Consider the following 46,989-nt stretch of genomic DNA (forward strand, 5'->3'; position numbering starts at 1 on the left):
CCTGGGCCCAGCGCGCCTACACCGACCTCTTCTACTTCAGCGAGGCTTCCAACGGCGGTCACTTCGCCGCCTGGGAGCAGCCCCAGGTCTTTGCCGAAGAGGTCCGCGCCGCCTTCCGTCCCCTCCGCTGATCCCCTTTCCAGAGAACGAGATTCCCATGACCCAGACCCTCTACACCGCCAAGGTCCACGTCACCGGCGGCCGCGACGGCGCCGCGCGCAGCGACGACGGCCGGCTGGACATCAAGCTGTCGACGCCCGGCGGTGCCGGCGCCGGGACCAATCCCGAGCAGCTGCTGGCGGCCGGGTGGTCGGCCTGCTTCCAGGGCGCCATGGCCATCGCCGCCCGCCAGCAGGGCGTGACCCTGAACGGCGTGGCCATCGACGCCGAGATCGACCTGAACACCGACGGAACCGGCTATTTCCTGGCCGCCCGCCTGAACATCTCGACACCGGGCCTGGACGCCGAGGTCGCGCAACGGCTGGTCGAGGCGGCCCACCGGACCTGCCCCTACTCCAAGGCCCTGGAAGGCAACATCGATGTCGCGTTCAACCTCGTCTGATCGCCCGACCCGGCGACGGTGGCTGCAGGGCGCGGCGGTGGGGTTGATCCCGTTGTCGCTGGGCGGCGTACTGGCCCTGCCGCCGGTGCGCGGCGCCCTGGCCCGCGCGTTCGACAACGGCCCGGCGCTGGTGGCCCTGAACCTGTCGGGGCCCTGGCTGAACGGTCCGCCGCTCGACGCCGGCGGCCTGGACGGCCGGGTGGTGGTGGTCTGCTTCTGGACCTATTCCTGCATCAACAGCCTGCGGGTCCTGCCCTATCTGCGGGCCTGGCAGCAGCGTTACGGCGCGCGGGGCCTGACAGTGATCGGCGTCCACACGCCAGAATTCGCCTTCGAGACCGAGCTTCCCAACATCCGCCAGGCGCTGAAGGACCTGGACGTGACCTTCCCGGTCGTCGTCGACAGCGAGCGGCGGATCTGGCGGGCGTTCGACAACAACGCCTGGCCGGCCTTCTATGTGATCGGCCCCGACGGCCGCCTGCGCGGTCATGTCGACGGCGAGGGCCGCTACGACCAGATCGAGCGCCTGATCCAGAAGCTGCTGTCCCAGCGCCCCAGCCCGGGCGCGCCCGAGGCCCTGTCGGACGTGGACGGCGTCGGCCCGCAGGCGGCGCCCGACTTCCGCGACCTGGAATCGGGCGAGACCTATGTCGGCTACGCCCAGGCCGCCGACTTCGTCTATCCCGGCGGCCTGAGGCGCGACGTCGAGCAGCGCTACCACCCGCCGCGCGATCTGCCGCTGAACCGCTGGAGCCTGTCGGGCGATTGGCAGGCCGGCGAGGAGTTCGCCACCAGCGTCGCGCCCGCGGCCGCCATCGCCCATCGCTTCCACGCCCGCGACCTGCACATGGTGCTGGCCCCGGCCATGGCCAGCCGGCCCGTCCGCATCCAGGTGCGGCTGGACGGCCAGGCGCCGGGCCAGGACCACGGCTGGGACGTCGGCGCCGACGGCATGGGCCTGGTCGACCGGCCGCGCATGTACCAGCTGGTCCGCCAGGCCCGGCCGGTCGCCGACCGCACCTTCGAGCTCCAGGCCCTCGACCCGGGCCTTCGCGCCTACGTCTTCACCTTCGGCTAGCCGCTGTTTTCTTCAAGACCCAGACGGCCCCAGGGCCATCCTGGCCGCCCCGCACACCACCCCATGGAGATCCTCCGATGACCAAGAAGACCCTCGCCCTGGCCTTGGCCTTCAGCCTGACCGGCCTGGCCGCCGCCCAGGCCCAGACCCCGGCCAAGCCGACCGTCGTGCTGGTGCACGGCGCCTTCGCCGACAGCAGCAGCTGGAACGGCGTGGTCGCCGACCTGACCCGCGACGGCTATCACGTGGTGGCCGCCGCCAACCCGTTGCGCGGGGTGGCCAGCGACGCCGCCGCCGTCCGCACGGTGATCAATTCCATCCCCGGCCCGGTCATCCTGGTCGGCCACTCGTACGGCGGCACCGTGATCTCGGCCGCCGCCGACGGCGCGTCCAACGTCAAGGCGCTGGTCTATGTCGCCGCCTTCGCGCCGGAGGTCGGCGAGAGCATCTTCGACCTGACCGGCAAGTTCCCGGGCAGCACCCTGCCGCCCACCCTGGACAAGCCCGTCGACCTGCCCGGCGGCGCCCACGACCTCTACATCCAGCAGGACAAGTTCCCCGCCCAGTTCGCGGCCGACGTGCCGCTGGCCCAGGCGCGGCTGATGGCCGTGGCCCAGCGCCCGCTGACCGACGCGGCCGGCGCCGAGAAGTCCGTCGCGACCGCCTGGAAGACCCTGCCGTCCTGGTGGGTCTACGGCGAAGCCGACCGCAACATCCCGCCCGCCGCCATGAAGTGGATGGCCGAGCGCGCCCACGCCAAGCAGGTCGTCGCCATCCCCGGCGCCTCGCACGTGGTGATGATCTCGCACCCCCACGAGGTCTCCAAGCTGATCGAAGCCGCCGCGGCGAACTGAGCCCCCTCCCCCGCGCGCCGGGCCGCGCCGGAACCACCGACGTCCTGAAGGAGAAGACATGTCTCAGAGATGGCTCATCACCGGTTCCTCGCGCGGCCTGGGCCGGGCCCTGGCCGAGGCCGCCCTGGCCGCCGGCTGTCGCGTCGTCGCCACCGCTCGCGATCCCCGCGCCCTGGCGGACCTCGTCGACCGGTATGGCGACGCCGTGCGCTCGGCCGCGCTCGATGTCACCGATCCGCAAGCCGCGGCACGCGCCGTGGCCTTGGCGGTCGAGGCCTTCGGCGGCCTGGACGTGGTGGCCAACAACGCCGGCTACGGCGACATCGGCTCGGTGGAGGACACCGCGCTGGAGGACTTCCGCAAGCAGATCGACGCCAACCTGTTCGGCGCGATCATCGTCACCAAGGCCGCCATCCCCGTGATGCGCGAGCAGCGTTCGGGACACGTCATCCAGCTCTCCTCGGTGGGCGGACGCCTGGGCGCGCCGGGCCGCGCGGCCTATTCGGCCGCCAAGTGGGCGGTCGAGGGCTTCTCCGAGGTGCTGGCCCAGGAGATGGCTCTGGTCGGGGTCAAGGTCACCATCGTCGAGCCCGGCGGCTTCCGCACCGACTTCGCCGGCGCCTCCACGACCTTGAACGCCGGCCGTCCGGAGTACGACGCCGTGGTCGGCGCGGCCGCGCGGCGGCAGGCCCAGTACGACGGCAAGCAGCCGGGCGATCCCAAGCGCGCCGCCCAGGTCCTCCTGGCGGTCGCCGCCATGGACGAGCCGCCCTTGCGGCTGCCGCTGGGCAGCGACGCCGTCGCCGCGATCAGCGCCGCCGACCAGCGCCGCCTGGCCGAGCTGGAGCGCTGGGGCCCGCTCAGCGCCTCGACCGACTTCGACGACCCCGGCCTGGCGCCGTGAACCGGGCTCCGCGATGGACGGCCTGGACCGAATTGCTCCATGATGCCGCCCGCATGCGCGCGGGATGGGACGACACCTCTGGCAAGGACGGCGAGACGGACCTGGCCGCCCGTTCGCGCGCGCTCAGGGGCGCGCTGACCCGCTATTTCCAGCGCCGCCTGCCGGACGCCAACGAGGTCGACGACCTGGTGCAGGAGGTGTTCCTGCGCATCGTCCGGCGCGGCGAAAGCCAGGACCTGGACCGGTTCGAGGGCTATGTCTTCGCGACCGCCGCCAGCGTCCTGAAGGATCGGCTCCGACGCCGCCGCGTGCGCATGAGCGCCGCCCACGTGTCGTTCGAGCCCGACCTGCATAGCCAGGCCGACTTCTCGCCCGAACAGACCGTCCTGGCCCGCGAGGCTCTGCGGTCGACCACCCGCGCGATCATGGCCCTGCCTGAACGGACGCGGACGATCTTCGTCCTGCGCCGCCTGGAAGGCCTGAGCCATCCCGAAATCGCCCGCCGCCTGGGACTGTCGCTGAGCGCGGTCGAAAAGCACATGCAGCGGGCCGCCAAGCATCTTCTCTCGCTAGGAGAGGAACCATGACGTCCAGCCGCCCGACGCCCCGCTCCGGAACGACGCCGCGCGACGCCGCCGCCTTCTGGTTGGCGCGCCACGACGCCGATCCCGCGGCCGCCGCCGATCCGGCCTTCCTGGCCTGGCTGGCCGCGTCCGAGGACCATGCCGCGGCCTGGGCCCGCGCCCAGGCCCTGTGGACCCGCGCGGCCGACGACCTGCGCGACGATCCCCTGGCCGAGGCCCTGCGCGCCAGCGCCCTCGCCGCCCGTCCTCCGGCCTGGCCCAAGGCCCTGGCCGCCGCCTGCGTCGCCGTGGCGGTGATGCTGGGCGCGGGCGTCGGCTGGCGCTACTGGGCGGAGCGCGGGCCATCCACGCCGCAGGTCGCGTCCTCTGCGCCGGCGACCCAGCTGGCCACCCTGGTGGGCGAGCGGCGCGCCGTCACCCTGGCCGACGGCACCAAGCTGGACATGGACAGCGCCACCCGCGTCGATGTCGCCTTCGACGATAAGGCCCGCCGCCTGCGGGTGGTGAGCGGCCAGGTCTATATCCAGGTGGCGCGCGACACGGCGCGCCCCTTCGCGGTCGACGCACGCGACCAGACCATCGTCGATCGCGGCACCGCGTTCGGCGTGCGCGTCATGCCCGGCATGATGTCGGTGACCCTGGCGCAGGGCAGCGTCGCGGTCGGCGCGCACGGCGGCCCGCCTGAACACGCGCTGAAGCCGGGTGAGCGCCTGATGCTGCGCGACGGCCGCCCCGCCCAGTTGCAGACGGTGGACGTGAACGCGGTCCTGGCCTGGCGCGACGGCTTCGTCGAGTTCTCCGACACCCCGCTGTCCGACGCGGTCGCCGAGATGAACCGCCACGGCGGGCGCAAGATGGTGATCACCGATCCTAGCGTCGGGGCGCTGAAGGTCAGCGGCCGGTTCAAGCTGGGCGAGCCCGAGCGGTTTCTGCGCACCGTGTCGATGCTGCTGCCAGTCCGCGCGGTCCGGGTGGGCGAGACGCTGGAGATCCGCGCGGCCCCGTAGCCGTCAGAACCGTCGCGTCAGGCTGATCTCGAAGGCCCGGCCGTCGGCGTCGCCGTAGGGGCTGTAGCCCATGGCTGCGGTGAAGGCGAAGGGCGGGGTCGCGTCGGCCAGGTTGCGCACGGTCAGCTGGACCTCGGTCTTGTCGCCGACCGACCAGGTCGCGAAGGCGTCCAGATAGACTTGCGACGGGATCCGCCCGCCCTTCAGCCGCGCCAGGTACTGGGTGATGTAGAGGGGCTGGAGGCCGGAATCGGCCACCGCGTAGCTGGCGTAGTACTGGGCGTTGAGGCCCAGGGTCAGGACGTCGCCCGACCATTGCCCACCGGCGAAGGCCCGGACGCGCAGGGGGCCGTCGCTGTAGCCGGCGGTCTCGGTCCAGGGGCCGTCGAGATGAACCTGGCGACGATAGCTGGGCTGCCAGACGCCGCGCAGATAGGCGCTGGCCTCGCCGCCCGCGAGCCGGCGGCGGTACTCGCCGCTGACGTCCACCGTCTCGACGATCGAGCGGCCGACATTCATCATGGTGGCGTCCAGGTAGGTGACGGCGCCGACCGTGTAGCCCCTGGCCCGATCGGCGTCGGTCAGGGGCGCGCGCACCACGCGGGACGGATACAGGTCCTCGTGCGCCAGGATGTAGCCGATGGGATCGGCGTCGACGTCGGTGATCTCGCGCGTCTTCTCGGTGCGCTGGTAGTCGATCGACAGCCGCGCCCCGTCCAGCCATCGCGGCTTGATCACCACGCCCACGCTGAAGGTTCGCGCCAGTTCCGGGTCGAGGTCGGGCGAGCCCGCCTGGACCAGTTGCATCGGCGCGGTCACGGCCAGTACCTGGTCGCCGCGCTTGGGGTCCAGCTTGGGATAGCCGGTCCCGTTCAACGACAGGACCGTCGGCTGGACCTGGTCCGAGCGCGGCGGCAGGTGGCCTTCGCTGTAGCTGGCGCGCAGCATGAGACCGTCGGTCACGAAGGTCTTCACGCCCAGCATCTTAGCCACGACCAGGTTCTCGGTGGCCACCTGGCTCAAGGTGGCGATCCCGCCCGAATTGAGAGTCAGGTCCGAGCGGGGCGCGGTCATCCGGTAGTCGTCGGCGCGCAGGGCTGCCTGCAGTTCCAGGTCCTTGAAGGGCCCCCAGGCGTCGCTGGCGGTCAGCGGAGCGCGCCATTCGGCGGCGGCCGACCGCGTCTTCAGGCTCAGCCGGTTGCCCTGGACGGTCTTCGGCAGGCCGGTGTTGCGATCATAGCTGAAGCTCTGCCCGCCCGGCGCCCGCTCACGCGCGGCCTCGGCCGACAGAGTCATGGTCAGGGGACCGCCCGGCAGGCGCCACAGCGGCCCCGAGGCGCGCAGGTTGAGGTCCTCCAGCGTGTCGCTGAGCTTCAGCAGCGAGCCGCCCGCCAGCTGATAGGCGCGGTAGGTCGCCAAGAACACGGTCTCGGGGTCGAACGGCGACAGGTCCGGTCCGACGGCGCCCGAGCCGATCGCGGTCGACGTTCCGGCATAGCCGGTGGCCCCCCGAGCGTCGTTGGCGACCCGCACCTGCGACCGGCTCCAGCCGGCGTCCGCCTCGACCATCCAGCCGCGCGGCAGGCGCGCGATGAGCCCCGCGTCGAGCTTCTGGGTGGCGCTGCGGTTGCGGACGATCCCCTCCCACKGGACGGATCGCGACACATAGACCGACTGCTCGAACGGATTGAGCGGCGAGCTCGACGGCATCGTCAGGACCGTGTCGCCGGCCGGAACCGTCGCGCGGCCGCGATTGTCGAGGAACAGGTAGTCGAAGAAACCCTCGAAGATCCCGGCCTCCTGGCGCCCGCTGACCACCAGCGACCGCCGGTAGGTCTCGGTCATCAGGCTCTGCTTCTCGCCGAAGGCGTCGTCGGGAAGGTCCAGGTCCAGCCGGCCCGCGTTGGCGACGGCCTCGGCGGCGGTGAAACCGGCGGTCGAGAAGGTGGTGAAGGTCGACCCCAGCGCCTGGCCGCCATAGGCCGGCTTCAGGGTGAGCAGTCCGCCGCTGCTGACCACGTTGACGCCCAATCCCACCGGCACATAGGCCTTGGGCACCCCGCCCTTGATGAAGTCCGCGCCGTTCGAGGTCAGGGCCCGCTCGCCGAACGGCCGCTCGCCCACGTCCAGCCCCTGGTCCCGGCCCAGGGCGATCCGCACCGACAGCCCGCCCCGGCCGTCGCTGGAGGTCCGGCCGATCGCCGCGTCCAGACGGGAGGCCAGCCCCCCGCCGTGCTCGGTGAAGCCCTGGGCCAGCTTCACCTCGGCGCCCTGGTAGTCGCGCTTAAGGATGATGTTGACCACGCCCCCGGTCGCCCCGGGGCCATAGAGGGCGCCGGCCGCCGCGGTCAGCACCTCGATGCGCTCGACCGCGGCCAGCGGGATGCCGTTGACGTCGGCCTGGATGAAGCCGGCGCTGGCGCCCACGGTTTCGGGCGCGCTGGGCAGTCGGCGGCCGTCGACCAGCACCAGGGTCTGGCCGCCGCCCAAGCCCAGCAGGTCGATCCGCGAGCGGGCCGAGGCGGAATTGGCGGCGGGCGACTGGGTCAGCGCGCCGGCCTGGGCGTCGGCCGGCATGGTCCGGCGGATGAAGCCTTCGACGTCCAGGTCGCCCGCGTGGCGGATCGTCTCCTCCAGCGCCACGTCGTAGGGCTGTATGTCGTCGCGGGTGCGGCGGATGCCCGTATTGAGGTTGCGCCGGCCCAGGACCAGGATCTCGGACACCGCCCCGTCGCCCGCGTCCACCGGCGGCCGGGCAGGCGGCGGGCCCGCCATCGGCTTGATCACATAGGCGCCGTCGCTGGTCCGCTGGACGCCGAGGCCCGTGGACGCCAGGGCGGCCGCCAGCGCCTGGTCGACCGTGTACCGTCCCTTCAGCCCCGGCGCGCGGAGCTTGTCGGTCACGGCGCGGTCGAAGGCCAGCTCCGCCGACCCGGCGCGCGCCACCCGCTTCAGCGTGAGGGAAAGCGACTGCGCCGGCATGTCCAGGGCGATGGCGTCGGCGGCGCGGCTCGCGCCCGCCTGGCCCGTCGCCAGAACAAGGGCCAGGACGCCCCACGGGCGGACGCCCACCCCCTGTCGCCGTCGAGGCCGCGCGGCAAGACTGAAGAGCTTCAAGAAAGTTTCCGCCGCGGCGTACGGGATTGGACGAAGGCTGCGTTCCTGGTGCCGATCGCGGAGAGCGAACGAATGCGCCAAGCCACCACCGTCACCATCCGCGCCTCGCGCTCGCCAACCGACGCGCAGGCTTATGCCACGCCCACGCTCGGCCGCAAGCGCGGCTCGCGCGCCATGGCGGCTCGACGCTTCCCGACACCGGACCATCGCTCGTGAATAGGGCGGCCGGCGCCTTGCGGGCGGACGTCCGCCCTTTCCGCGCTCCGACCGGGGACCTTGGTCCGGAGCTGGATCAGCTGTGCTTCGATCAGTTCGCCGTCGATCCCGCCAAGCGGTTGCTGACCCGGGACGGCGCGCCCGTCGAGATCGGCGGCCGCACGTTCGATCTGCTGCTGGCGCTGGTCGAACAACGCGGCCGCGTGGTGCCCAAGCGGGAGCTGCTCCAACGGGTCTGGCCGGACGCCGTCGTCGAGGACTCCGCGCTTCGCTTCCATATGACCAGGCTCCGCCGGATCCTCGACGACGGCCGCGAAGGCGTTCGCCTGATCACCACCCAGGTGAGCGTCGGCTACGCCTTCGTCGGCGCCGTCGCGCGACGGCGGCCAGCGCCCTCGCCCGCCCGCCTCACCGCGCAGCCGAGTGTAAGGGTCCCGTCGCGGCTGGACCGGGTGATCGGCCGCGATGACGACCTGGAGGCGCTGATCGAACGGGCGGCCGCCGTCCGTCTGCTGACCATCGTCGGCCCGGCCGGCGTCGGCAAGACCAGCCTGGCGATCGAGATCGCCCACGCCTTGCAACCCCGCTTCGCCGATGGTGTCGACTTCGTCGACCTGGCCTCGGTCGAGGAGTCCGAGCGGCTCCCGGCCGCGATCGCCGAGGCCGTATGCCTGGGGACCGACGCCCATCGATCGACCGAAGCTCTGCTTCGTCGCCTGCGCGGTCGCGAACAACTGCTGGTCCTCGACAACTGCGAGCACCTCGTCCACGCGGTCGCCGGTTTCGTGGAACAGGTCGCTTCGGCGGCGCCGGGCGTCCATGTCGTGGCCACCAGCCGGCAGGCGCTTCGAACGCGCAACGAGCAGGTCCACCGGCTGGCGCCGTATGACATCACGGCCGACCTCTCGACGGTCGGGCGCGACGACCTGCTGGACCGTCCCGCCGTCGCGCTGTTCCTGCATCACCTCACGGCCGCCGGAGGCGCGGTCGTTGAGGAGTTGGAGACCCTCCGGACCATCGCCCGGATCTGCGCCCGCCTGGACGGCGTCGCCCTGGCGATCGAACTGGCGGCGGTGCGCGCCGCCACGCACGGGGTCGAGGCCACCGCCAGGCTGCTCGGCGGCGAGCTCTGCCTGCTCTGGCCTGGACGGCGGACGGCTTCACCCCGACAGCGTACGCTGAAGGCGACGCTCGATTGGAGCTACGCCCTGCTCTCGGAGACCGAACGTCGGGTCTTCGAACGGCTCTCCAGGCTCCCCGCCCCGTTCTCCCTCGAGACGGCGCTCGGAACCGTCACCGACGAGACGCTCGAAATCGAAGACGCCGTGGCCGCCCTGGATGGGCTCGTCGAGAAATCCCTGATCCGTCCCCGTGACGGCGAATATCACTGGGCCGAGTTCATCCAGGTCTATGCGCGCGAGCGGCTGAGCAAGCGCCCGCCCGTTGAAGGGCGGAGCGTTCAGAGCCCCATGTTTCGTATGGTGTTGTGTCCGGAGCGGTCCGTGGCGGTTCAGCGGGGATAGCTGCGTTCGGCAAGAGGTCGGACCTCATAGTCGACGCGGAAGTGGCAGGCCTCGCCGTAGATCGTCACGGCCTGCAGACAGCCGGCCGCCAGCGACGCCGGCGAGGGCTTTTCGCCCTGTTCGATCCAGGCGCTCATCGCCCGCAGCAACGCGGCGTATTCCGGCGTCGCCAGCTTGCTGTGCTCGTGTTCGTCGGTGAACGACTGGACCAACAGATCGCCCGCGCCCGCCTTGACGACGGTGTCGTGGAACACCTGCTCCAGCTCGACGAAGGCGGTAGGATCGTCGATGGCGTGCATCGTCAGGGTCGGGACCGTCAGCTTGCCGCCGAGATCGGCGTCGAAGGCCAGGCGGCGCACGCCTTCCGGATCGGCCGCGAACCGCGTCACGCCCTTGTTGAGCGCGGCGTCGTCGTCGGAGCCCCGGTAGACGACGCCGACATTGCTGAACGGGTTGTGGCCGTCCAGGCGCTTGTTGACCATGTCGGCGAAGGTGAAGGTCGCCCAGCCGAGGTGGCTGTCCAGCGTCCGCTCGGGAATACGGGTCACCGCCAGGATGTTGTCGAGATTGCGCTGCTGGACCGCCGTGCGCTGGTCCTTCAGCAGATTGACGCCCGTGCAAGCCTCCAGGCGCTCGTCCAGCTGCTTGTTGGTCAGGGTCGAGCCGACCGGCTGGCCCTGCCAGAGCGGATAGGCCGGCTCGTCGGGCCGGGGATGGTTCTGGCAGTAGTACTGGTAGACGGCCCTCAGGTCGGCCCGGAAGTCGTAGGACCGTGTCCCGCCACCCAGGACCCCGCTGGTCAGGATGACGCCGTCATAGACCGGCTTGCCGTCCGCCCCCTGCCCGTACAGTTCGGCCGTCTTGGCCGCGACGTTGCCGCCCCAGGACTGGCCGTGCAGGATCGTGCGCTTCGGGCGGCCGAACTGCGTCCAGAAGATCCGGCGCAGGGTGTCGCTGTCCTCGGCCGCGCTGCGCACGCCGTAGCCGGCGCGGCGGTAGTTCGAGCCGGCCCAGGCGAAGCCTTCCTTCACGGTCACCGAGAACCGCTCGAGGTCCTCCAGAGCGTCGTCGGGCTTGGGCGCCTTCAGTCGCGGCCCGCCGTGGGTGTGGACCACCAGCGAACCGTTCCAGGCTTTCGGGATGGCGATCCAGTAATAGGCGCCGTTGGCGTCCTGGCCGGCGAAGCACCGCGTCTCGGCCGGCAGGAAGTCGGGGCAGTCCTTGGTCGCCTGGGTTCCGGCCTGGGCCTGAATCTGGGCCGGAGGCTGGACCTGGGCGTGCGCGCAGCCGCCCGTCGCCATCAGCCCCAGGGTCGCGAGACCCATCCAAACTCGGCGAAGCGGCGAACCCATTGGCGGCGTCTCTCGAAAGCGGATCGAAACAAGAAGGCGGCCCCGGCGCCCAGGGGGGAGGAAGCGCCGGGGCCCGTCGACGTCAGAACGACTTACTGACGTTGACGTACCAGTAGCGGGCATAGGGGTTGTAGAGCGACCCGATATAGCCGCTCGACGACAGGGGCGGATCCTTGTCGAAGATGTTGCGGGCGCCCACCCGCAGGCGGGTGTCGTCCAGCGGGCTCTTCTTGTCCTCGATCCGGTACTGGACATAGAGGTTGGCCGTGGTCTGCGACTTGACGGTCCAGGGCGTGCCGTCGGTGGCCAGGAGTTCGGTGTCGAGCACCGAGCCCGTGTAGATCACCGAGCCGCCGATCTGGACCGGCCCCTTGCGCCAGGTGATCGTGCCCGTGCCCTTCCATTCCGGCTTGCCATTCTTGCGCAGCAGGTCGCCCGGATCGGTCAGCGGCGTGGCCGGATTGATCGTGCCGGCGGCGCGGGCGTCGAACAGCGCCTGGATCGGCGGGGCCGGCACCTGCGAGAACTTGTCCATGTAGGTCGCGTCGATATTGACCGTGAAGCGGCCGAAGTCCTCGGTGCGCAGCGCCCAGTTCACGCCAATGTCGACGCCGCTGACCGTCTGCGGCTGCAGGTTCTTGAACTGGTCGCGGATCTCGGTGATCTGGCCGACGGGCGCCAGGCCGGTGCCGGCGAAGAACGCCACGTCGTCGGCGTTGGGCGCGGCGCGGATCACGTTGGGATTGGTCGTGCCCGTCAGGCGCGCCAGATAGTCCTGGATGGCGATGTTGGTCGAACCCAAGGTGCCGACGATGCCGTCCTGCTCGATCTGCCAGCGGTCGACGGTGATCGTGAAATCGCCGAACTGCTCGGGGATGAACCGAGGCTGCAGGACCAGGCCGACCGAGTAGCTTTCGCTCTCCTCGGCCTTCAGGTCCGGATTGCCGGCGGTGGTGAAGCGGATGCCGACGCCGCGGCTGCAGGCGCTGAAGGTCTGGATGCGGCCGGCGCGCAGGTCGGCCTCGCAGCGGTAGTAGTCGGTGACGGTGTTGGTCCGCGAATAGCTGAAGGGGTTGGTGGTCTCCAGGTTGGGGGCCCGGAAGCCCTGCTGCCAGGAGCCGCGCACCCGCACGCCGTCGACCAGGTCCCAGGCGAAGGCGATCTTGGGTTTGGCCACCGATCCGAAGTCGCTGTAGTTCTCGAAGCGGCCGGCCAGCTGCACGTCGATGGCGCGCACGAGGGGCACGTTCATCTCCGGCGAGACCAGCGGCAGGGCGAACTCGACGAAGGCCGAGCCGACGTCGCGCGAGCCCTTGGTGCTGGGTGTGTCGTTGACGCCGGTGACATTGCTGTTGCTGGTCGCGCCGGTCACCGGGTCGGTGAACGGCGTGCGGCCGTCCAGCATCGGGTCGCGTCGGTCCTGCTGGGTCTCGTGCCGGAACTCGACGCCGGCGGCGACGCCGACCGGGCCGGACCAGATGGTCAGCAGGTCGGGCTTGGAGACCTTGAAGTCGGCCAGGGTCAGGGTGGTGGTCGAGTGGCGCTTCAGGCGGAAGCGGATCGCGTCGGTCGCCGCCTTGGAGCTGGGCGTGMAATCGCGGCCGCCCTCACCGTCCAGGCACCCTCCATTGAAGGGGTTGTAGGCGTCGGGGGTCGACAGGGCCAGCTGGGCGGCCAGCTTGGCGCTGTCGATGCCGTCGGACYCGTCCTTGGCGTCGGCCTTCGAATAAAGCAGCGCCGAGTCCCAGTCCCAGCCGAACTTCTCGCCCTTCAGGCCCGCCAGGAAGCGGGTCTGATAGTTCTCGACCTCGACCTTGTTCGGACCCAGGTCGTTGAAGCGGTAGTTGGTGAAGGTCACCGCGCGGCCGGCGGCCGGCACGTTGGTCAGGTTGGGCAGGCGATTGGGATTGACCGTGCCGTTGGCGAACACCGCCATGCCGAACGGGTTGTAGTAGTTGCTGGCCGGCACGCCGATCGCCACCAGGCTGGTGCCCTGGGTCGTCAGCCCCTCGGACTCGGCGTGATAGAGGCCGATTTCGCCATAGGCGGTCAGGGTGTCGGTGATGTCGTAGTGGCCGTTCAGGAAGACGTTCTGGCGGCTGATCTTCGGCGCGATGGTCGTCGCGTCGTTCTGAGGCGCGTTGTAGCGCAGGAAGTTGGCGGTGCTGCCGGTGGCCAGGTTACCGGCGCCCAGGCACAGGCCGTTGCCCAGCTGGGCGGCGCAGCCGGTGATGGTGTTGGGCTGGACGTGGGTGGCCCCCGCCGCCGTGGTCAGGGCCGTCGTGCCCTGGCGGACGATCCCGCCGGCGTTCAGCACGGTGATGTTGGCGAACGAGTTCTGGTTGCCGCGGTTGTCGGGCGTGCTGCTGGCGGCGTAGTCGGGATAGCCGGCGAACAGCGGCCGCAGGTCCTGGGTCGCGGTGTAGGGCCGGTCGCTGGGCCGCTGGGCGGTGCGCTCGGTGAAGTTGGCGTTGATCGAGACGTTGCCGCGCCCGTCGGCGAAGGTGCGGCCGGCGAAGACGTTGCTGGTGTATTCCTTGCGGTGCGTGCCCTCGGCCCAGCCGTACTGGGCGTCCATGGTCAGGCCGTCGAAGTCGGTCTGCAGCACGGTGTTGACCACGCCCGCCACCGCGTCGGCGCCGTACACGGCAGCCGCGCCGTCGCGCAGGATCTCCAGGCGCTCCAGGTTCGCGGTCGGGATGGCGTTGGCGTTGTAGCCCAGCAGCGGCACGGTGCCCGACGACTGGCTGGTCGGGTGGTTGACCAGGCGGCGGCCGTTCAGCAGCACCAGGGTGTTGCCCACGCCCAGGCTCCGCAGGTTGATCGAATTGACGTCGCCGCGCGTGGAGTTGCTGGTTTGCGGGTTGTTGCTGGGGTTGATGAACACGTCGCCCATCTGCGGGATCGAGCGGAACAGGTCATCGCCCGACACCGCGCCGGTGGCGGCGATCTGGCTGTTGTCCATCACCGTGACCGGCAGGGCGGCCGTGGTCTTGGCGCCCTTGATCTGGCTGCCGACCACGATGATCTCCTCGACCTTCGTGGCGGCGTCGGCGGGCGGAGCCTGCTGGGCGTGGGCGGCGCCGGCCAGCAGCAGGCCGGCGAAAGCGGTCCCGCAGATGAGCCTTTGGCGGATATTGGCGGTGGTCATGAGAGCTCCCCGATTTTCTTGTTCTGATGGTTCTAGGTTGAGAGTTTGGCCTATGGCCGGGCCTCGCCGGCCGCCGGGATCGCCGAAGCGGCCAGCTTGGCGGCCCACTTGGGATTGAGGGCGGCCCGCAGTTGGGCGACGTCGAGACCCCGCTCCCAACGCGAGACCACGATGGTGGCGACGGCGTTGCCGGTGAAGTTGGTCAGGGCCCGGCATTCGGAMATGAAGCGGTCCACGCCCAGGATCAGGGCCATGCCGGCCACCGGCACCGACGGCACCACCGACAAGGTGGCCGCCAGGGTGATGAAGCCCGCGCCGGTGACGCCCGCCGCGCCCTTGGAGCTGAGCATGGCCACGCCCAGCAGCAGCACCTGGTCTTCCAGCGACAGGTGCACGCCGGTGGCCTGCGCGATGAACAGGGCCGCCAGGGTCATGTAGATGTTGGTGCCGTCGAGGTTGAACGAATAGCCCAGCGGCACGACCAGCCCGACCACCGACTTGGGACAGCCGGCCTTTTCCAGCTTCTCGATCAGGCTGGGCAGGGCCGCTTCCGACGAGCTGGTGCCCAGCACCAGCAGCAGCTCGGCCTTCAGGTAGCGGATCAGGCTGAAGATCGAGAAGCCGTTGATCCAGCCCACGATGCCGAGGATCACGATCACGAAGAACAGCGAGGTCAGGTAGAAGGTCCCCACCAGCAGCGCGAGGTTGGCGATCGAGCCGATGCCGTACTTGCCGATGGTGAAGGCGAAGGCCCCGAACGCCCCGATCGGCGCGGCCTTCATCAGCACGTGGACCAGGCGGAAGAACGCCTCGGCGGTCGCTTCCAGGAAGGTCAGGACCGGCTGACCGCGATCGCCGACCATGGCCAGCGACAGGCCGAACAGGATCGAGAAGAACAGCACCTGCAGGATCTCGCCCTCGGCGAAGGCGCTGACCACGGTGTCCGGGATGATGTGCATCAGGAAGCCGACGATCGTCTGGTCGTGGGCCTTGGCCTCGAAGGCCGCGATCTTGGTGGTGTTCAGCGTGGCCGGGTCGATGTTCATGCCGGCGCCCGGCTGGACGACGTTGGCGACGACCAGGCCGACGATCAGGGCCAGGGTCGAGAACACCAGGAAGTAGACGAACGCCTTCAGGGCCACGCGACCGACCTTGTCCAGGTCGCGCATGCCGGCGATGCCCGTCACCACGGTCAGGAAGATCACCGGCGCGATGATCATCTTCACCAGCTTGATGAAGGCGTCGCCCAGCGGTTTGAGGCTTTCCCCCACCCCAGGATAGTAGTGGCCGACAGCCGCCCCCGCCGCGATCGCGAGCAGCACCTGGAAGTAGAGGTGTCGATAGAACGGCTTGGGCCGCGCGGGGGCGGTCGGGGTGATCGTCTTCACTGGCGCCTCTTGGCCGGCCGTGCGGCCGCGTTTCCATCCCGCGTCCCTTTGCGAAGACGCTTGGTTAGACGATCCTTGTTGCGGAGAAGCGGCGCAAGCACGCCAAGCTGAAGCTTCTATCGGTTGTTTTTATTGATGTTTGCGGGAAGCACCCTAGTCGCGACGACTCCGAGGACGGCGAATTTCCGCCCGAGATTTGGCGATTTGTGCGAAAATCCGCACATCTTGCCGAAACACCGCCGATGACCAGACCCGCCATGCCGAATCCGGCCGACCCGATCGTCCGTCGCTGGGCCGTTTTCTTCGGCGTCTGCGTGGTCCTGCTCGGCGCGGCCCTGTGGGTCGCCGGCGAGGTCGCCGAGCGTCGCGCGACCGCCGAACTGGCGCGCCAGGCCCAGGCCTCGGCGGCCCTGCACGCGGCGGTGCTGCGCAGCGAGCTGGCCAAGCACCGGTCCCTGCCCTTCGTCCTCGCCCAGGACCCGGACGTCGCCGAGGTCCTGCGGGCCACCGACGGGCGCGGGATCGACGCGCTGAACCGCAAGCTCGAGACCCTCAGCGGCGGCACCCGCGCCGCTGTGATCTATGTGCTGGACGCCAGGGGCATGACCATCGCCGCCAGCAACTGGCGCGAACCGACCAGCTTCGTCGGCTCCGACTACAGCTTCCGGCCCTATTTCCGCGACGCGCGGTCGGCCGGCGTGGCCGAGCTGTTCGCCCTGGGCACGGTCAGCCGCCGGCCGGGCCTGTTCATGTCGCGGCGGATCGACGGCCCGGACGGCATGCTGGGCGTCGTCGTGGTCAAGGTCGAGTTCGAGGCGCTGGAGGCCGACTGGTCCTCGGCGGAGCCGGCCTTCGCCGCCGACCCGCGGGGCGTGATCCTGGTCACTTCGATTCCCGCCTGGCGGTTCTCGACCCTGACACCCCTGCCCCGGTCCGAGCAGCAGCGGTTGCGGGCCGAGCACCGATTCGGCGAAGCGCCATTCTCCCTCCTGGACGTGCGCCCCGCCGTGGTCGCCGGCCGGCCGCCGCGCCTGACGACGACCGCCCTGCCCGGCCAGCCCGTCGCCCACTACATGGCGGCCAGCGCCGACCTCGGCGCCTCGGGCTGGACGGTCTTCACCCTGACGCCGACCGGCTCGATCCTCAGCGGCGCGGTGGCCGGGGCCAGGGCCGTGGCGCTGCTGGTCGGCCTGACGATCTGCGGCCTGGCCGGCGCCGTGCTGCGCTGGCGCGGCCAGGCCAGCCTCCGCGCCGCGCGCCAGGAAGCCGCCCGCATCGAGCTGGAGGCCCGGGTCGAGGAGCGCACCGCCGAGCTGCGCAAGTCCAACCGCCGGCTGACGGTGGAGATGGAGGAGCGGCGGCGGGCCGAGGCCCACGTCCACCTGATGCGCGACGAACTGGTGCAGTCCAACAAGCTGGCGACCCTGGGCCAGATCGCCGCCGGGGTGGCGCACGAGATCAACCAGCCGGTCGCCGCGATCCGTGCCTATGCCGACAACGCCTCGATCTTCCTGGACCGCGCCGATCCGGACACCGCGCGAAGCAATCTGGGCCTGATCTCGGGCCTGACCGACCGCATCGGCCTGATCACCGACGAACTGCGCGCCTTCGCCCGCAAGACCAGCGCGCCCGCCGCGCCGGTGACGGTGCGCGAAGCGGTGGACGGCGCCCTGCTGCTGGTCGGACCTCGCCTTCGCCAGACCGGCGTCCGCATCGTCCGCCGCGAGGGCGACGAGGAAGCCTTGGTCATGGCCGAGCGGTTCCGGCTGGAGCAGGTGCTGGTCAACCTGCTGCAGAACGCCCTGGAGGCCCTCGAAGGCGCGCCGGACCCGGAGATCGCCATCCAGGTCGCGCCCCGCCGGTCGCAGATCCGGATCGCCATCGCCGACAACGGCCCCGGCCTGACCCCCGAGGCGGCCAAGACCCTGTTCACGCCGTTCGCCACCACCAAGCCCCGGGGGCTGGGCCTGGGCCTGGTCATCAGCCGCGACATCGTCGCCGAGTTCGGCGGCGAGCTGACCCTGGACCCGGCTCCTGCCGGCGCGCGGTTCGTCATTTCCCTGTCCAAGGCGCGTTAGATGCAGATTTCCGTCAACCAGGTCGCCTTCATCGACGACGACGACGCCCTGCGCGGCGCCAATGTCCAGACCTTGCAGTTGGCGGGGCTGGACGTGCTGGCCTTCGGCTCGGCCGAAGCGGCCCTAGCGGCTCTGGACGAAGGCTTCCCGGGCGTGGTGATCAGCGACATCCGCATGCCCAATATGGACGGCCGCCAGCTGTTCCGACGGCTGAAGGACCAAGACTCCGACCTACCGGTGATCCTGATCACCGGCCACGCCGACGTCGCCGAGGCGGTGGAGGCCATGCACGACGGCGTCTACGATTTCCTCCCCAAGCCGTACGCGCCCGAGCGGCTGGTCACCAGCGTGCGGCGCGCCCTTGAGAAGCGCCGCCTGGTGCTGGAGAACCGCCACCTGCGCGCGGCCGCCGAGGCGGCGCAATCGGACTGGCCGCTGATCGGCCAGACCCAGGTGATGGAGCGGTTGCGCTCGACCCTGCGCCAACTGGCCAGCGCCGATGTCGATGTCCTGCTCGAGGGCGAGACCGGGGTCGGCAAGGAGCTGGCGGCCCGGGCCCTGCACAACTGGGGTCGGCGGCGCGACCGCGAGTTCGTCGCCGTCGACTGCGCGGCCCTGCCGGCCTCGACGCTAGAGAGCGAGTTGTTCGGCCATGAGCTGGGCGCCTTCAACGGCGCGATGCGCCAGAGGGTCGGCCGCATCCAGCAGGCCGATCGCGGCACCCTGTTCCTCGACGAGATCGAGACCCTGGCGCCCGACGCCCAGGGCAAGTTCCTGCGCGTGCTGGAGGAGCGCGAGATCGTTCCGCTGGGCTCCAACCGCGTTCATACGCTGGACATCCGGGTGGTGGCCGCCGCCAAGCCGGCCCTGATCGACGCGGTGGCCACCGGCGCCTTCCGGCAAGACCTGTTCCATCGCCTGGACGTCGTGCGGATACGCATCCCGCCGCTTCGAGAGCGCCGCGAGGATGTCCCGCTGCTGTTCGCCCATTTCCTGGCGCGGGCCTGCGAGCGGCTGGGCCGCCCGTCGCCGGCCATGAACGACGTCGTCCGCTGGCGGCTGCTGAACCACGACTGGCCGGGCAATGTGCGCGAACTGAGCCACTACGCCCAGCGGGTCGCCCTGGGCATGACCGACACCGGCGACACCGTTCCGCGGGCCTTGCAGCCGCTGCCTGAGCGCATCGCGGCCTACGAAGCGCATCTGATCGAGGAAACGCTCGCCGCCTGCGGCGGTGACGTCCGCACGGCGCTCGAGCTCCTCAAGGTTCCGCGCAAGACCTTCTATGACAAGGTCGAACGGCATGGCTTGAACCTGGCCCGGTTCCGAAAGAAGGGCGCATCCCAGTGATCAAATCCGCTTGGCCGGCGACAGGCGAAGGCCGCCTGGTCAGCCGGCTTCGCGTCTCAGGATTTCACCGATACGACGCCCAAGCTGTTCGATGGCGAACGGCTTGCCGATGATCTCCATTCCGCCGTCGAGGAAGGCGGCCTGGTCGGCGGCCTGCTTGGCGTAGCCGGTCATGAACAGGATCGGCAGGTCGGGTCGCCGCTCGCGAGCGATCTCGGCCAGCTGCCGCCCGTTGAGGCCTGGCAGCCCCACGTCGCTGATGAGCAGGTCGATGTGCCGCGAGGACTCGAGGATCGGCACGGCCTGACGGCCGTCGGCGGTCTCGATGCCTTGGTAGCCCAGCTCTTCCAGCACCTGCATCACCAGCAGTCGCACGGCGGCGTCGTCCTCGATGACCAGGACGGTTTCGCCGGCGCCGATGGGCGCGGATTCGTCGGAGACCGCGACCGACGCCTCCACGGCGCCCAGATGGCGGGGCAGGAAGAGCTGGATGGTCGTGCCCTGCCCCTCGGTGCTGTCGATGACCACATGGCCCCTGGACTGCTGGATGAAGCCGTAGATCATCGACAGGCCCAGGCCCGTCCCCTGCCCCAGCGGCTTGGTGGTGTAGAAGGGATCGAAGACCTTCTGGAGCACTTCGGGCGGCATGCCCGTGCCCGTGTCGGTCACGCTGATCGCCACGTAGTCCCCGGCCTCGGCGTGGTCGCTGTCGGCCAGCTCGCGGTCCGTCAGATGGACGTTGCGCGCGGCGATGATCAGCTCGCCGCCGTCAGGCATGGCGTCGCGCGCGTTGATGCCCAGGTTCAGGATGGCGCTTTCCAGCTGGTTGTCGTCGGCGACGGCCGGCCAGAGATCGGGCGCGACGTCTATGCGCAGCGACACCTGCTCGCCCAGGGTCCGGCGCAGCAGGTCTTCCATCGAGGCCGTCAGGGTCCCCACGTCCAGCGGACGGTTGTCCAGGGTCTGGCGGCGCGAGAAGGCGAGCAGGCGGTGCGTCAGCGCCGCGGCGCGCTGCCCAGACTGCATCGCCGCGTCCAGGAAGCGGTCGACGTCCCCCATTCGGCCTTCTGCGATGCGACGACGCACCATGTCGATGCCGCCGAGGATGCCCGTCAGCATGTTGTTGAAGTCGTGGGCCAGGCCGCCGGTCAGCTGGCCCACGGCCTCCATCTTCTGGCTTTGGCGCAGTTGGTCCTCCAGCGCCTTGCGCTGGGTGACGTCGCGGCCGATCCCGTAGATGGCGTCGCCTTCCGGCATGGCGGTCCAGTTGACCCACAGATAGGTCCCGTCCTTGGCCCGCATGCGGCAATCGAAATCGCCGATGGCCTCGCCGTGCGAGAGAACGGCGAAACGCTCCATGGCCGCCTCGTGGTCGTCCGGATGGACCAAGCTCCCGGCGGAGACGCCCACGAGGTCGGCTTCGTCATAACCCAGCAGCGCCTTCCAGGCGGGGTTGGCCGCGCGATAGAGGCCGTCCGGCCCGATCACGTGCAGCAGGTCGCGCGACAGGTTCCAGACCCGATCGCGTTCCTGGGTGCGCGCCGCGACGCGGACCTCCAGCGTCTCGGTCAGCACGCGAAGCTGCTCTTCCGAGCGCTTGGTCGAGGTGATGTCGTAGACCACGCCGATGAAGCTGACGCCGCCCGTTCCGTGCGGCCGGTATTCGCCCCGCGACGCGAGCCAGCGCTCCTCGCCGGTGTCGGCCCTGCGGATGCGGAATTCATGGAAGGCGGGGCCGAAGACGTGCTGTCCGTCACGTCCCTGGATGATCKGCGGGTCGTCGGGATGCACCAGGGCGTTGATGGTGCGGACGGGAAGGCTGGTCGCCGGCCGCAGGCCCAGGAGCTGGCAGAACTGCTCGGAGACCTCGGCGGTCMCGTAGCCGCTGAGATATTCGAACGATCCGACGCCGCCTGCGGTCTGGGCCACCAGCAGCTGTTCCTCGACCCGCTTCTGGTCGGTGATGTCGGCCAGGACGCCCGAGAACCGGACGGGACGATCCTGGGCGTCGAGATAGGTGCGTCCGCGGGCCGACACCCAGTGGACGACGCCGTCCCGCACGACGCGGTAGTCGCGCGTGAACACCTCGGCGCCGTTCAGGGCCCCCGCCACGGCGATCTTCAGCCGCAACCGATCGTCGGCGTGGACCGGCGCGAAGAACGACGAGGTAGGCAGGCCCTGGGCGGCTTCCACGGGATCGAGGCCGTAGAGATTGGCGAAGCGGACGTCGGCGACCAGCGTGCCCGCCGCGATATCCCACTCCCAGGCCCCGGCCGCGCCCGCGATCGCCTGGGCGACCCGAAGCCGCTCCTGCGCCTCGGCCAGCCGCTGTCGGCTGACACGAAGCTGCTCGACCACGATTTCGTCGGCATACTCGCCGGTGACGTCGGCCTGGGTGGCGAAACGATAAGCGGGCGCCCCGTCCGCATCGCGCAAGGTGGTGATGTTCAGCCGGTTCCAGAACGGGGTTCCGTCGCGGCGTCGGTTCAGGATGTCGGCGGTGACGGCCCCGTCGCGCCGAAGTCCCTCGGCGATGAGCGCTACGGTCTCGCGATCCCTGACGGCGTCCTGAAGGAAGCGGCAGTTGCGCCCGACCGCCTCCCGCGCCGCATAGCCGGTCAGGCTTTCAAACGCCGCGTTCACGTAGACGATGGGATCGTCGTCCCGTCGAGGATCGGTCACCGTGACCGCGACGCCCGATTTCACCAGGGCGTCGAACAACGGCCCGGCCATGGCGCGCAACGCCTCCAGCGCCCGGCCCGTCTCGGAATCCTGGTGACGTATCGCGGCGTCGGCCTCGGTCATGACCCAAACCCAACGCCAAGCTTGGCAATAGGTTCAATCATGGTCAGGCGTCGCCGACCACGCGCTCGATGAAATCGGCGATCAGGCCCTTCAGCGCTTGCAGGGACGGCAGGTCCATCAGCATGGCGATATAGCCCCGGATGTCCCGGTCGTTGATGGCGAAGTTGATGTACAGGAACAGCACCACGCCGCCGTCGGCGGCCTCCGGCGCCAGGTGGAACAGTTTCGAGCCGTCGCCGCGGATCACTTCCGGCAGCGACATGGTCAAGGGCCGCTGCAGCATGTTGGCCATGGTCGCCAGGCAGCTGTTGAGCACCACGTTGCCGGTCTCGGCCAGCGCCTCGTCTTCCATGTCGGCGGCGTCGGCGGCCGACAGCGCGCCGCCGGTCACCGCATGCACCAGCGCCATGCTGTTGGACTGCGGGAAGATCAACAGGGCCCGCCCCGAGAACACGCCGTCGAAATCCTGACGGACGGCGACCAGTTCGCCGCTTTCTCGCTCCCGGATCAGCGTCGTGGCGCCCTCGCGGGTGACGACCTCGACCGCGGGGACCGACAACAGCACCTGCTCGCCCACCATCTTGCGAAGATTGGCGGCCGCGCGGCTGACGCCGATATTGACCAGTTCGGTCAGGGCGTCGCGCTCCAGGTCGTCGAGCAGGATGGATCCCGCGGTCATTGCGCCGCCGATCGCAACCGCAGCGCGGCGCCCGACAGGAAGCCGCGCATGCCCTCCTCGGTCACCGGCTTGGCGATGAACGTGGCGTTGGCGGCCCGCGCCCGGCTGATGATCTCATCCTGGACGTTGGCGGTGGCCACGGCGATCGGCATGGTCGGGAAGCGCTCGCGCAGTTCCTCGGCCAGCGCCAGGCCGTCCCGGCCGGGCATGTTGTAGTCGAGGACGGCCACGTCGATCGCCTGGGCTTCGAAGGCGGCGATCGCCTCGTCGGCGTTGCCGGCCTCGACCCGCGTCCAATCGGGTTGCAGGGCCGCGATCGCCTTGCCCAGGACGATCCGCGCCAGCTTGCTGTCGTCGACGATGAGAACGGTCGTCCCCATGAACTTCTCCTCGCACCGCCGCGCAACGGCGCGGCGTCAAAAACTATGGTCTCGAAACATCCGACGGTCGTCCGCCGGTCAGGGCGGGCAGCAATCGATCTCGCAGGAAGGGATCGTCGGGAATGCCGACGATTGTAGGACGAAAGGCGAGGATCGCCTGAACAACCGCCGCATGCAGACCTTCGCACATCGACAGGTCCAACGTGGAGTCCGAAACGCCTTGTAGCAGAGCCGTTAGGGGCTCTGCGTCCTCTACCCGACAGACTCCCCGCAGGCGGATGACCGGACCGTCGCTCAAAACCGTCATAGGACCAGCTCCGCCGGGTCCAGGACCATCAGGACCGCACCGTCCGCCAGCAGGGTGGCGCCCATGACGCCCGGCGCCCCGGCGAGCAACCCCGTCATGGGGCGCACCGTCGCGTCCATCCGGTCGACGATGGCGTCCACCGAGAAGCCGACGAGCTCGCCGCGAGCCCGCGCGATCACCACCCGCTCGCTCGGTCGGTGTCCGGAAGCGGCCGCGCCCACCAGGTCGCCGAGCGACACCAGCGGGACCACCGCGTCGCGCAGTTGGAACGCCCTGCCCGCCCGCACCGGAACGATGCGTTCTGTCGGCACCCGGACGGTCTCGACCACGGTGTCCAGCGCGAGGCCGTAGCGCTCGTCGCCGCAGGTCACGACCATGACCTTGGTCAGCACCATGGTGACCGGCAGCATGAACCGCACGGTCGTGCCTTGGCCCACCCGGCTGTCGACGACGACCTTGCCGCCCAGCTTCTGGGCCGCGTCGCGCACCACGTCCATGCCGACCCCCCGGCCGGACACCGCGCTGATCTGGCTGGCCGAGGAAAAGCCTGGGGTGAAGATCAGGTCGATCGACGCCTGGTCGTCCAGGCGGTCGGCCGCCTCCTGCGTCAGCATTCCGCGCTGGACCGCCAGGGCGCGGATTCCAGCCGGATCGATCCCCGCGCCGTCGTCGCGCACCTCGATCACCACCTGGTCCGCCGCCGCCCTGGCCGTGAACCGGATCGAGGCGGCGACCGGCTTACCGGACCGCGCGCGGACCCCGGCCGGCTCGACCCCGTGGTCGATGGCGTTGCGCAGGACGTGCAGCAGGGGCTCGAACAGCCCGTCGACGATGGTCTTGTCGACCTCGACGTCGCCGCCCTCCACCTCGAGGGAGACGACCTTGTCCAGCGAACGGGCGATTTCCCGCGCCAGCCGATGGAACCGCGCGAACAGCGGGCCCAGGGCCACCAGGCGCACCTTGCCCACCGTCGCGTGCAGATCACCGACCAGCCGGTCCAGCTGGACCTGCCGCGCACGGAGGGCCTGACCCAGGGCCTGGCCGCCGGGAAGCCCTTCGGCCTGCGCGGCCAGGTCCGCCAGGCCATTCTTGGCGATGACCAGGTCGCCGGCCAGGGCGGCCAGGCGATCCACGCGCTCGGCGTCGATCCGCAGCGTCTTGCGCGCGCCGTGCTCCGGCGCCGGCGCAGCCTCGTCCGTCGTCAGATCGACGACCTCGACCTGGTCGGCCACGAAGCGGAAGGCCGCTTCGACCTCGGCGCGACTGGCGGTCGACACCGCCTCCAGCACCAGATTGCAGGCGTAGGGGTCGTAGTCCTCGAGCCCGCCCCAGGGCTCGCGCGGCGAGATCTTCAGACCGGCAAGGCCCGGCAACGCCGCGACGATGGCGACGGGATCGTCGCCGGAAAAATAGCTGTCGGCGCGCGGCGTGTAGCGGACGGCCGTCGCGCCCAGGCCGCCGAACGCTTCGGGCGGGCGCCAGCTGGTCGCCGCCGCCGGGGCCGCCGTGTCCGTCGCGGCGCTCATCGAGGCCACCAGGGCGCGCAACCGCTTCGTCTCGGTCTCGCCGGCCTGTTCGGCGTCGGCCGGCAGGACGCCGGCGTCGTCCAGCGCGTCCAGCCAGCGATCGACGGTGTCGACGACGCTGAACAGGGCTTCGAAGTCCTCGGCCACGCCGGTGCGCTCGGCGCGCAGCAGGCTCAGCAAGTCCTCGGCCGCGTGCAGCATCAGGCTCATCGGGCGCAGATCGAACAATCCCGCCGAGCCCTTCAGGGTGTGGATCGCTCGAAAGCAGCCGTCCAGGGCGCCGGCGTCGTCCGGCTGGCGCGCCAGGCTGGCCAGGTCATGTTCCGCACTGGCGACCAGCTCGCGGCCTTCGCTMAGGAACTGGACCATCAGGTCGTCGGTCATGCGGCCTCTCCCGGCCGCTGGAAGACGACCGCGTCCTCGAACCGGCGGACCAGGAAGCGGTCGCTGATGCGGCTCATCGACTCCGTATGTCCCAGGCACAGATAGCCGCCCGGGTTCAGTCGGTCATAGAGGTTCCTGGCGGCCGTCAGCCGCGAGGCGTCGTCGAAATAGATCAGCACGTTTCGGCAGAAGATGACATCGAACATCCCCTGCTCCGCCAGGCCCGGCCCGTCCACCAGGTTGGCCTTGGTGAAGGTCACCGACTCGCGCAGGTCGTTGATGAGCTTGCGGCGATGCCGGCGGCTCGGTTCGAAATAGGCCTCGACGACCTCGGGCGGCAGTCGCGACAGCGCGCGTTCGCCGTACAGCCCTTCGTGCGCGGCGTGCAGCGCCCGCGTGTCGATGTCGGACCCGATGATCTCGACATTGTAGGCGTCCACCAAGCGCCAGTTCTCAAGCAGCCAGATCGCGATCGAATAGGCTTCCTCGCCCGTCGAGCACGGCGCCGACCAGATTCTGATCTTGTCGCCCGGACGGCGCAAGGTGATCAAGTCCGGCAGCAGCGACCGGCTGAGGCAGGCCAGCTGATGCTCCTCGCGGTAGAAATAGGTCTCGTTGACCGTGAAGGCGTTGATCAGCGCCTCGCGTTCGACCGGGTCGGCCCGCAGTTGGCCGAAATAGGCCGAGAAGTCGTGGCAGTTGGTGGCCACGATCCGGTCGGCCACCCGCCGCTCGATGTAGTAGCGCTTGCTCTCGCCGAACTGCATGCCGGTCTGGCGATACAGGAACTCGCAGACCCTCTTCAGGTCGTCGGCGCTCAGATGCGCCTGCTCGGGCGTGGGGGTCCGGCTCACCCTGCCCGGACCATGTCGCGGATCTTGCCCGCGATGGCGTCGACCGGAACCACGACGTCCGCCCCTCCCGCCTTCACCAGCTCGCCCGGCATACCCCAGACGACCGCGGTGTCCTCGGACTCGGCGATCGTGCGCCCGCCCGCCCCGCGCAGCGCGGTCATGGCCCGCGCGCCGTCGTCGCCCATGCCGGTCATCAGCACCCCGACCAGCCTCGCGGGCGGCATGACCGCGGCCACGCTGTCCACCAGCCGGTCGACGCTGGGATGCCAGCGATGCGCGGCGCTGGACGGGGTCGACAGCGCCACGGGTCCGGCGGCCCGGCGGCTGACGATCATGTCGGCGTCGCCCCGCGCGACGTAGACGCAGCCCGGGACCAAAGGCGTGGGCCGCGCCACCTCGATCACCCGCAAGGCGCACAGGCCGTCCAACCGATGGGCCAGGGACGCGGTGAACGCCGCCGGCATGTGCTGGGCCACCAGGATCGGCCAAGGGAAATCGGCCGGGATCTCGGAAAGCACCGCGTCGAGAGCCGGCGGACCGCCGGTCGAGGTCCCGATGATCACCAGGCCCGGCGGCGTGCCGGCCGGCTGGGGCTTCCAGGCCGCGCCCGTCTTGCCGCGCGGCGCCGGCGGCGGAACGATCGCGCCGTGGCGGGCCCTCAGGCGCTCGGCCAGGCGATGCGATCGGCGCAGGCGCGACGCCGCGGCCGTCACGACCTTCTCGACCAGGACCGGGGCGAACTCGTCGATCGCCAGCGACACCGCGCCGCCCGGCTTGACGACGAAATCCACGGCGCCCAGTTCCAGGGCCTCCAAGGTGGCGTCCGCGCCCTCGGTCGTCAGCGACGAAACCATCACCACCGGACAGGGCCGCTCGACCATGATCCGGTCCAGGCAGCTGAGCCCGTCCATGCGCGGCATCTGGACGTCGAGGGTGATCACGTCGGGCTTGAAGGCGTGGACCTGCGCCAGCGCCTCGACGCCGTCGCGCGCGAAGGCGACCTCGAACCCCGGTTCATTCTGGAAAACATCGCCCAAGACGCGGCGCATCAGGGCGGAATCGTCGACGATCAACAGGCGTGTCACGGGGTGGACGACCTCGCCGTCAGGTCGCGCAGCAGGTCGGCTTCGGCGCGCTCCAGCAGCGCACGCGGATCGATGAGCAAGATGACGTCCCCCTCGCGCTCCACCTTCGCGGCGCGGTCGAACAGAACGTCGCCATCGCCGGAGAGTTCCGGCGCGGGCATCAGGTCCTCGGCCTCGACCTCGAGGATCCTGGCCACGGCGTCGACGGCGAACCCCGCCTGCAGTCCGTCCAGCGTGACCACGACGACGCGACGCGCCTCGCCGGTCGCTTCACCGGAGACCGAGAAACGCTGGCGCTGGTCGATCACGGGGATCACCTTGCCCCGCAGGCTCATCACGCCCTGGACATAGGCCGGGGCCTTGGGCAGGCGGGTCAGGGTCTCGGGCAGGCGCACCACCTCGTCGACGGCGGCGATGGGCAGGCCATAGGTCTCGTCGCCCAGGCGGATGACCAGGAAGCGCTCGCGCGACGTCGCCGAGGTCGTGCTGGCCATGGCTGTATCCTTTTGGTCGCCGGTCCCGGCGAGCAGTTGCGAGACCCTGTCGTCGGCGAGCACCCGTTCCGGGGCGAGGATCGAGACCAGGCCGCGACCGTCCGGCAGCCGCAGGACGGAGTCGATCCGCGCCTCGCCGCCGGCGCGATTGAACAAGGTGGGCGCGGGCCCCACGGCGTCGCGCGACGCGCGCAGGATGACGCTGATCCGATCGACCAGCAGCGCCAGGCGATGGCCGCCGATGCGTATGACGACGATGCGGTCGTCGGCCCGTACGTCGCGCTCGGTCAGTCCCAGAAGAGCGCGGAGGGAGACGACCGGCAGCACCTCGTCGCGCAGTTCGAAGACGCCGATCATCACCGCCTCGGTGCGCGGCAAGGCGACCACGGCCTTCGGGACGGCCATCACCTCGGCCACGGCGTCCAGCGGCAGGGCGTAGTCCTGTCCGGCCAGGATGAACCCCAGGAAGGCCAGGTCCGGCGCCGCCGCGACCGCCGGCCGCGCGGCGACCTCGCGCTCCGGCGCGCGACGCGCCGCCCTGAAGGCCGAGAACCGATCCTGCAGCGCCGCGTCCAGGTCGAGCCAGCGCGCGCCGCCGGCGTCGTCCAGCATCAGGCGCCCGTGCTGGAGCTCGGCCTGGCTGTCGCTTTCCGACGCGTTCAAGGCCTCGATGGAGTCCACGGCCAGGCCGATCGGCGGATCGCGGCGCAGCACCACGACCCTGGTCGTGTCCGTTTGGTGGTCGTCGCCCAGCAAGGCGCCCAGCGACACCACCGGCAGCACCAGGCCGCGCAGGTGCGTGACGCCCAGCAGGCCGGGCGGCCCGTGCGGCATGCGGGTGACGCGCGGCGTGCGGATCACCTCGGCGACGCCGGCGGCGGCCATGGCCACGCGCGCGCCGCCGACGCGCACCGTCAGCCGCTGGCGGATGTCGTCGGACGTCATCCTAGCCCGCCGCGGCTTGCTGCAGCTCGTTGGCCAGAAGCGCGATCTCCTCGATCGCCGCGGCCAGTTCCTCGGCGCTCTGCGACTGCTGGCGAGCCGCCGCCGCGGCCTGGGCGGCGGCGCTGCTAGCCTCCTCGGCGGCCGAGGCGATCTGGCCGATTCCCGACGACACCTGGGCGCTGGCCGCCAGGACGTCCTCCGCGCCCCTGGCGATATCGTCCGCGCCGACCTTGAGCGCCGCGGTGTCGAGGGCGACCTGGGCCAGACGGGCCTCGATGGCGCGGTTCTTGTCGAGTTCGGCGCTGGCCAGGGCGTTGATCTGATCGACCTCGCGACGGACCTTGGCGATCTGGGCGACGATGCCCGTGACCAGGTCCTTGACCGCATCGGCGTTGTGCGAGGCGTCGCGCGCCAGGGTGCGGATGTCGCCCGACACCACCGCGAAGCCTCGCCCCGCCTCGCCGGCCCGGGCGGCTTCCACCGCGCCGCTGGTCGCCAGCATCGTGGTTTGCACGGCCACAAGGCCCAGGCCGTCGACGATCTTGCCGATCGAACCGGCCAGTTCCTCCAGCTGCTCGACGGTCTCCAGGACGGCGGCGTTCTCCTCGACGGACGTCGCGACACCGCGCGCCAGGCGGCCGACAGCGTCGCGGCCGTCGGTCAGCAGGGCCTGCATGACCGCCACGCGCTCAGCGCAGGCGGTCGCGTTGGCGCTGGACTGCCGGGCCGCCTTCTCGATCTCCTCCATGGCGGAGCCGGCCTGCTGGGTCGCGGCCGCCTGGATCTGGGCGCCGCGGCTGATCTGGTCGATGGCCACCAGGATTTCGCCGGCGGCGCCCGATAGCTCCTGCACCGTGGCGGACAACTCCTCGGCCGCGGCCGACGCCTCTTCCGCGGCCGCCGAGCCGCCTTCACCGCCGACCAGCATCTCGATCATCTCGGCCAGGGCGTCGGACGCCGTCTGGCTCTGCTCCAGCGACTGACCCTGCTGCTGCACGGCGCGCTGGGCCTCGGCGGCGGCGGCGGCCTGCTCCTCGGCCGCGCTCGACACGCTCTCGGCGCCGCGTCGCGCCTCGTTGGCGGCGCCCGCGGCCTCGACGGCGGCGATCAGGATCATCTGGCTGTCTTCGCCCAGCGTCGTCATCTCGCGCCGCACKGCGGTCAGGATTTCGCCGACCTGGGCGCCGGCCACGGCCTCGGCCTCGGCGGTCGTCGCGGCCTGGCGCAGCCGATCCGCCGCGTCGCGCACCGAACCGGCGATACGTTCGGCCAGCTCCTGCACGTCCTGGGATCGCTTCTCGGAGGTTTCGGCCAGGGCCCGGACCTCGTCGGCGACCACCGCGAAGCCACGCCCGTCGTCCCCTGCACGCGCGGCCTCGATCGCCGCGTTCAGCGCCAGCAGGTTGGTCTGGTCGGCGATGTCGGCGACGCTCTTGGTGATCTCGCCGATCCGCGCCGCATGGCGCTCCAGGGCCTCGATCACGGTCACGCTGGCCAGTTGCCGCTGGGCGTTGAGGCTGACGGCCTTGACGGAGGCGTCGATGGCCGCGCCGGACTCGGTCAGCAACGTCTGGAGCACTTCGGTGCGCTGCCGCGACGTCTCGGCGCGCTCACGGGCCTGACCGAAGCTGGCGGTCATGGCGGTGACGGCGGCCAGGGATTCGTGGGCGGCTCCGGCCGCCTCCTCGGCGCCGCTGGCGATCTGGGCCAGGGCCCGCCGCAACTCCTCGACCGCGCTGGACGCCTCGGCCAGGCCGCCGGCCAATTCCAGGGTCGCCGCCCCGATCCGCTCGCTGGCGTTCTGGCGGCGAGAGATCGCCTTTCGAGCCGGCGCTCGCGCCACGGCGGGGCTCGACGGCTCGACGGCCTGTTCGGAAGACGAGCCTCGCGTCTTCGCGCGCGACGCCAAGGTCGATTTCTTCACCAGAGCCATGCCGCCCCTCCCAAGCGACCGGGGCCGCCTCTTACACAACACCATTGAACCGCGCCGAACGAGTCCGGCCGGCCCAACCACGCAACAACGAAGACGCGCAATGTCGCGTCAAGGCAAGCTTGGCGGATACGTCGGCAAGCTTGAGCATTGTATCAAACCCCAAACGGCGTCGTTTGTTCCGCCATGCGCGGCCTATGACGTCCCATCCCGGAACGACCGCTCGGGACGGCGATCGCGCGGCGCGCGTAACCCACGAAAGCCGACTCCGTTTCGCCAACAATATCAATTTCTTATCGACGCAAAGCGGAACCACGCGCATCGCCGCCGGTTGGTGACCCATGTCTGGCCCCAATCCCGTTGTCGTGCTGCTGGTCGATGACGAGCCCATGCTGCGCATGATCGCGCGCCAAGGCCTGGAAGACGCCGGCTTCGAGGTCGTCGAGGCGGACGACGCCGAGACCGCCCTGGAAATCCTCGGAGCCCGCGCCGACGTGACCGTGCTCTTCACCGACGTCAACATGCCGGGCCCCCTGGACGGCCTGGCGCTGGCCGAGCGCGTCCACGAACGCTGGCCCGCCATCCAGCTGGTCATCACCTCGGGCCGCGGCCTGACCGCGCCCCTCCCCGACGACGGGCGATTCATGCCCAAGCCCTACAGCATCTCCGAATTGATCAACGCCGTCGGCGAGGCCGCGAAGGAAGGCCATTGATCGGACCACGGCTGCGGTCGGTTCCAGGCTCGCCACGAGGCTCGGCCACCTGGGCGTCGGGCGAGACCCAGGTCCGTTGGTCGTGCGTTTGGGGAATGGCGGAGACGGAGGGATTCGAACCCTCGATACCCTTTTGAGGTATGCCGCTTTAGCAAAGCGGTGCCTTCAGCCTCTCGGCCACGTCTCCTCCTGAGAGGGAGCGGTTCGATAGCCTGTTCGCGGCGGCATGACAACGCGCCGTCGCGAAAAATCCGCGTTAACGTGAAGCTCAGACCGCGCGGCTAGTGTGAACCCTGTTCTACAAAGGGCTCGGGGCTTCATGTCGACCGCTATCGCTCATCCGCCGGAAGGTGAAGACGTCGCCGTGCGCGACGCCCAGCCGGCCACGCCGCGACTCGTCATCGAGGACGAGGCGGCCGAAGCCGTCGGTCGTCGGGGTCCGTTCCGCCCCGGCCGCCTGGTCCCGGCCCGGGCCCGGATGCAGGTGCGCGGCCTGTCGCGGATGTTCCGCGTGGTCGACGGCCTGGTCTTCGCCGGCGTCACGGCCGCCGCCATCTCGATCGCGCGGCCCACGCCCGACGCCTTCGCCCCGCTGGTGCTGGGCGCCCTGGCCCTGCTGCCCGCCCTCTATTTGCTGGAGGCCTACACCTTCCACCGCCGCGAGACCCTGGGCCGCCAGGCCCTGCGGGTCTCGGCCGCCTTCGGCGTGGTCGGGGTGGTGGTGCTGCTGTCCAGCCTGATCTTCGGACACGGCCGCGTCGACGCCGGCCTGCTGGCCGGCTGGGGCGGCGCCCTGGCCCTGGCCACCGCGGCGCTGCACGTCGCCTGGTGGCGCGCGGTCGACCACGGCCGCCGCGACGGCCGCCTGACCCCCAACGTCGTGGTGGTGGGCGCGACGCTCAACGCCGAGCGCTTCATCCGCGGCGCCCTGGCGACCGGCGACGTCAACGTACTGGGCGTCTTCGACGACCGCGCCGACCGCGCGCCGGCCCAGGTGCTGGGCGTGCCGGTGCTGGGCGACACCAACGCCCTGATCGGCCACCGCATCATGCCCTATGTCGACCGGGTGATCATCGCGGTGACCTCCACCGCCCAGGCCCGCGTCGGCCAGTTGGTCGAACGGCTGGAGGTCCTGCCCAACCCGGTCAGCCTGTTCGTCGACCTGAACCGCGAGGCGCAGCGCAACGCCTCCCTGGCCCACTTCGTCGACCTGTCGGGCGCGGCCACCGACGCCCGCCGCGCCCTGGTCAAGCGGGTCCAGGACCTGGTGATCGGATCGCTGGGCCTGCTGGCCGCCTCGCCGGTCATGTTGCTGGTCGCCGTGGCCATCAAGCTGGACAGCCCCGGCCCCGTCTTCTTCCGCCAGCGCCGCCACGGCTTCAATAACGAGGCGATCCTGGTCTGGAAGTTCCGCTCGATGCGCCACGAGGCCGCCGACGCCAAGGCCGCCCGCCAGGTCACCGCCGACGACGACCGCGTCACCAAGGTCGGCAAGTTCATCCGCAAGACCAGCCTCGACGAGCTGCCCCAGCTGTTCAACGTGCTGCGCGGCGAGATGTCGATGGTCGGTCCCCGCCCCCACGCCATCGGCATGAAGAGCGGCGACGTCGAGTCCGAGACCCTGGTCGCCCGCTACGCCCACCGCCACCGCATGAAGCCGGGCGTCACCGGCTGGGCGGCGATCAACGGCTCTCGCGGCCCGGTCGACACGGCCGAGCAGGTGCAGGAGCGTGTCGCCCTGGACGTCGAATACATCGAGCGCCAGTCGTTCTGGCTGGACCTCTACATCATCGCCATGACCATCCCCTGCCTGCTCGGGGACCGGTCGGCGGTGCGCTGAGGACGGGACATGTTCTGGCGTGGCGTAGTCGGATATCTGCCGGTCAACATCGCCCAGGGCGTGGTGGGCCTGCTCACCATCGTCCTGTTCACGCGTGTGCTGACGCCGGAGCAGTACGGCGTCTACGCCCTGGCCTTCTCGGCCCTCAGCCTGACCCAGACCATCCTGCTGACCTGGACCGAGGCGGCCATGGCCCGCTTCCACGCCCGCCAGGACGCCGACGGCCGCCTGCCCGATCACTTCGCCACGATCTACCGCCTGTGGTTCGGCCTGGCCCTGGTCGTGCCGATCGCCGCCGTGGCGGTCCTGAGGTTCGCGCCTCTGGCCGCCCCGCTGAAGGTCGCCGTTTCCGCGGCGATGGCGACCGTCGTGGTCAAGAGCCTGACCAAGCTGTCGCAGGAGCGCCGCCGCGCCGCCGGCGAGGTGTCGGGCGCGGCCCTGCTCGACATCGTCCAGACCGTCGGCGGCTTCGCCCTGGGCCTAGGGCTGGCCCTGATCGGCTTGGGCGGAGCGGCCCCGATCCTGGGCATGGGCGCCATCTCGCTGCTGTGCCTGGTGTTCGTGCTGCCCGCCGACCTGAACCGGACCAAGGGCGGCCGCTACGACCCCGCCATGGCCAAAGCCTACGCCGCCTACGGCCTGCCGGTGGCCCTGTCGCTGATCCTGGCCCTGGTGTTGTCGACCACCGACCGTTTCCTGCTGGCCGCCTTCCTCAACGAGCAGGCGGTGGGCGTCTATCACGCCGGCTATTCGCTGGGCTCTCGCACCCTGGACGTGGTCTTCATCTGGCTGGGCATGGCCGGCGGACCGGCCCTGGTCGCGGCGCTGGAGCGCGGCGGTCATCCCGCCCTGAAGGACGCCGCCCACGAGCAGGCCGGATTCATGGTGCTGCTGACCCTGCCCGCCGCCGTCGGCCTGGCCCTGGTCGGGCGCTCCCTGGCCCAGGTGATGGTCGGGCCCGAACTGAGCACCGGGGCCGGCCGGGTCGTGCCGTGGATCGCCGTGGCCGGCTGGCTGTCGGGCGTGACCACCTATTACCTGCTGCAGGCCTTCACCCTGGGCAAGCGCACGATGATGCTGATCGCCTGCATGGCGGTCCCGGCCGGCGCCAACGTGATCCTGAACCTCCTGCTGATCCCGCGCTTCGGCCTGGACGGGGCCCTGTGGTCGACCGCCGCCAGCTATGGCGTCGGCGCCGTGGCCGCCGCGATCCTGGGCCGGCGGGCCTGTCCCCTGCCCGTGCCGTGGGTCGCCCTGGCCAAGTCCGGCCTGGCCTGCGCCCTGATGGCGCTCGCCGTCCTGGCCGTGCCGGCCTTCGGCGGCGTCCTCGAACTGATCCTCAAGGCGTCCGTGGGCGCCGTCGTCTATGGCGTGGCCGTCCTGGCCCTCGACGCGGGCGGCCTGCGCGGCCGGGCCGTGGACATCCTCCAACGCCGTTTGAAGACCGCATGACGCAGACCGCCACCGAGACCCTGACCGACAACGCCGCCTGGGCGCCCCTGGACCAGAAGGGGGCGGCCCCGCGCCTGTCGGTGCTGATCCCGACCTATCGCGACGACCCCAGCGCCCTGCTGACGGCCCTGGACGAGCGCGGGGTCGACGCCGAGATCGTGCTGCTGGACGACGGCGGCGGCGACGCGGACCTGACCCGTCGCCTGGCCGGCCGGATCGAGAAGCTGAAGCTGCCCGCCCGCCTGATCGTGCTGTCGCGCAACGAGGGCCGCGCCAAGGGGCGCAACCGCCTGGCCGACCACGCCCGGGGCCGCCACCTGCTGTTCCTGGACAGCGACATGCTGCCCGACCCCAGGGACTTCCTGACCCGCTGGGCGGCCGTGGCGGCCGACGACACGCCCGTGGCGTTCGGCGGCTTCACCCTGGACCAGACCCCCCGCCGTCCCGAGCACGAGCTGCACCGGGCGATGGCGCTGAAGAGCGACTGCACCCCGGCCCCGGAACGGGCCCGCGAGCCGGCCAAGCACGTCTTCACCTCCAACCTGCTGGTCCGCCGCGACGTGTTCGAGATCGTGGCCTTCGACGAGCGCTTCGCCGGCTGGGGCTGGGAGGACGTCGAATGGGCCCTGCGCGTGGCCCGGTTCTATCCGATCCTGCACATCGACAACTCGGCCACCCATCTGGGCCTCGACACCGCCGCGACGCTGGCGGCCAAGTACGAGCAGTCGGCCGCCAACTTCGCCCGGGTGGTCGCCGCCCACCGCGAGGCGGTCAGCGCCTATCCCAGCTACAAGGCCGCCAGGGCCCTGAAGGCCGCGCCGCTGCGCCGGGCCTGGCGGCCGATGATCAAGGCCGTCGCCCTCAACGAAGCGGCCCCCGTCCCGCTCCGCGCCTTCGCCCTGCGGCTCTATCGCGCCGCCCTCTATTCGGACGCCGTCTGATGCAGACCTCCTTCGAGAAAGTCGACGCCTACGAGCCGGACCGCAGCCTGAAGGGCAAGGTCCGCCGCCGGCTGATCCGCCTGGCCCACCGCCGCCCGGCCCGGGTGAAGCTGGAGCGGCCGATGGTGTCGTTCAGCTTCGACGACGCGCCGGCCACCGCCTGCGAGGCCGGGGCCAAGGTCCTGGAAGCCCGCGGCCTGCGCGGCACCTACTATTTCGCCGCCGGCCTGACCGGGCGCGACGGGCCGATGGGCCGGTTCGCGACGGGCGAGGACGCCGCCCGCCTGCACGCCGCCGGCCACGAGATCGCCTGCCACACTTTCTCGCACCTGGACTGCGGCCAGGCCTCGCGGGCCGAGACCCTGGCCGATGTCGACCTCAACGCCCGGCATCTGGCGGAATGGGGAACGGGCGAGCCGGTCAGCTTCGCCTACCCGTACGGCGACGTGGCMTCGCCCGCCAAGACGGCCCTGGCCGGCCGCTTCAAGACCCTGCGCGCCCTGCACCACGGCCTGATCGCCAACGGCGCCGACCTCAATCAGGCCCCGGCCGTGGGCATCGAGGGCGCGGACGGCGAGCAGGTGGCGCTGGACTGGCTGGACAAGGCCCATGGCCGCAAGGCCTGGCTGATCCTCTACACCCACGACGTCGCGCCCGAGCCCTCGCAGTGGGGCTGCACGACGGCGGCCCTGGAGCGGCTGGTCGACGGCGCGCTGACGGCGGGGTTCGACGTGGTGACCGTGGCCGAAGGGGCGCGGCGGATCGGCGTCTAGCCCAACGATTTCACCTGATCGTCGCGCTCGGTCGCCTAGTCTCTATTCGGACCCGACTCAGCCGGTGCAGGAAGACAGATGAAGCCGCCGATCAAACGCCTGGCCGATCTCAAGCCTCCGGCTCAGGCCGAGGCGTATGCGCGTCCCACACCGAGGGTGGCGCGGCGCAAGACCGCCAAGGTCCTGACCGACGAAGAGCGCGCGGCCTTCCTGGCGTCCCGCCCGGACCTCGCCCCGAAATCCTGACCTAGCGCGACGACGTCCCCGTCGACAGCGCCGCCAGGTCGGCCTGCACCTTGGCCAGGTCCTTGTCCGAGATCGCCCCGCCGAACTTCGGCGCCAGGGCGCGCAGGCTGTCGCTMTTGAACTTGTCGTACAGGGGATGGTCGGTCAGGCCCGGGATGTCGGCGTCCAGCACCGCCTTGCCCTTGGGGGTGGCCGTGACCACCTCGAGCGGCGTGTCGATGGTCAGGGCCGCGGCGGCGACGGGCGCCTCGGCGGGCGGCGGGGCCGGCGGCGCAGACTGGGCCAGGGCCGCGCCAGCGCCGCCGACCACGAGCGTCGCGGTCGCGATGGCGGCGAGATGACGAATGGAACGCATGACTTCCTCTTCCAAGATCGGGGCGGCGGCGTCCGATGCCCGTACGAGGCATGCGGCGCGCACGATCGTTCGATGAATCCCCCGCTCTTGGGGTTCGCCAAGCCTTGGGGGCGGTCCGGTGGGMGGCTGTCGTACAACCTGTTCGATTTCCGGGCGCCGCGTGACAAGCACGTCGACATCGTGGGCGACCCGCTCATGCGCGGTTCATCTAGCGTCGMCTTAAACAAGCCAGACCATTGGAAGTCTTCCGGAAGCCCGCCCCATGACCCGTCCGCCGATCGCCGTCGCCGCCATCGCCGCCCTGCTGTTCGGCGCCGACGCCGCCCAGGCCGCCCCCCGCGCCTGGGTGCGCGACGTGAGCCTCAACACCGGCTGGCGCTGGGGCAAGCCGCCCACCGAGGACTTCGTGGCGACGCTGCGCGAGTCGGTGGATGAGCGCCTGGCCGCCTGCGCGGCGGGCAAGGACCTGCGGCTCGACATCAGGATCGAGCGCCTCAACATCCGCCAGCCGGGCGACCTGCGCGCCAACACGACCAACTTCCTCGACGCCCAGGTCAAGGTCCGGCTCGGCGGCGACAAGAGCATCGTCGACCTGACGCGCCTGCACGTGGAAGCCCCGGACGACGGCGTGCTGGCCGCGGTGCGCGATCCGGAAATGGTGCTGTCGGACGCCCTGGGCGACGCGATCTGCCGCGAACTGTTCCCGGCGGGCGCCTAGGCCCTGACCTCGCGGTCGGGAAAGGCCAGCTTGGCCGCGAAGGCGACGAACAGCACCCAGCGGAAGTCGTTGTAGATCAGGGCGATGCTCTCGGTCAGGGCCACCAGGCTGTAGACGACCAGGAACGGGAAGGCGAGCAGCGCGCCCCGGTCGCGGAAGACGGCGATCACCGCCAGGGTCATGGCCTGCAGGTAGAACAGCCCCCAGGCGACCAGGCCCAGCAGGCCAAGGCCCAGCCACTGCTCCAGCCAGCTGTTGTGGGCGTGCTGGGCCTGGAAGCCGGCGTTCTTGCTGATCCAGGCGAACGGCCCCCAGCCGGACTTGTCGCCCCACACCGCCTGGTAGCCGTAGCCCAGCCACGGCCGGTCCTCGATCTCGCGCATCACCGCCGCCCAGATCTTGGTGCGGCCGGTCAGGGTGGCGTCCTTGCCCAGGATGGCGAAGAAGACGTCCGAGGCGAACAGGATGAAGGCCCCCAGCAGCACCACGCCGGTCACGCCCGTCCAGGTGGCCGCCGCGCCCAGGGCCGGCCCCCGCTGGGCGATCCAGACGAAGCCGATCGCCGCCACGCCCAGCATCAGCGACACCAGCGAGGTCTTGGAGGTGGACATCAGCACCAGCACCAGGGCCAGGCCCGCGAAGGTCCACCACAGGCGGGCCCTCTGCGGGTTCAGCAGGGCCGCGGCCGACAGGATGCAGAAGCCGAACGCCATGTTGCCGCCCAGGCCGTTCTTCTCGCGCCACAGGCCGCGCCAGGCGCCGGGGAAGAGCTCGGTCATGATCCCGATGCGCGGCACGGCCAGGCAGACCACGAAACAGGCGACGATCAGCACCGCGAAGGCCGCGCCCACCACCTCGGCCAGCTGGGGCCAGCGGAACCGGGCCGCCAGGGCGATCCCGCCCAGGGTGGTGCAGACCAGGGCGAAACCGCGTCGGGCCGTCTGGTCCGGGTTCACCGACCAGAACACCGAGGCGGCCACCACCAGCAGCAGCACGATCAGGAAGGGCTGGCGGATCAGGGTCCGGAAGGTCGAGCCGGGCCGCAGGGCGATCAGAGCGAAGCCGGCGGCGTAGGCCGGCAGGTAACCCACCCGCAGCAGGGCCGAGCCGGCCGCGTCGGCGCTCTCGCCCACCAGGGGCAGCTCCCAGCCGCCGCTGTAGATCAGCAGCGCCAGGACCGGCAGGGCCCACAGCGCCATCCGGATGAAGGTCAGCCGTTCCGGTGCGGCGCCGGCCGCTCCGTAGGTCGGGGTCAAGCCCCTCTCCCGGAGGGAGATAACCTCATGGGAGGATCGCTTTCAGGAACTTCGGCGGCTGGACCGAGGCCTGGTTGAAGAACACGCCGGCCGTGCGGCCGCCCGACGAGGCCAGGGCGTCGCGCAGCAGGCCCGGCGGCCGCACGTCGGGCTGCTGGGCGCTGACCACCAGAACGGTCTGGTCCATGTGCTGGGCCAGGGTCAGGGCGGCCTGGGAGCGGTCGGCCGACGGGCTGTCGACGACAATGATCTCGGCGTGGCGGCGCAGGGCGGCCCAGTATTCGACGCCGGGCAGGATGTGCACCTTTTGGCGACCGCGCAGGGCCTCGCGGTTGAAGCGGGTCACCCAGAAGCGCGGCCCGCCGACGCTGTGGGCGGTCAGGTACTTGGCGTCGGGCCAGACCCCGCCGCCCGGCTTGGGGGCCGGCGGCTGGACGGTGAAGAAGGCCGAACCGTCGGGCGAGGCAGGAGCCCCGCCGCCCAGCGGACCGTAGCGTTCGGGGTCGGCGGCGATGGCCTGGTATTGCGGCGAGGTGACCAGGTCCAGGTCGATCAGCCAGGTCTTGCGGCCGGCCCGCTTGGCGGCGAAGCGGGCGAATTCGCGGGCGGCCGTCGAGGTCCCCTCCCCGCGTCGGGCGGCGACGAACTGGATGACGTGCGCGCGGCCGGGCGCGGGGGCGCCAAGGCTCCCCCACAGCTCCGCCATCTCGACGTTCAAATCCACCATTCGCCGAATCGCCGCGCGTTGAAGTCCGTTTACCCTAATGCGCAAACGCGCTCGCGCGAAAGGCGACGAAAGCGCCCAGGGCTTTCGTGTTCAGCGGTTTGGATCAGCGCTTGTAGTGCGCCGTCGCCAGGACCGGCAGGCCCAGGGTGCGCGAGGCCGAGGCCGGGGTCTGCAGGCCGGGGCGCAGAAGCATCCGCACCAGGCCGGCGCAGGCGGCGGTGAAGGCCGCGAACAGGAAGGCCAGCACGATGATCGGCTTCTTCAGGCTCTTGCCGGTCGAGGGCGCCACGGCGCGCTGGACGATGCGGATGTTGTCGCTGCCCTGGGCCGACATCTGCCGCTGGGCCTGGTCCTGCTGCTCCTTGACCGTGAAGTCGCGGACATTGGTCGACAGCACGTCGCGGTCGCGCGACAGCTGGTTGAAGGTCGGCTCCAGTTCGGCCAGGCGCAGCAGGCGCTGGTTCACGTCCTGGGTCTGCTGGGTGTAGGCGGCCAGCGACTGCTGCAGGGCGGCCACCTCGGCGGTCAGGTCGTTGCGGGTGGACTGCAGGGTCTGCCAGATCGGGTTGGGACCGCTGCGGCGCGCGCCGTCGCCGCTGGTCCGGCCCGAGGCCACGCCCTGCTCCAGCTGGGCGATCTGCGCCTCGATGTCGCGGACCGGCTGAGCGTCGGGGCGATAGCGGGCCAGCAGGCCTTCGCGGTCCAGCTTCAGCTGGGCCAGCTTGGCCGGGGCCGACATGTCGCTGTCGCGATAGAGCACGGTGTCCTGCGGCGTGCGGCCCAGCTCGGCCTGGACGGCGGCCAGGCGGCCCATGCGGTCCTGCAGTTGCGCCTCGGTGGCGTACTTCTGGGACTCGGCCTGGGCCTGCAGCTGGGTCAGGGCGGTCTTCTGGGCGGTGAAGTCGCCGATGTCGTTGCCCGACAGGAAGGCCTGATAGGCCGCGTCGGTCTGGGCCAGCTTCTGGGTGAACAGCTCGCGCTGGCGCTCCAGCCCGTTGTCGCCCCCGCCGATCAGCAGGCTGCGGCGATAGATTAGATATTCCTCGAGCAGGGTGTTGAGCACCTTCTCGGCGATCTCCGGATCCTCGTTCGAGTAGGCCAGGCGGATGATCGAGTTGTCCGGGGCGGTCTCGATCTTCAGGTTGCGGGCCAGGCTGTCGCGGCCCTCGGCCATCAGCTTGCGCTTCCCCTCCGGCGAGGCGACGGCGTACTTGGCGGCGCTGCTGGGGAACACCTTGCCGAAGCCGACCTTGCGGATCACCCGCTCGCGCAGCTCGCCGCTGCCCAGGATCTCGGATTCCGACTGGATGACCTGGTCGACGTCGGGCACGGCGCCGCGCGCGGCGTCCCCGGCCCGGGGCTCGTAGACATATTCCTGGCCCAGGCGGACGAACAGGCTGGACTGGGCGGTGTAGGTCTTCTTCAGGGTGGTGGCGAAGGCCAGGCCCAGCAGGAAGATGGCCAGGAACACGCCCAGCATCAGCCAGCGCTCGCGCCACAGCAGGGTCACGAAGTCCGTCGGCGCATAGCGCGCACGCGCCGTCCAGTCGCTATGCGACGGCGGGTCGTGCGGCACGCTGCTCCAGGCGCTCGTGGTTGACATAGGAATCCGACTGACTGTCCCCAGCCGCACCCTGGCCGCCCGCGCCTTAAGGCTTCGTTACCTATATCTGTTAAGACTTGCCGCATGCACAGGCGCACCATCCTTTCGGCGGCTCTCGCCCTGCCCTTCGCGGTTTCGGCCTGCGGTCACGTGGATCGCGAGCCGATCACGCCAACCGCCCGTCCCACGGCCACTTTCTCCGATATCGGCTATGCCGACTGGTCGGATCAGGAGCCCGACTACCGGTTCTATCCGGGCGACGAAGTCGAAATCACCGTGCCCTCGGCGACCGAATTGAACAAGTCCGTCGTGGTCCAACCGGACGGCCGCGTCGCTTTGCCGCTGATCCAGCCGGTGATGGCCGCCGACCGCACGATCGCGGAACTGGAGGCCTCGATCACCCAGGCCTACTCGACCCAATTGCTGCGGCCGCAGGTGCAGGTGTCGATCAAGTCGACGGCGCCGCTGAAGGTGTTCGTGGGCGGGGAAGTGGGAAATCCGGGCGTCTACGACATGGCCGGGGACGGCGACGCCCTGCGGGCCGTCATCCAGGCCGGCGGCTTCAAGGCCTCGGCCAAGCGGACGTCGGTGGTGATCATTCGTCGTGGCCCCAACGGTCGGGCCATGCTGCGCACGGCGGACCTGCTGACGGGGATGACCAACGGGCGCGCGGACCTGGTGCCGCTTCGCCGGTTCGACGTGGTCTATGTGCCGCGCAGCGGGGTGTCCGAGGCGGGCCTGTTCATGCAGCAGTACTTCCGTGACCTGCTGCCGATCAGCTTCAGCTACGCCGTCAACGGCTTCAGCGGAAACTAGGACATTCCACCCGGGCGCGCGGCGTCCGGGTCAGAGGACGGCGTGGGCTGAACCCGGATGGGTTCAGCCGTGAGCCAGCCATTCGCGCGCCTGGCGCTGGGCTTCGGCGACGTCCTCGCTGGCCATCTCCTGCGAGATTTCCTTGCGATAGACCTTGGCCTCGACCGAACCGCGCATGGCGGCCAGGTTGAACAGCATGTGGGCCGACACGTAGTCCAGCGGCGCGCCGCCCTGGCCGGTCGAATAGAGCAGGCCCATGCGGAACAGCTCGTCGCCCGAGGTGTCGACGGTCGGCAGCGGGATCCCGTGGATGGCGGCCGGCGGCTCGATACTCATCATCATGGCTTCAATTCCCATCTCAGCCCCCGTCGCCGTTCTGGCTCCGCTTGGCTGTGAGAACAGAAAAGTCCATCGCCACTGAACATACAGTTAATGGCGTCGACATCATGAATCTAGGTCGCGAATACATAAACCATTCATGGACATTACGTCGCAGTTACAGGTGTTACTGCGCGTAAACCGCCGTATACAGCGGGTTAACGGGCGCGCTGGCCAAAGAGCACTTTTMGGGCCTCTTCCTGGGCTTTTCCGGGGGCTTGCAGGCCCTGGCGGCGCAGTTCAGCCCCCAGCTTGAAGCCCCGATCGACGGCCTCGCGGGCGGCCAGGCGCTCGAACCAGGCCTTCAGGTGCGGGAATTCCTCGAGGATGATGCCCTGGTTCTTCCACGGCACCACCCAGCCCCAGCAGGCGAAGTCGGCGATGGACACTTGGCCGCAGATGAAATCCTTCCCTTCCAGCTGCTTGTTCAGCACGCCGTACAGCCGGTGGGTCTCGTTGGTGTAGCGGATGGCCCCGTAGGCGATCTGGCGCTGGTCGCTGACGATGGCGGCGGCGTACTGGCGGAAGTGGTGAGTCTGGCCGGCCATGGGCCCCAGGCCGCCCATCTGCCACATCAGCCACTGGTCGATCTCGACCCGCTCGCGCTCGTTGGCCCCATAGAACTGGCCGGTCTTGCGGCCCAGGTACTGCAGGATGGCCCCAGACTCGAACACCGAGATCGGCTGGCCGTCGGGCCCGTCGGGATCGACGATGGCGGGCATGCGGTTGTTGGGGCTGATGGCCAGGAAGTCCGGCTTGAACTGTTCGCCCGCCCCGATGTTCACCGGGATCATCTCGTAGGGCAGGCCCATCTCCTCCAGGGCGATGGAGATCTTCCAGCCGTTCGGCGTGGGCCAGTAGTACAACGCGATCGGACGGCTCATCGGCGGGCTCCCAACAGATGGTTTTGTTTGACCACCAACATGGTCGCGCGCCGGGCTCCCGCCAAGGCCGTTCATGCTCCAGCCTGACGGCGCCGTTCAGATCAGGTTCAGCCAGGACGGCGGAAACTGTCTTCAAGGTCGAGGGATTAGGCGGTTGTCGGACCGCCGACCGAAGTAAGGAGACGTCGGATATGAAGCGCCTGTTGCTCACCCTCGCCGCCGTGGCCGCCGTGGCCGGACCGATGGCTGTCACCGCGAGCGACGCGTCCGCCCAGGATCGCGGCCGCTGGGGCCACGACGGCGGCGGCCGAGGCGATCGCCACGGCGGCGGTCGCGGCGACTACGGCCGCCATGACGACCGCGGTGGTCACGACCGAGGCGATTGGGATCGCCACGACAACGGCCGCCACAACGGCTGGGACCGTCACGACAACCGCTGGGATGGCGGCCGCCACAACGGCTACTACTACAACAACCGCTGGAGCTACGGCGCGCCGCCGGCCTATTACTACGGCCGCCCGGGCTATCGCCCCGGCTACACCGCCTGGCGCCGCGGCGGTTACCTGCCGCCCTACTATCGCGGCAACACCTATATCGTTCACGACTACGGATACTACCACCTGCGTCCGCCGCCCCGTGGCTACTACTGGTATCGGACCGGTAACGACTACGTCCTGGCGGCGATCGCCACCGGACTGATCTTCGACATCATCAACAACTAGACGTTGTTGACCTGACGGCCCTGGCGGCGCTTTCCGAAACTCTCGGCAAGCGTCGCCATTCGCCGCATCCTCGCCGCGCATGCGGCGAGATGGTCTGATTGGCGGGCCATTCCCACCGCATTCACGGGTCAGCGTCCCGGCCGTGTCACTTTCCGACGCGACTGTAACGAGACGCTTCCATGACCAAGCTCCGCATCCCCGCCGCCGCCGTCGCAGCCCTGACTCTCGCCGGCTTCGCCGGGGCGGCCCTGGCCCAGCAGGCGCCGGCCACCGATCCGACGGCCCAGACCACGCAAAGCGCCCCCGCCTCGTCCACCCCGTCGTCTTCTGGCACGTCGCCGTCCTACGGCACGGACCCGGCCGCCGCGCCGCCGTCGTCCAGCGCCGACAGCGCCGCCGCCAGCGGCTCGCCCAGCTCGGCCACCGCCCCCGACAGCGCGACCGACGCGGCCCCGTCCGCCGACGCCAAGCCCGAGAAGAAGGCCAAGAAGCACCACAAGCCGACCGGCGCCGAAGCCCCGGCCAGCGCCCCGGCCTCGGACACGCCCAAGCCCTAGGGCCGGCGCTCCGCCCATGAAAAAGGGCCCGTCGCGTGAGCGGCGGGCCCTTTGCTTTGCTCAGTGCGCGAGGCCTACAGCCCCAACTTGCTGCGCAGCAGTTCGTTGACGGTGGCCGGATTGGCCTTGCCGCCGGTCTCCTTCATCACCTGGCCGACGAACCAGCCGATGGCCTGGGGCTTTTCCTTCACCGCCTCGGCCTTGTCGGGATTGGCCGCTATCAGCTTGTCGATCGCCGCCTCGATGGCGCCGGTGTCGTTGATCTGGACCAGGCCGCGCTTCTCGACGATCTCGGCCGGACGGCCCTCGCCGGCCCACATGTGCTCGAAGACCTCCTTGGCGATCTTGGAGCTGATGGTGCCGTTCTCGATCAGCTCGACCAGCTGGGCGATGTCCGACGACGGCAGCGGCGACTGCGCGATCTCGTGGCCGCCCGAAGACAGCTTCGACAGCAGCTCGTTGGTCACCCAGTTGGACACCAGCTTGGCGTCGCGGCCTTTCGCGGCGGCTTCGAAGTAGTCGGCGCGGTCGGCCTCGATGATCAGCACGCCGGCGTCGTAGGCCGACAGGCCGTACTGGCTCTGCAGGCGCTGCTTCTTGGCGTCCGGCAGTTCCGGCAGGGTGTCCTCGATCTCCTTCACCCAGGCCGGGTCCAGGACCAGCGGCAGCAGGTCCGGATCGGGGAAGTAGCGGTAGTCGTGCGCCTCTTCCTTCGACCGCATCGAACGGGTCTCCAGCTTGTTCGGGTCGAACAGGCGGGTCTCCTGGTCGATCTTGCCGCCGTCTTCCAGGATCTCGATCTGGCGACGGGCCTCGTACTCGATGGCCTGCTGGATATAGCGGTACGAATTGACGTTCTTGATCTCGCAGCGCGTGCCCAGGTGGCTGAAGCTGCCGGTCGCCCGGTACTTCTCGTAGTCGCCGGGGCGGCAGACCGAGACGTTGACGTCGGCGCGCAGGTTGCCCTTCTCCATGTCGCCGTCGCAGGTGCCCAGATAGACCAGGATCGTGCGCAGCTTCTTGACGTAGGCGGCGGCCTCTTCCGAGGTGCGCATGTCGGGCTTGGAGACGATCTCCATCAGCGCCGTGCCCGCGCGGTTCAGGTCGACATAGGTGGCGTTCGGGTCCTGGTCGTGCAGCGACTTGCCGGCGTCCTGCTCCAGGTGCAGCCGCTCGATGCGCACGTCGAAGGTCGTGCCGTCGTCACGCTCGACGGTCACCACGCCCTCGCCGACGATCGGCTGGTCGAACTGGCTGATCTGATAGCCTTGCGGCAGGTCGGGATAGAAGTAGTTCTTGCGGTCGAAGCGGCTCTTCAGATTGATCTGCGCCTTCAGGCCCAGGCCCGTCTTCACCGCCTGCTCGACGCAGAAGCGGTTCAGCACGGGCAGCATGCCGGGCATGGCCGCGTCCACCAGGCTGACCTGCTGGTTCGGCCCCGCGCCGAAGCCGACGGCGGCGCCGGAGAACAGCTTGGACACGCTGGCCACCTGGGCGTGGACCTCGAGGCCCAGCACGATTTCCCAGTCGCCGGTGCGACCCTTGATCACTTTGGAAGAGGCGGTTTCGGTCATGTCTCAATTCCTGGCCATGGGGATGGCCGACTAGAAAGAGTCCCCTCTCCCGCCCTCAAAGCCTTGTCCCTCCCCTTTATGGGGAGGGTGGCCCCGAAGGGGTCGGGTGGGGCTCGCCGCGGCAAGAGCGTGACAAATCACGCCGACCACCGCGTTGATGTCCTCATGCACCGCCGAGGTCGGGAAGCGCAAGGTTTGGAAGCCCGAACACCCTCTGTTTCCTTCTCCCCTTGCGGGAGAAGGTGGCAGCCGAAGGCTGACGGATGAGGGGTCGCAAGACCTCTCCGTCGCGGATCGGCGGCGCTGGGCGAGATGGCCGGCGTTTGAAAGACCCCTCATCCGGCGGCTGCGCCGCCACCTTCTCCTGCAAGGGGAGAAGGATCCCAGTTCAAAAATGACCACTTCTGGGCAACACCGAGGTCATTCCTGGTCAACCGGAACCGCTGACAAACCCTGTCGTTGACTCCCCCGAAGCGAACAACTCGCAGGAGGAAATCATGGCTGTTCYGAACCTCGACGCCAGCGAACCTTATATCGCGCCCGCGACCAGCGCCGACTCCTCGGCTCTGTTTCCCAGCGCGCCCATCTATGCTCGCACGCCCGCGAAGAAATCTTCGCGGAACCTGCCGCTGATCATCGGCCTGCCGGTGCTGGCGATCGCCGCCGGCGGCCTGGCGTGGGGGCTGATGAACAACCCCGCCCAGACGCCGACCACCGACGAGGCGGCGCCCGCCAAGGTGGCCGAGGCCCAGCCGCTGCCGACCACCGCGGCGCCGGCCCCGATGCCGACCCCGGCTCCGGTGGAGGCCAAGGCCGTCGCGCCGACGCAAGTCGCCCGCGCCGAGACCACCGCCCCGCCGCGCGTGACGGCTCCGGCCAAG

Annotated in this window: 40 protein-coding genes, 1 tRNA gene and 2 pseudogenes (1 of these 43 cut by a window edge); 22 read left to right on the forward strand and 21 right to left on the reverse strand. The window is 70.2% G+C overall.

The window, feature by feature from the left end; genetic code table 11:
* From AC1U89_RS13700 to AC1U89_RS13730, 7 genes are all read left to right on the forward strand, one after another.
* A protein-coding gene (locus AC1U89_RS13700) for an epoxide hydrolase family protein (protein WP_479900243.1) crosses the window boundary here: on the forward strand, positions 1-131 show its end. Its footprint begins 1,138 nt before the window's first position; only the last 131 of its 1,269 coding nucleotides appear in the window; its start codon lies beyond the left edge, outside the window; its stop codon occupies positions 129-131.
* A gap of 26 nt (positions 132-157) precedes the next feature.
* On the forward strand, positions 158-562 hold the full coding sequence (locus AC1U89_RS13705) for an organic hydroperoxide resistance protein (RefSeq protein WP_479900244.1): 405 nt from the start codon (positions 158-160) through the stop codon (positions 560-562).
* Complete coding sequence (locus AC1U89_RS13710) at positions 540-1,640, forward strand: redoxin domain-containing protein (protein ID WP_479900245.1); 1,101 nt, start codon at positions 540-542, stop codon at positions 1,638-1,640. Before AC1U89_RS13705 ends, AC1U89_RS13710 begins: the two co-directional genes overlap by 23 nt.
* Positions 1,641-1,717: 77 nt before the next feature.
* Positions 1,718-2,494 carry an alpha/beta fold hydrolase gene (locus AC1U89_RS13715; RefSeq protein ID WP_479900246.1) on the forward strand — a complete coding sequence of 259 codons (777 nt, stop codon included), beginning with the start codon at positions 1,718-1,720 and terminating at the stop codon, positions 2,492-2,494.
* Positions 2,495-2,552: 58 nt separating this feature from the next.
* Positions 2,553-3,398: an oxidoreductase gene (locus AC1U89_RS13720; protein WP_479900247.1), complete on the forward strand. Its 846-nt coding sequence runs from the start codon at positions 2,553-2,555 to the stop codon at positions 3,396-3,398.
* A gap of 53 nt (positions 3,399-3,451) precedes the next feature.
* Positions 3,452-3,985, forward strand: coding sequence for an RNA polymerase sigma factor (locus AC1U89_RS13725; protein ID WP_479900248.1), 534 nt, complete (start codon positions 3,452-3,454; stop codon positions 3,983-3,985).
* Positions 3,982-4,989, forward strand: a complete 1,008-nt coding sequence (locus AC1U89_RS13730) for a FecR family protein (protein ID WP_479900249.1) — start codon at positions 3,982-3,984, stop codon at positions 4,987-4,989. The genes AC1U89_RS13725 and AC1U89_RS13730 overlap by 4 nt, the downstream gene beginning before the upstream one ends.
* Before the next feature lie 3 nt (positions 4,990-4,992).
* Here the strand turns inward: AC1U89_RS13730 and AC1U89_RS13735 are convergent, their stop codons facing one another.
* Entirely contained in the window at positions 4,993-8,061 is a 3,069-nt protein-coding gene (locus AC1U89_RS13735; protein WP_479900250.1) for a TonB-dependent receptor, read from the reverse strand.
* Between the two features lie 117 nt (positions 8,062-8,178).
* Between AC1U89_RS13735 and AC1U89_RS13740 the strand changes: the two genes are divergently transcribed.
* Complete coding sequence (locus AC1U89_RS13740) at positions 8,179-8,322, forward strand: hypothetical protein (protein ID WP_479900251.1); 144 nt, start codon at positions 8,179-8,181, stop codon at positions 8,320-8,322.
* 17 nt (positions 8,323-8,339) lie between these two features.
* On the forward strand, positions 8,340-9,845 hold the full coding sequence (locus tag AC1U89_RS13745) for an ATP-binding protein (protein WP_479900252.1): 1,506 nt from the start codon (positions 8,340-8,342) through the stop codon (positions 9,843-9,845).
* Here AC1U89_RS13745 and AC1U89_RS13750 read toward each other — a convergent pair.
* The 3 genes from AC1U89_RS13750 to AC1U89_RS13760 all read right to left on the reverse strand — a co-directional run bounded on the left by AC1U89_RS13750 (position 9,833) and on the right by AC1U89_RS13760 (position 15,736).
* Positions 9,833-11,170, reverse strand: coding sequence for a hypothetical protein (locus AC1U89_RS13750; protein ID WP_479900253.1), 1,338 nt, complete (start codon positions 11,168-11,170; stop codon positions 9,833-9,835). The two genes, AC1U89_RS13745 and AC1U89_RS13750, sit on opposite strands and share 13 nt — an antisense overlap.
* A gap of 109 nt (positions 11,171-11,279) precedes the next feature.
* The gene (locus AC1U89_RS13755; protein ID WP_479900254.1) at positions 11,280-14,348 is read right to left on the reverse strand and encodes a TonB-dependent receptor domain-containing protein; all 3,069 of its coding nucleotides are present in this window, start codon (positions 14,346-14,348) and stop codon (positions 11,280-11,282) included.
* Between the two features lie 50 nt (positions 14,349-14,398).
* The gene (locus AC1U89_RS13760) at positions 14,399-15,736 is read right to left on the reverse strand and encodes a dicarboxylate/amino acid:cation symporter (RefSeq protein WP_479900255.1); all 1,338 of its coding nucleotides are present in this window, start codon (positions 15,734-15,736) and stop codon (positions 14,399-14,401) included.
* Positions 15,737-15,978: 242 nt separating this feature from the next.
* On the opposite strand from AC1U89_RS13760, the gene AC1U89_RS13765 reads away from it, so the two are divergent.
* Entirely contained in the window at positions 15,979-17,814 is a 1,836-nt protein-coding gene (locus AC1U89_RS13765; RefSeq protein ID WP_479900256.1) for a sensor histidine kinase, read from the forward strand.
* Positions 17,815-19,164 carry a sigma-54-dependent transcriptional regulator gene (locus AC1U89_RS13770; protein ID WP_479900257.1) on the forward strand — a complete coding sequence of 450 codons (1,350 nt, stop codon included), beginning with the start codon at positions 17,815-17,817 and terminating at the stop codon, positions 19,162-19,164.
* Between the two features lie 39 nt (positions 19,165-19,203).
* Here AC1U89_RS13770 and AC1U89_RS13775 read toward each other — a convergent pair whose 3' ends face one another.
* The 9 genes and pseudogenes from AC1U89_RS13775 to AC1U89_RS13815 form a co-directional block, all read right to left on the reverse strand.
* Positions 19,204-21,969, reverse strand: coding sequence for a PAS domain-containing protein (locus tag AC1U89_RS13775; RefSeq protein ID WP_479900258.1), 2,766 nt, complete (start codon positions 21,967-21,969; stop codon positions 19,204-19,206).
* Positions 21,970-22,012: 43 nt separating this feature from the next.
* Positions 22,013-22,648, reverse strand: coding sequence for a chemotaxis protein CheX (locus AC1U89_RS13780; protein WP_479900259.1), 636 nt, complete (start codon positions 22,646-22,648; stop codon positions 22,013-22,015).
* Entirely contained in the window at positions 22,645-23,028 is a 384-nt protein-coding gene (locus tag AC1U89_RS13785; RefSeq protein WP_479900260.1) for a response regulator transcription factor, read from the reverse strand. Before AC1U89_RS13785 ends, AC1U89_RS13780 begins: the two co-directional genes overlap by 4 nt.
* A gap of 303 nt (positions 23,029-23,331) precedes the next feature.
* The gene (locus tag AC1U89_RS13790; RefSeq protein WP_479900261.1) at positions 23,332-25,245 is read right to left on the reverse strand and encodes a chemotaxis protein CheA; all 1,914 of its coding nucleotides are present in this window, start codon (positions 25,243-25,245) and stop codon (positions 23,332-23,334) included.
* Positions 25,242-26,099 (reverse strand): CheR family methyltransferase, encoded by an 858-nt coding sequence (locus AC1U89_RS13795; protein ID WP_479900262.1) that lies wholly within the window; start codon positions 26,097-26,099, stop codon positions 25,242-25,244. Before AC1U89_RS13795 ends, AC1U89_RS13790 begins: the two co-directional genes overlap by 4 nt.
* Positions 26,096-27,184: a protein-glutamate methylesterase/protein-glutamine glutaminase gene (locus AC1U89_RS13800; protein ID WP_479900263.1), complete on the reverse strand. Its 1,089-nt coding sequence runs from the start codon at positions 27,182-27,184 to the stop codon at positions 26,096-26,098. The genes AC1U89_RS13795 and AC1U89_RS13800 overlap by 4 nt, the downstream gene beginning before the upstream one ends.
* Complete coding sequence (locus AC1U89_RS13805) at positions 27,181-28,623, reverse strand: chemotaxis protein CheW (RefSeq protein WP_479900264.1); 1,443 nt, start codon at positions 28,621-28,623, stop codon at positions 27,181-27,183. Before AC1U89_RS13805 ends, AC1U89_RS13800 begins: the two co-directional genes overlap by 4 nt.
* A gap of 1 nt (position 28,624) precedes the next feature.
* Positions 28,625-29,767: a methyl-accepting chemotaxis protein gene (locus AC1U89_RS13810; protein ID WP_479900283.1), complete on the reverse strand. Its 1,143-nt coding sequence runs from the start codon at positions 29,765-29,767 to the stop codon at positions 28,625-28,627.
* A gap of 75 nt (positions 29,768-29,842) precedes the next feature.
* Positions 29,843-30,601, reverse strand: a pseudogene (locus AC1U89_RS13815) (methyl-accepting chemotaxis protein); the annotation flags it as partial.
* Positions 30,602-30,894: 293 nt separating this feature from the next.
* On the opposite strand from AC1U89_RS13815, the gene AC1U89_RS13820 reads away from it, so the two are divergent.
* Positions 30,895-31,266, forward strand: coding sequence for a response regulator (locus AC1U89_RS13820; RefSeq protein ID WP_479900265.1), 372 nt, complete (start codon positions 30,895-30,897; stop codon positions 31,264-31,266).
* A gap of 96 nt (positions 31,267-31,362) precedes the next feature.
* On the opposite strand, the gene AC1U89_RS13825 is transcribed toward AC1U89_RS13820, so the two are convergent.
* A tRNA-Ser gene (locus AC1U89_RS13825) sits at positions 31,363-31,453 on the reverse strand.
* Positions 31,454-31,585: 132 nt separating this feature from the next.
* On the opposite strand from AC1U89_RS13825, the gene hfsE reads away from it, so the two are divergent.
* From hfsE to AC1U89_RS13850, 5 genes are all read left to right on the forward strand, one after another.
* Positions 31,586-33,106 (forward strand): polysaccharide biosynthesis protein HfsE, encoded by a 1,521-nt coding sequence (hfsE, locus tag AC1U89_RS13830; RefSeq protein WP_479900266.1) that lies wholly within the window; start codon positions 31,586-31,588, stop codon positions 33,104-33,106.
* A gap of 9 nt (positions 33,107-33,115) precedes the next feature.
* Positions 33,116-34,558, forward strand: a complete 1,443-nt coding sequence (hfsF, locus tag AC1U89_RS13835) for a polysaccharide biosynthesis protein HfsF (protein ID WP_479900267.1) — start codon at positions 33,116-33,118, stop codon at positions 34,556-34,558.
* Positions 34,555-35,499: a polysaccharide biosynthesis protein HfsG gene (gene hfsG, locus AC1U89_RS13840; protein WP_479900268.1), complete on the forward strand. Its 945-nt coding sequence runs from the start codon at positions 34,555-34,557 to the stop codon at positions 35,497-35,499. The genes hfsF and hfsG overlap by 4 nt, the downstream gene beginning before the upstream one ends.
* Positions 35,499-36,272, forward strand: coding sequence for an oligosaccharide deacetylase HfsH (hfsH, locus tag AC1U89_RS13845; RefSeq protein ID WP_479900269.1), 774 nt, complete (start codon positions 35,499-35,501; stop codon positions 36,270-36,272). The genes hfsG and hfsH overlap by 1 nt, the downstream gene beginning before the upstream one ends.
* A 78-nt stretch (positions 36,273-36,350) precedes the next feature.
* Positions 36,351-36,518: a hypothetical protein gene (locus AC1U89_RS13850; protein ID WP_479900270.1), complete on the forward strand. Its 168-nt coding sequence runs from the start codon at positions 36,351-36,353 to the stop codon at positions 36,516-36,518.
* Between the two features lies 1 nt (position 36,519).
* On the opposite strand, the gene AC1U89_RS13855 is transcribed toward AC1U89_RS13850, so the two are convergent.
* Complete coding sequence (locus AC1U89_RS13855; protein ID WP_479900271.1) at positions 36,520-36,873, reverse strand: hypothetical protein; 354 nt, start codon at positions 36,871-36,873, stop codon at positions 36,520-36,522.
* A gap of 262 nt (positions 36,874-37,135) precedes the next feature.
* Here AC1U89_RS13855 and AC1U89_RS13860 point away from each other — a divergent pair, with 262 nt between their 5' ends.
* Positions 37,136-37,591, forward strand: a complete 456-nt coding sequence (locus AC1U89_RS13860; protein WP_479900272.1) for a hypothetical protein — start codon at positions 37,136-37,138, stop codon at positions 37,589-37,591.
* Here AC1U89_RS13860 and AC1U89_RS13865 read toward each other — a convergent pair.
* From AC1U89_RS13865 to AC1U89_RS13875, 3 genes are all read right to left on the reverse strand, one after another.
* Positions 37,588-38,790 (reverse strand): O-antigen ligase family protein, encoded by a 1,203-nt coding sequence (locus tag AC1U89_RS13865; RefSeq protein WP_479900284.1) that lies wholly within the window; start codon positions 38,788-38,790, stop codon positions 37,588-37,590. The two genes, AC1U89_RS13860 and AC1U89_RS13865, sit on opposite strands and share 4 nt — an antisense overlap.
* An 82-nt stretch (positions 38,791-38,872) precedes the next feature.
* Positions 38,873-39,574, reverse strand: a complete 702-nt coding sequence (locus AC1U89_RS13870) for a P-loop NTPase family protein (RefSeq protein WP_479900273.1) — start codon at positions 39,572-39,574, stop codon at positions 38,873-38,875.
* A gap of 103 nt (positions 39,575-39,677) precedes the next feature.
* Complete coding sequence (locus AC1U89_RS13875) at positions 39,678-41,177, reverse strand: GumC family protein (RefSeq protein WP_479900274.1); 1,500 nt, start codon at positions 41,175-41,177, stop codon at positions 39,678-39,680.
* A gap of 84 nt (positions 41,178-41,261) precedes the next feature.
* On the opposite strand from AC1U89_RS13875, the gene AC1U89_RS13880 reads away from it, so the two are divergent.
* Complete coding sequence (locus tag AC1U89_RS13880; protein WP_479900275.1) at positions 41,262-41,993, forward strand: polysaccharide biosynthesis/export family protein; 732 nt, start codon at positions 41,262-41,264, stop codon at positions 41,991-41,993.
* 63 nt (positions 41,994-42,056) lie between these two features.
* Here AC1U89_RS13880 and AC1U89_RS13885 read toward each other — a convergent pair whose 3' ends face one another.
* A complete protein-coding gene (locus AC1U89_RS13885) occupies positions 42,057-42,335 on the reverse strand; it encodes an SEL1-like repeat protein (RefSeq protein WP_029916271.1) in 279 nt (92 codons plus the stop codon).
* A 194-nt stretch (positions 42,336-42,529) separates the two neighbouring features.
* The gene (locus AC1U89_RS13890; RefSeq protein WP_479900276.1) at positions 42,530-43,255 is read right to left on the reverse strand and encodes a glutathione S-transferase N-terminal domain-containing protein; all 726 of its coding nucleotides are present in this window, start codon (positions 43,253-43,255) and stop codon (positions 42,530-42,532) included.
* A 191-nt stretch (positions 43,256-43,446) separates the two neighbouring features.
* Between AC1U89_RS13890 and AC1U89_RS13895 the strand changes: the two genes are divergently transcribed.
* On the forward strand, positions 43,447-43,977 hold the full coding sequence (locus tag AC1U89_RS13895; RefSeq protein ID WP_479900277.1) for an RcnB family protein: 531 nt from the start codon (positions 43,447-43,449) through the stop codon (positions 43,975-43,977).
* A gap of 179 nt (positions 43,978-44,156) precedes the next feature.
* Positions 44,157-44,534 (forward strand): proteophosphoglycan 5, encoded by a 378-nt coding sequence (locus AC1U89_RS13900; RefSeq protein ID WP_479900278.1) that lies wholly within the window; start codon positions 44,157-44,159, stop codon positions 44,532-44,534.
* Between the two features lie 74 nt (positions 44,535-44,608).
* Here AC1U89_RS13900 and gatB read toward each other — a convergent pair whose 3' ends face one another.
* Positions 44,609-46,108, reverse strand: coding sequence for an Asp-tRNA(Asn)/Glu-tRNA(Gln) amidotransferase subunit GatB (gene gatB, locus AC1U89_RS13905; protein ID WP_479900279.1), 1,500 nt, complete (start codon positions 46,106-46,108; stop codon positions 44,609-44,611).
* A 497-nt stretch (positions 46,109-46,605) separates the two neighbouring features.
* Between gatB and AC1U89_RS13910 the strand changes: the two are divergent.
* Positions 46,606-46,989: pseudogene (locus AC1U89_RS13910) on the forward strand (hypothetical protein); the annotation flags it as partial.

The sequence above is a fragment of the Caulobacter sp. 05T431 genome (genome assembly GCF_056665975.1).

What these genes read in the sequence shown, in the direction of transcription:
- AC1U89_RS13900 (WP_479900278.1), top strand. Translation starts at nt 44,157, where the DNA reads ATGACCAAGCTCCGCATCCCCGCCGCCGCCGTCGCAGCCCTGACTCTC.
- hfsF (WP_479900267.1), top strand. Translation starts at nt 33,116, where the DNA reads ATGTTCTGGCGTGGCGTAGTCGGATATCTGCCGGTCAACATCGCCCAG.
- AC1U89_RS13895 (WP_479900277.1), top strand. Translation starts at nt 43,447, where the DNA reads ATGAAGCGCCTGTTGCTCACCCTCGCCGCCGTGGCCGCCGTGGCCGGA.
- AC1U89_RS13750 (WP_479900253.1), bottom strand. Translation starts at nt 11,170, where the DNA reads ATGGGTCTCGCGACCCTGGGGCTGATGGCGACGGGCGGCTGCGCGCAC.
- AC1U89_RS13720 (WP_479900247.1), top strand. Translation starts at nt 2,553, where the DNA reads ATGTCTCAGAGATGGCTCATCACCGGTTCCTCGCGCGGCCTGGGCCGG.
- AC1U89_RS13710 (WP_479900245.1), top strand. Translation starts at nt 540, where the DNA reads ATGTCGCGTTCAACCTCGTCTGATCGCCCGACCCGGCGACGGTGGCTG.
- AC1U89_RS13715 (WP_479900246.1), top strand. Translation starts at nt 1,718, where the DNA reads ATGACCAAGAAGACCCTCGCCCTGGCCTTGGCCTTCAGCCTGACCGGC.
- AC1U89_RS13885 (WP_029916271.1), bottom strand. Translation starts at nt 42,335, where the DNA reads ATGATGATGAGTATCGAGCCGCCGGCCGCCATCCACGGGATCCCGCTG.
- AC1U89_RS13810 (WP_479900283.1), bottom strand. Translation starts at nt 29,767, where the DNA reads ATGACGACGCTGGGCGAAGACAGCCAGATGATCCTGATCGCCGCCGTC.
- AC1U89_RS13780 (WP_479900259.1), bottom strand. Translation starts at nt 22,648, where the DNA reads ATGACCGCGGGATCCATCCTGCTCGACGACCTGGAGCGCGACGCCCTG.
- AC1U89_RS13765 (WP_479900256.1), top strand. Translation starts at nt 15,979, where the DNA reads ATGACCAGACCCGCCATGCCGAATCCGGCCGACCCGATCGTCCGTCGC.
- hfsE (WP_479900266.1), top strand. Translation starts at nt 31,586, where the DNA reads ATGTCGACCGCTATCGCTCATCCGCCGGAAGGTGAAGACGTCGCCGTG.
- AC1U89_RS13875 (WP_479900274.1), bottom strand. Translation starts at nt 41,177, where the DNA reads ATGTCAACCACGAGCGCCTGGAGCAGCGTGCCGCACGACCCGCCGTCG.
- gatB (WP_479900279.1), bottom strand. Translation starts at nt 46,108, where the DNA reads ATGACCGAAACCGCCTCTTCCAAAGTGATCAAGGGTCGCACCGGCGAC.
- AC1U89_RS13705 (WP_479900244.1), top strand. Translation starts at nt 158, where the DNA reads ATGACCCAGACCCTCTACACCGCCAAGGTCCACGTCACCGGCGGCCGC.
- AC1U89_RS13860 (WP_479900272.1), top strand. Translation starts at nt 37,136, where the DNA reads ATGACCCGTCCGCCGATCGCCGTCGCCGCCATCGCCGCCCTGCTGTTC.
- AC1U89_RS13880 (WP_479900275.1), top strand. Translation starts at nt 41,262, where the DNA reads ATGCACAGGCGCACCATCCTTTCGGCGGCTCTCGCCCTGCCCTTCGCG.
- hfsG (WP_479900268.1), top strand. Translation starts at nt 34,555, where the DNA reads ATGACGCAGACCGCCACCGAGACCCTGACCGACAACGCCGCCTGGGCG.
- AC1U89_RS13725 (WP_479900248.1), top strand. Translation starts at nt 3,452, where the DNA reads ATGCGCGCGGGATGGGACGACACCTCTGGCAAGGACGGCGAGACGGAC.
- AC1U89_RS13865 (WP_479900284.1), bottom strand. Translation starts at nt 38,790, where the DNA reads ATGGCGCTGTGGGCCCTGCCGGTCCTGGCGCTGCTGATCTACAGCGGC.
- AC1U89_RS13870 (WP_479900273.1), bottom strand. Translation starts at nt 39,574, where the DNA reads ATGGTGGATTTGAACGTCGAGATGGCGGAGCTGTGGGGGAGCCTTGGC.
- AC1U89_RS13850 (WP_479900270.1), top strand. Translation starts at nt 36,351, where the DNA reads ATGAAGCCGCCGATCAAACGCCTGGCCGATCTCAAGCCTCCGGCTCAG.
- AC1U89_RS13805 (WP_479900264.1), bottom strand. Translation starts at nt 28,623, where the DNA reads ATGACGTCCGACGACATCCGCCAGCGGCTGACGGTGCGCGTCGGCGGC.
- AC1U89_RS13785 (WP_479900260.1), bottom strand. Translation starts at nt 23,028, where the DNA reads ATGGGGACGACCGTTCTCATCGTCGACGACAGCAAGCTGGCGCGGATC.
- AC1U89_RS13730 (WP_479900249.1), top strand. Translation starts at nt 3,982, where the DNA reads ATGACGTCCAGCCGCCCGACGCCCCGCTCCGGAACGACGCCGCGCGAC.
- AC1U89_RS13770 (WP_479900257.1), top strand. Translation starts at nt 17,815, where the DNA reads ATGCAGATTTCCGTCAACCAGGTCGCCTTCATCGACGACGACGACGCC.
- AC1U89_RS13740 (WP_479900251.1), top strand. Translation starts at nt 8,179, where the DNA reads ATGCGCCAAGCCACCACCGTCACCATCCGCGCCTCGCGCTCGCCAACC.
- AC1U89_RS13820 (WP_479900265.1), top strand. Translation starts at nt 30,895, where the DNA reads ATGTCTGGCCCCAATCCCGTTGTCGTGCTGCTGGTCGATGACGAGCCC.